Source organism: Stenotrophomonas sp. SPM, assembly GCF_003105135.1.
In the GTDB taxonomy this organism is placed as follows: Bacteria; Pseudomonadota; Gammaproteobacteria; order Xanthomonadales; family Xanthomonadaceae; genus Stenotrophomonas.
The window spans coordinates 1-46,410 of the sequence record NZ_QETL01000021.1 but is presented as its reverse complement, the minus strand read 5'-3'; the positions used below and the strand labels follow the sequence as shown (position 1 = coordinate 46,410).

At 67.1% G+C, this 46,410-nt stretch carries 40 protein-coding genes; 16 read left to right on the top strand and 24 right to left on the bottom strand.

Annotation, left to right across the window (positions count from 1 at the left end; genetic code table 11):
* Positions 1 to 651 (top strand): thiol:disulfide interchange protein DsbA/DsbL (locus tag DCO49_RS07370; protein WP_133249409.1); only part of this gene is annotated, 651 nt, incomplete at its 5' end.
* Positions 652 to 704: 53 nt separating this feature from the next.
* Positions 705 to 1,442 (top strand): endonuclease/exonuclease/phosphatase family protein, encoded by a 738-nt coding sequence (locus DCO49_RS07365; protein ID WP_207776473.1) that lies wholly within the window; start codon positions 705 to 707, stop codon positions 1,440 to 1,442.
* 78 nt (positions 1,443 to 1,520) lie between these two features.
* Here the strand turns inward: DCO49_RS07365 and DCO49_RS07360 are convergent, their stop codons facing one another.
* The gene (locus DCO49_RS07360) at positions 1,521 to 2,396 is read right to left on the bottom strand and encodes an EamA family transporter (protein WP_116863474.1); all 876 of its coding nucleotides are present in this window, start codon (positions 2,394 to 2,396) and stop codon (positions 1,521 to 1,523) included.
* Positions 2,397 to 2,468: 72 nt separating this feature from the next.
* Between DCO49_RS07360 and DCO49_RS07355 the strand changes: the two genes are divergently transcribed.
* The 4 genes from DCO49_RS07355 (at position 2,469) to fhuE (ending at position 6,431) form a co-directional block, all read left to right on the top strand.
* Positions 2,469 to 2,942: an Lrp/AsnC family transcriptional regulator gene (locus tag DCO49_RS07355; RefSeq protein WP_116863473.1), complete on the top strand. Its 474-nt coding sequence runs from the start codon at positions 2,469 to 2,471 to the stop codon at positions 2,940 to 2,942.
* Positions 2,939 to 3,490: a M23 family metallopeptidase gene (locus DCO49_RS07350; protein WP_116863472.1), complete on the top strand. Its 552-nt coding sequence runs from the start codon at positions 2,939 to 2,941 to the stop codon at positions 3,488 to 3,490. The genes DCO49_RS07355 and DCO49_RS07350 overlap by 4 nt, the downstream gene beginning before the upstream one ends.
* Before the next feature lie 75 nt (positions 3,491 to 3,565).
* A complete protein-coding gene (locus tag DCO49_RS07345) occupies positions 3,566 to 4,042 on the top strand; it encodes a hypothetical protein (protein ID WP_116863471.1) in 477 nt (158 codons plus the stop codon).
* Between the two features lie 226 nt (positions 4,043 to 4,268).
* Positions 4,269 to 6,431, top strand: a complete 2,163-nt coding sequence (fhuE, locus tag DCO49_RS07340; RefSeq protein WP_116863470.1) for a ferric-rhodotorulic acid/ferric-coprogen receptor FhuE — start codon at positions 4,269 to 4,271, stop codon at positions 6,429 to 6,431.
* Positions 6,432 to 6,611: 180 nt separating this feature from the next.
* Here the strand turns inward: fhuE and DCO49_RS07335 are convergent, their stop codons facing one another.
* Positions 6,612 to 9,398 (bottom strand): TonB-dependent receptor, encoded by a 2,787-nt coding sequence (locus DCO49_RS07335; RefSeq protein WP_243402689.1) that lies wholly within the window; start codon positions 9,396 to 9,398, stop codon positions 6,612 to 6,614.
* A 328-nt stretch (positions 9,399 to 9,726) separates the two neighbouring features.
* Between DCO49_RS07335 and DCO49_RS20150 the strand changes: the two genes are divergently transcribed.
* On the top strand, positions 9,727 to 10,614 hold the full coding sequence (locus DCO49_RS20150) for a hypothetical protein (protein ID WP_133249408.1): 888 nt from the start codon (positions 9,727 to 9,729) through the stop codon (positions 10,612 to 10,614).
* Positions 10,615 to 10,671: 57 nt separating this feature from the next.
* On the opposite strand, the gene DCO49_RS07330 is transcribed toward DCO49_RS20150, so the two are convergent.
* The 4 genes from DCO49_RS07330 to DCO49_RS07315 all read right to left on the bottom strand — a co-directional run bounded on the left by DCO49_RS07330 (position 10,672) and on the right by DCO49_RS07315 (position 14,257).
* Positions 10,672 to 11,079, bottom strand: a complete 408-nt coding sequence (locus DCO49_RS07330) for a biopolymer transporter ExbD (RefSeq protein WP_116863468.1) — start codon at positions 11,077 to 11,079, stop codon at positions 10,672 to 10,674.
* 86 nt (positions 11,080 to 11,165) lie between these two features.
* Positions 11,166 to 12,164: an asparaginase gene (locus DCO49_RS07325; RefSeq protein ID WP_116863467.1), complete on the bottom strand. Its 999-nt coding sequence runs from the start codon at positions 12,162 to 12,164 to the stop codon at positions 11,166 to 11,168.
* Complete coding sequence (locus DCO49_RS07320) at positions 12,161 to 13,351, bottom strand: hypothetical protein (protein WP_207776472.1); 1,191 nt, start codon at positions 13,349 to 13,351, stop codon at positions 12,161 to 12,163. Before DCO49_RS07320 ends, DCO49_RS07325 begins: the two co-directional genes overlap by 4 nt.
* 9 nt (positions 13,352 to 13,360) lie before the next feature.
* Complete coding sequence (locus tag DCO49_RS07315) at positions 13,361 to 14,257, bottom strand: nitrilase family protein (RefSeq protein ID WP_116863466.1); 897 nt, start codon at positions 14,255 to 14,257, stop codon at positions 13,361 to 13,363.
* A gap of 264 nt (positions 14,258 to 14,521) precedes the next feature.
* On the opposite strand from DCO49_RS07315, the gene DCO49_RS07310 reads away from it, so the two are divergent.
* Complete coding sequence (locus DCO49_RS07310) at positions 14,522 to 16,495, top strand: transglycosylase SLT domain-containing protein (RefSeq protein ID WP_116863465.1); 1,974 nt, start codon at positions 14,522 to 14,524, stop codon at positions 16,493 to 16,495.
* Between the two features lie 78 nt (positions 16,496 to 16,573).
* Complete coding sequence (locus tag DCO49_RS07305) at positions 16,574 to 17,794, top strand: multifunctional CCA addition/repair protein (RefSeq protein ID WP_116863478.1); 1,221 nt, start codon at positions 16,574 to 16,576, stop codon at positions 17,792 to 17,794.
* Positions 17,795 to 17,837: 43 nt separating this feature from the next.
* Here the strand turns inward: DCO49_RS07305 and DCO49_RS07300 are convergent, their stop codons facing one another.
* The 5 genes from DCO49_RS07300 to DCO49_RS07280 all read right to left on the bottom strand — a co-directional run bounded on the left by DCO49_RS07300 (position 17,838) and on the right by DCO49_RS07280 (position 20,410).
* Positions 17,838 to 18,272, bottom strand: coding sequence for an SseB family protein (locus DCO49_RS07300; protein WP_116863464.1), 435 nt, complete (start codon positions 18,270 to 18,272; stop codon positions 17,838 to 17,840).
* 86 nt (positions 18,273 to 18,358) lie between these two features.
* Positions 18,359 to 18,718 (bottom strand): transcriptional regulator, encoded by a 360-nt coding sequence (locus DCO49_RS07295; protein ID WP_116863463.1) that lies wholly within the window; start codon positions 18,716 to 18,718, stop codon positions 18,359 to 18,361.
* On the bottom strand, positions 18,715 to 19,017 hold the full coding sequence (locus DCO49_RS07290) for a type II toxin-antitoxin system HigB family toxin (RefSeq protein WP_116863462.1): 303 nt from the start codon (positions 19,015 to 19,017) through the stop codon (positions 18,715 to 18,717). The genes DCO49_RS07295 and DCO49_RS07290 overlap by 4 nt, the downstream gene beginning before the upstream one ends.
* Before the next feature lie 46 nt (positions 19,018 to 19,063).
* Positions 19,064 to 19,402: a hypothetical protein gene (locus tag DCO49_RS07285; protein WP_116863461.1), complete on the bottom strand. Its 339-nt coding sequence runs from the start codon at positions 19,400 to 19,402 to the stop codon at positions 19,064 to 19,066.
* 3 nt (positions 19,403 to 19,405) lie between these two features.
* Entirely contained in the window at positions 19,406 to 20,410 is a 1,005-nt protein-coding gene (locus DCO49_RS07280; protein WP_243402688.1) for a S41 family peptidase, read from the bottom strand.
* 408 nt (positions 20,411 to 20,818) lie between these two features.
* Between DCO49_RS07280 and DCO49_RS07275 the strand changes: the two genes are divergently transcribed.
* Positions 20,819 to 21,250, top strand: a complete 432-nt coding sequence (locus DCO49_RS07275) for a hypothetical protein (protein WP_116863477.1) — start codon at positions 20,819 to 20,821, stop codon at positions 21,248 to 21,250.
* 88 nt (positions 21,251 to 21,338) lie between these two features.
* Here the strand turns inward: DCO49_RS07275 and DCO49_RS07270 are convergent, their stop codons facing one another.
* From DCO49_RS07270 to DCO49_RS07245, 6 genes are all read right to left on the bottom strand, one after another.
* Positions 21,339 to 24,359 carry an autotransporter outer membrane beta-barrel domain-containing protein gene (locus DCO49_RS07270; RefSeq protein ID WP_116863459.1) on the bottom strand — a complete coding sequence of 1,007 codons (3,021 nt, stop codon included), beginning with the start codon at positions 24,357 to 24,359 and terminating at the stop codon, positions 21,339 to 21,341.
* A gap of 237 nt (positions 24,360 to 24,596) precedes the next feature.
* Positions 24,597 to 25,664, bottom strand: coding sequence for a heparan-alpha-glucosaminide N-acetyltransferase domain-containing protein (locus DCO49_RS07265; RefSeq protein ID WP_116863458.1), 1,068 nt, complete (start codon positions 25,662 to 25,664; stop codon positions 24,597 to 24,599).
* Positions 25,664 to 26,812, bottom strand: coding sequence for an N-acetylglucosamine-6-phosphate deacetylase (gene nagA / locus DCO49_RS07260; protein ID WP_116863457.1), 1,149 nt, complete (start codon positions 26,810 to 26,812; stop codon positions 25,664 to 25,666). The genes DCO49_RS07265 and nagA overlap by 1 nt, the downstream gene beginning before the upstream one ends.
* A complete protein-coding gene (locus tag DCO49_RS07255; RefSeq protein WP_116863456.1) occupies positions 26,812 to 27,840 on the bottom strand; it encodes an SIS domain-containing protein in 1,029 nt (342 codons plus the stop codon). The genes nagA and DCO49_RS07255 overlap by 1 nt, the downstream gene beginning before the upstream one ends.
* 7 nt (positions 27,841 to 27,847) lie before the next feature.
* On the bottom strand, positions 27,848 to 28,915 hold the full coding sequence (locus DCO49_RS07250; RefSeq protein ID WP_116863476.1) for a LacI family DNA-binding transcriptional regulator: 1,068 nt from the start codon (positions 28,913 to 28,915) through the stop codon (positions 27,848 to 27,850).
* A 39-nt stretch (positions 28,916 to 28,954) separates the two neighbouring features.
* Positions 28,955 to 30,244 (bottom strand): sugar MFS transporter, encoded by a 1,290-nt coding sequence (locus DCO49_RS07245; RefSeq protein ID WP_116863455.1) that lies wholly within the window; start codon positions 30,242 to 30,244, stop codon positions 28,955 to 28,957.
* A 375-nt stretch (positions 30,245 to 30,619) separates the two neighbouring features.
* Between DCO49_RS07245 and DCO49_RS07240 the strand changes: the two genes are divergently transcribed.
* From DCO49_RS07240 to DCO49_RS07230, 3 genes are all read left to right on the top strand, one after another.
* On the top strand, positions 30,620 to 31,636 hold the full coding sequence (locus DCO49_RS07240; RefSeq protein WP_116863454.1) for a glucokinase family protein: 1,017 nt from the start codon (positions 30,620 to 30,622) through the stop codon (positions 31,634 to 31,636).
* 150 nt (positions 31,637 to 31,786) lie between these two features.
* On the top strand, positions 31,787 to 34,411 hold the full coding sequence (locus DCO49_RS07235; RefSeq protein WP_116863453.1) for a TonB-dependent receptor: 2,625 nt from the start codon (positions 31,787 to 31,789) through the stop codon (positions 34,409 to 34,411).
* A 128-nt stretch (positions 34,412 to 34,539) separates the two neighbouring features.
* Positions 34,540 to 36,864 carry a family 20 glycosylhydrolase gene (locus DCO49_RS07230; RefSeq protein ID WP_116863452.1) on the top strand — a complete coding sequence of 775 codons (2,325 nt, stop codon included), beginning with the start codon at positions 34,540 to 34,542 and terminating at the stop codon, positions 36,862 to 36,864.
* 88 nt (positions 36,865 to 36,952) lie between these two features.
* Here DCO49_RS07230 and DCO49_RS07225 read toward each other — a convergent pair whose 3' ends face one another.
* Entirely contained in the window at positions 36,953 to 37,345 is a 393-nt protein-coding gene (locus tag DCO49_RS07225) for a VanZ family protein (RefSeq protein ID WP_116863451.1), read from the bottom strand.
* Positions 37,342 to 38,526, bottom strand: a complete 1,185-nt coding sequence (locus DCO49_RS07220; RefSeq protein ID WP_116863450.1) for an SAM-dependent methyltransferase — start codon at positions 38,524 to 38,526, stop codon at positions 37,342 to 37,344. The genes DCO49_RS07225 and DCO49_RS07220 overlap by 4 nt, the downstream gene beginning before the upstream one ends.
* A gap of 58 nt (positions 38,527 to 38,584) precedes the next feature.
* On the opposite strand from DCO49_RS07220, the gene DCO49_RS07215 reads away from it, so the two are divergent.
* On the top strand, positions 38,585 to 39,322 hold the full coding sequence (locus tag DCO49_RS07215; protein WP_116863449.1) for a pteridine reductase: 738 nt from the start codon (positions 38,585 to 38,587) through the stop codon (positions 39,320 to 39,322).
* Between the two features lie 42 nt (positions 39,323 to 39,364).
* Here DCO49_RS07215 and folK read toward each other — a convergent pair whose 3' ends face one another.
* Positions 39,365 to 39,850: a 2-amino-4-hydroxy-6-hydroxymethyldihydropteridine diphosphokinase gene (folK, locus tag DCO49_RS07210; RefSeq protein WP_116863448.1), complete on the bottom strand. Its 486-nt coding sequence runs from the start codon at positions 39,848 to 39,850 to the stop codon at positions 39,365 to 39,367.
* A 93-nt stretch (positions 39,851 to 39,943) separates the two neighbouring features.
* On the opposite strand from folK, the gene DCO49_RS07205 reads away from it, so the two are divergent.
* Entirely contained in the window at positions 39,944 to 40,693 is a 750-nt protein-coding gene (locus DCO49_RS07205; protein WP_116863447.1) for a 20S proteasome subunit A/B, read from the top strand.
* 71 nt (positions 40,694 to 40,764) lie between these two features.
* Here the strand turns inward: DCO49_RS07205 and DCO49_RS07200 are convergent, their stop codons facing one another.
* The 4 genes from DCO49_RS07200 to DCO49_RS07185 form a co-directional block, all read right to left on the bottom strand.
* Positions 40,765 to 42,276: an ATP-binding protein gene (locus DCO49_RS07200; RefSeq protein ID WP_116863446.1), complete on the bottom strand. Its 1,512-nt coding sequence runs from the start codon at positions 42,274 to 42,276 to the stop codon at positions 40,765 to 40,767.
* A gap of 4 nt (positions 42,277 to 42,280) precedes the next feature.
* The gene (locus DCO49_RS07195; RefSeq protein WP_116863445.1) at positions 42,281 to 42,721 is read right to left on the bottom strand and encodes a response regulator; all 441 of its coding nucleotides are present in this window, start codon (positions 42,719 to 42,721) and stop codon (positions 42,281 to 42,283) included.
* Positions 42,718 to 44,532, bottom strand: a complete 1,815-nt coding sequence (locus tag DCO49_RS07190) for an ATP-binding protein (RefSeq protein ID WP_116863444.1) — start codon at positions 44,530 to 44,532, stop codon at positions 42,718 to 42,720. Before DCO49_RS07190 ends, DCO49_RS07195 begins: the two co-directional genes overlap by 4 nt.
* Positions 44,533 to 44,646: 114 nt before the next feature.
* Entirely contained in the window at positions 44,647 to 45,018 is a 372-nt protein-coding gene (locus DCO49_RS07185) for a BON domain-containing protein (RefSeq protein ID WP_116863443.1), read from the bottom strand.
* A 171-nt stretch (positions 45,019 to 45,189) separates the two neighbouring features.
* On the opposite strand from DCO49_RS07185, the gene DCO49_RS07180 reads away from it, so the two are divergent.
* The gene (locus DCO49_RS07180) at positions 45,190 to 46,233 is read left to right on the top strand and encodes an oxidoreductase (protein WP_116863442.1); all 1,044 of its coding nucleotides are present in this window, start codon (positions 45,190 to 45,192) and stop codon (positions 46,231 to 46,233) included.
* Positions 46,234 to 46,410: the final 177 nt, after the last annotated feature.

The following is a 46,410-nucleotide window of genomic DNA, read 5'->3' as shown; positions in this document are numbered from 1 at the left end:
GCTGCCCCGGCCGCCACCGAAGCCGCTCCGGCCGCCGCTCCGGCCCCGACCACCACCGCACTGACCGGTCCGGCCCCGGTGGAAGGCAGCGACTACCAGGTGATCAGCAACGGCCAGCCGTTCCAGCCGGCCGCCGGCAAGGTCGAAGTGGTCGAGATCTTCGGCTACGTCTGCCCGGCCTGCGCCGCCTTCCAGCCGCTGGTTGGCCCGTGGAAAGCCGGCCTGCCGAGCGACGTGAACTTCGTCTACGTGCCGGCCATGTTCGGCGGCACCTGGGACAACTATGCCCGTGCCTTCTACGCCGCGCAGACCCTGGGTGTGCAGGAGAAGACCCACGAAGCGCTGTACGCCGCCATCCACTCGCAGCAGACCCTGAAGGGTGAGCGCGGCGCCGACTCGGTCGACGACATCGCCAAGTTCTACGCCGGTTACGGCGTGGATCCGAAGCAGTTCGCCGCCACCATGGGCAGCTTCGCGGTGAACGCCAAGACCAACTCGGCCAAGCAGTTCGCCCAGCGCAGCGCGATCAGCGGCACCCCGTCGATCATCATCAACGGCAAGTACCTGGTGAAGGGCAAGAGCTTCCCGGACATGCTGCGCATCGCCGACCACCTGATCGCCCGCGAACGCGGTGCGGCTCAGGCTCGTTGATCCAAGAGAAAGCATTACCGGCCGTGACTTCCCCCCACACACGGACCCTGCGCTTGCTGACGGCCAATATCCAGGCCGGCTCAAGCACCCGCCGCTACAGCGACTATGTGACCCGCAGCTGGTCACATGCGCTGCCGGCGGGACGCAAGCGCAGCAGCCTGGACGCGATCGCCACCCTGGCGCGCGGCCATGACATCGTAGGCCTGCAGGAGGCCGACCCGGGCAGCCTGCGGTCGGGCTTCACCAACCAGACGCACTACCTGGCCCAGCGTGCCGGCTTCAATTACTGGAGCCACCAGCCGAACCGGCGCATGGGCGGGGTGGCGTCCAGCGCCAACGGCCTGCTGAGCAAGCTGGAACCGGTGGAAGTACAGGACCACGCTCTGCCCGGCCGCATCGGCGGGCGCGGCGTGCTGCTGGCCAGGTTCGGCGATGGCGAGGACGGCCTGGCCGTGGCCGTGGCCCACCTCTCACTGGGCGCGGGTTCGCGGATGTCACAGCTCGGATTCATCGCCGAGCTGCTGTCCGACCACCCGAACGCGGTGCTGATGGGCGATTTCAACTGCCTGGCCGAGCGCCCTGAAATGCAGGTGCTGTACCAGAAGACCCGGTTGCAGCCGCCCGGCTGCGTGGTACCGACCTTCCCCAGCTGGCGCCCGGACCGGGCCATCGACCACATCCTGGTCAGCAGCAACCTGCGGACCCGCAGCGTGGAAGCCGTACCGGCCGCGTTCTCCGACCACCTGGCCCTGGCCATGGCCATCGACGTCCCGGCCGAAGCCCTGCGCTGACCGGTAGCGCCGGGCCATGCCCGGCGAACGCAACCCAATCCGCCGGGCATGGCGCGGCGCTACCAATACAGCCCGGTGCTACCCGGCCTGCACCACCGGGCTCCTCAGCCGCCGCGCGGTCATCGTGCTGCCCACCGAGGCCACCACCGTGCAGCCGATCGCCAGCCACTGCACGCCCTCCAGGTGCTCGTGCAGCAGCAGCATCGCCCACAGCGCGGCCACCGCCGGTTCCATGCTGATCAGGATGCCGAATGTCTCCTTCGGCAGGCGCTTGAGCGCCATCATCTCCAACGACATCGGGATCGCGCTGGACACCAGCGCCACCAGCAGGCCGGCCAGCAGGATCTTCGGCTCCAGCAGCGCCATGCCGGCATGGGCCACGCCCACCGGCACCACCACAAGTGAAGCAGCCAGCAGCCCCAGCGAAACCGTATGGCCGGCGTGCAGGTGGCCGGCGCGCTTGCCAAACACGATGTACAGGCCCCAGCACGCGGCCGCCCCCATCGCATAGAGCACGCCGGCCGGGTCCAGCGCCGGGCCGCCGCCCAGCGGCAGCAGCAGCAACAGGCCGACCAGCGCACAGCCCACCCAGAGGAAATCGATCGGCCGCCGCGAGGACAGCATCGCCACCGTCAGCGGGCCGGTGAACTCGATGGCCACGGCGATGCCGAAGGGAATGGTGCGGATGGCCATGTAGAACAGCAGGTTCATCAGGCCCAGGGTCAGCCCGTAACGGAGGATGGTCATCGCATCCACGCGGCTGGTCTTCCAGCGCCACGGCCGCCAGAACAGCAGCAGCAACAGCGCCGAGAAGCCCACGCGCAGGGCGCTGGTGCCCTGCGCGCCGACCAGCGGAAACAGGTGTTTTGCGTAGGAGGTGCCGATGGCCAGCGCGGTAACCGAGCCGAGCACCGCCAGCGCCGGCAACATCGGCGCGAATCGGGACGTCTGCATGCGCACAGTCTATTGCGCTGGCGGCGAGCACTTGGCTCAATTGACGGCCCGTCCGCGCAATTTCTGCTCGCCATGGCCACCGCCCCCATGCTGGACAGCTTCGACCACGCCATCCTCGACCTGCTGCAGCAGGACAACGCCCTGCCGCAGCGGCAGATCGCCGAGGCCGTGCACCTGTCCCCCCCCGCCGTGCAGCGGCGCATCAAGCGTCTGCAGGACAGCGGCGTGATCGCCGCCAACGTGGCCGTGCTCGACGCGGCCAAGGTCGGGCGTCCGCTGACCGTCATCGTCGAGGTGCGGGTGGTCAGCGAGCAGCGCGAAAAGGTCGCCCCGTTCCGCCGCCGCGTGCAGGACGATCCTGCCGTGCAGCAGTGCTATTCGATCACCGGCGACGGCGATTTCCTGCTGCTGCTTTCGGCGGCCTCGATGGAAGAGTACGAAGCGATCACCGAGCGCCTGTTCGGCGGCGATGACAACATCGAGCGCTTCCGCACCTCGGTGGCGCTGGGCACGTTGAAGCGCAGCTTCTCGGTGCCGCTGCCATGACCCCGCCGCCCTCCCCTGCCCGACGCCTGCGCCGCTGGCTGCTGTCCGGCGCCCTGCTGCTGGCCGCAGGCATCGCCGTGCTCTCGCTGTGGAACAGCCCGTGGGCGGCGGCACCGAAGATGCTGTGGGAGCTGGGACGCATGCCACCGGCCACGGAGCTGCCCGTGCCCGTGGACGGCGTGCGCCCGCGGCAGATCGCCGACACCTTCGGTGCCCCACGCGGCAGTGACCGCACGCATGCCGGCATCGACATCTTCGGCAAACGCGGCACGCCCGTGCGCAGCGTTACCGCAGGCGTCATCGCCGATGTGAGCGAACGCGGGCTCGGCGGGCGCCAGGTCTGGGTGATCGGGCCCGGCCGCGAGCGCTACTACTACGCGCACCTGGAAGACTGGGCCGAGGGCCTGGCGCGAGGCCAGGTGGTGCAGGCCGGGCAGCTGCTGGGCCATGTCGGCGACAGCGGCAACGCCAAGGGCACGCCGCCGCACCTGCACTGGGGCATCTACGGCAAGGACGGCGCCCGCGACCCGTTGCCGCTCCTGCGTTGATCGCAGTGACGCTGCGGCTCGACGCCACGACGGGCCCGCCGCATCATCAACCGCAGTGACAGGGAGAGCACGCCGATGACCCAGCTTCGCGCCACCCCGCTGTTGATCGCTACCGTGATCCTGGCCACCGGCTGCAGCACCCTGCAGGCACACCGCGACCCGTGGTGCAGGCAACTGGCTGCCTACGCCAACACCGCACAGGTCGATGCCCCGCGATCGATTGAACTGGTGACCGACTGGAGCCGCTGGAGCAAGGGCTGCGAGGACGATGGCAGCGACGCGGGCAAGCGGTTCTGCCGCTGGCTGATCCCCAACACCTCGACCGAATTCGCCTCGGCCAATATTCGCCACACGCTGGCCTGCCTGGATCCAACAGCCATCCATGCCGGGCGTCTGCGCAGCACCCCGGTATACATGACCGGCAAGGTGGAGGTGTACGGCGCGCCCATGATCGATGAAGACGTGATGGTCACCGTCGAGTACGCCGATGGCGTCGAGGGCCAGTTGCCGCACATGAAGATCCAGGCCGAGCGCACCCCGCTGGACGACTGACGCGGCGAAGGGACTGGCACGCCCCGGCGCCGTTTGTAAATAGAAACAATTCGCATTACCATATTTGCGTTTTCCGGGCAGCCAGGACGGTTCGCCCTCCTCGCATTGCCCAGCCACCGTCCTGCAGCGCAGGGCCCCGCCAGCGGCGTGAGACCCCCACCAGCCGCGGCGCCAGACCATCCGGGAAGCCGGTCGGACGCACGCACGTGCCCGTCCAGGAACCCACATGATCCGCTCGACCCCTGCTCTCCTGCCGCATCGCCTGTCCGCGGCGGTGCTCTCCGCCCTGTGCCTGGCCGCCGCGCCGGTCGCGTTCGCCGAAACCGCCGCCGACCCGACCACGCTCGACAAGGTCGTGGTGAAGGGTGAGCGCGCCGAAGGCTATTCGGTGCGCAAGACCTCCGCCGGTACCCGCTTCGACCTGGCCCCGCGTGAGATCCCGCAGTCGATCAGTATCATCAGCCACCAGCGCATCGAGGACCAGAACCTCGACGACATCATCGACGTGCTGGGCAACACCACCGGCGTGAGCAGCACCCAGTCCGACACCGAGCGCACCGAGTTCTACGCGCGCGGTTTCTACATCGACAGCTATCAGTTCGATGGCCTGCCGACGCAGATGGTGCAGAACTGGAGCTACGGTGACTCCGGCCTGGACCTGGCCCTGTACGACCGCGTGGAAGTGGTGCGCGGCGCCACCGGCCTGCTCAGCGGCGCCGGCAACCCGTCGGCGTCGGTGAACCTGATCCGCAAGCACGCCGACAGCGCCGAACTGGCCGGCAGCGTCTCGGTAAACGTCGGCAGCTGGGGCCGCACCCGCACCACCGTGGACGTGGGCAGCGCGCTGAATGCCAGCGGCACCGTGCGTGGTCGTGTCATCGGCAGCTACCTGGACACCGATGCGCAGATGGACCGCTACAACCAGCACAAGACGCTGGGCTACATGGTCATCGATGCCGACCTGACCCCCGATACGCAGCTGAGCGTGGGCTACGACTACCAGCAGAAGCGCGCCAACGGCGCGACCTGGGGCGGCTTCCCGATGCTGTTCTCCGATGGCACCAGCACCGGCTACGACGAATCGTTCAATGCCAGCCCGGACTGGACCTACTGGGACACCACCAGCAAGCGCGCCTTCGCCACCCTGGAGCACGGCTTCGCCAACGGCTGGAAGTTCAAGATCGGCGCCACGCATGACGAGACCAAGGCAGACGACAAGCTGTTCTACCCGGCCTACAACGACTGGGTCACCGGCGCCTCGTACTTCGACAGGAACACCGGTGCCGGCATCTCGCCGTCGGCCGGCTTCTACAACACCGAGCGCAAAGTCGACGCGATCGATGGCTTCGTCGACGGCCCGTTCCAGCTGTTCGGCCGCGAACACCAGTTCATGGCAGGCCTGAGCTACAACAAGCGCGACTACGCCAACTACGGCGACTACCAGGTCGGTGGTGCCGGCCTCACGTGGGACCCCTTCTCCAGCTACCTGAACTGGAACGGCAACATCAGCGAACCGAACTGGAACCCGCTGAGCCTGGCCAGCGAAGGCACCATCACCCAGAAGGCCGGCTATGCCGCCACGCGCCTGTCGCTGGCCGATCCGCTGAAGCTGATCATCGGTGCGCGCTACACCGACTGGAAGAGTGAAGGCGAAGGCGCCGATCGTTCGCACAAGGTGACCACGCCGTATGCCGGCCTGGTGTTCGACATCAATGACACCTACTCGACCTACGCCTCGTACACCGAAATCTTCCAGCCGCAGATGCTGAAGGACCGCAACGGCAGCTACCTCGATCCGGTCGACGGCAAGAGCTACGAAGTGGGCGTGAAGGGGGCCTGGTTCGACAACCGCCTGAATGCCTCGGTGGCCGTGTTCCGCATCGAGCAGGACAACGTCGGCCAGTCGACCGGTGAACCGGTGATCGGCGGAACCGGCGGCGAAACCGCCTACATCGGCGCACGCGGCACCGTCAGCCGCGGCTTCGAGTTTGAGTTGAACGGCGAACTGGCACCGGGCTGGAATGCCACCTTCGGCGCCTCGCGCTATGTGGCCAAGGACATCAACGATGCGGACATCAACACCAACCTGCCGCAGACCACGCTGAAGCTGTTCACCAGCTACACCCCGCAGTCGTTGCAGGACCTGACCGTCGGCGGTGGTGCCAACTGGCAGAACCGCATCTACTACGCGGTGCCGGCGTACGGCCGCATCGAACAGGACGGCTACGCGCTGGTCAGCGCCTTCGTGCGCTACCGCATCTCGCCGGAGTTCAGCGTGCAAGCCAACCTCAACAACCTGCTGGACAAGAAGTACTACTCGCAGATCAACGGCTACGGTGCGTTCGGCGACGGCCGCAATGGCTCGCTGACCTTCACCTGGTCGTTCTGATGCAGACGGCGCCGGGCAGCCCCCGGCGCCTTTTGTAGAGTCGAGCCATGCTCGACTGGCTTTCGACCAGAGCAGCCGAGCATGGGCTCGGCTCTACCGGGGCATGAAGCAGCCGAGCATGGGCTCGGCTCTACAAGGGCACCCGCCGCGCCGGGATGATCCCGGCGCGGCATACAGGCCCTAAAACCGCAGGTCCGCCCGCATGTACCAGTAACGCCCGCGCGGGATGTCGTAGGTCGAGGCGTCGTAGCCGTTCAACGAGCACGACAGGCAGATCGGCGGATCCTTGTCGAACGCGTTGTTCAGGCCTGCGGTCAGCTGCAGCCCCTTCATCCAGTCGATTTTGTAGCCCACCTGCAGGTCGTGGTAGGTGGTGGCGGCCAACTTGTTGGTGCCGGCGGCCTGGTTGCTGCACACCGGGAAGGCCACTGCATCACCGCAGTCTTCGGTCAGCTCGGAGATGTGGCGCACCGTCCAGTTGGCGCTCCAGTTGTCCAGCGTCCAGCCAATGCTGGCGTTGCTCGTCCACTCAGGAATCGAGCTGTCGGCCACTTCCACGCCCGGCTTCTGCGGCTGCCGCTGGCCGGCCGCACCTGTGGCCTCGTAGCGGCCGACGAAGGTGTTCTTCCAGCCCAGCTTGAACTGACCGATGTCGCTCTGCGGCAGCGTCCAGAACATGTCCACATCCCAGCCATCGGTCTTGATCGAACCCAGGTTGGTCAGGCGGTTGTTGAAGCTGTTGACCGCACCGGTGCTGGCGCGGGTGATGCCACCGCAGTAGACCGGGTCCAGCGTGTCCACGCACAGGTCCAGCTGGGTCTGTGCATTGATCGCCTGGATCGCGCCGTCGATGTTGTGACGGTAGAAGGTCACCTCCACGTCGAAGCGTTCGGACCAGGTGGCGTTGTTGCCGAACCACGGGCTCCACACGAAGCCGGCACTGAAGCTGCGCGAACGCTCCGGCTCCAGCTCGCGGTTGCCGCCGGTGGTCACCGAGATCTGCGAGTTGGCCTGCTGGAAGCCGGTCGGCACGCCCAGCGCGGCGCAGTTGGCAGGATTGCCGCGCGGCGCGGTACCGCCCAGGCCCACCGAGCAGGGATCGAACAGCTGCAGGTCGGCACGCGCGGCCGAGCCGTACAGCTCGCCGATGGACGGTGCACGGAAGCCCTCGGCATAGGTGGTGCGCAGCACGAAGTCATCGGTCACCTGCCAGCGCAGGCCGTACTTGGGGGTGAACTCGCCGCCGAAGGTCGAGTAATCCGAATAGCGCCCGGCCAGGCTCAGGTCCAGCTTCTTGCCCAGCGACGCGTCGGCGAAGATCGGAACGCTCAGCTCCAGGTAGGCTTCGTTGACGTCGTAGGAACCGGACGTCGGCTGCGAAGGCACGCCGTTGTAGTGGCCGATCACCGTCAGCGGGTCGGGCTGGTACCAGCCTTCATAGCGGCGGTGTTCCAGGCCGGTGGCGAAGGAGACCGGGCCGGCCGGCAGGGTGAACAGATCGCTGGACAGGTTGGCGGTGACCAGGCTCAGCTCGTTCTGGCTGCGGTCGCGCACCACCGGCTGGATCCAGCGCAGCATGTCCGGGGTGATCGAACCGACGCCACCGAAGATGTTCAGCGGCACGCAGCCCGGCGTGGCCGCACACAGCGCCGGATCACCCAGCGCCAAGTTCACGTTGTAGATGTTGTAGCTGCCGTAGTTGGTCTGCTCGGCCTTGTTCTTGCTGTACATGCCGTTGACGTCCCAGTACCAGCTGCGGTTCGCCGCCTGGAAGCTGCCCACCAGGCCGGTGGCGAAGTACGTGGTGTTGACCTCCTGCTCGAACACGCGCGCGCCGCCTTCCACCGGGCGGCGACCGATCAGGCTCATGTTGCCGCCGGACACCAGGTCGAAGCCGAACGGGTTGTACGGGTTCAGCGCCGACACCACGATGTTGTCGGCCAGCGGATTGCCGGTGGCACCGTCAGGCCCGAAGAACAGCGGTTCCGGACCGGCCTGATTGGTCGATTCGCGGCGGTTGCCCAGCGCCTTCACGTACCACTGCACGTCGTCGGTGATGTCGAAGCGGAACTGGCCGAACATGCCTTTGCGCTCGGACGGCGTCAGCACCATGTTGTATTCGGCGAAGTTGAAGCGGTCGGCGCTGGTGAAGCAGTGGTAGTCGTCGCTGCGGTTGCAGCCGGCGCTGCCGTCATAGCGCGGGTTACTGACGCCGGTGTTGGGCACGATGTCCTGCTCGGCGCCGGTGTTGGGATCGACGAAGGCGAAGCGCCCCTGCGGGATGCCGCCGCTGCCGAAGGCCAGGCCGGTGCCGGGAATCGGGAAGCGTGACTGTTCGCGGTCGCGCGCATACACCGCATCCTGCCTGGTCCAGCTGGCGCCGAGGAACAGGCTGTAGCGCTCGCCGCTGGTGCCCCAGGCCAGGTCCACGCCCTTCTGCGTGCCGTCGCCCTTGCTGTATTCGCCGTAGTTCAGGGTGACCTGCCCGCCATCGAAATCGCGGCGGGTGATGATGTTGACCACGCCGGCAATCGCGTCGGAGCCATACAGCGACGAGGCACCGTCTTCCAATACTTCGATGCGTTCGACAATCGCCAGCGGAATGGTGTTGAGGTCGGTGGCCGCGCCCACGCCTGACGCCGAGGATTCATTGACCCAGCGGATGCCATCGACCAGCACCAGCACGCGCTTGGCGCCCAGGTGGCGCAGATCGACCTGTGCCGAACCGGCACCGACACCACTGCCATCCGGCGGGAAGCCGAAATTGCCGGACGAGTTGAACTTGGCATTCAACGCCGAACCCGAACCGGTGAGCTGCTGCAGCACTTCGCCGATCGAGCTCAGGCCGGTGCGCTCGATGTCGCCCCGGCTCAGCGTCTGGATCGGCACCTGACCTTCCACTTCAGCACGCTTGATGCGCGTACCGGTCACTTCAACGGCATCCAGGGTGGTGGCCGTCTGGGCCATTGCCCCCAGCGGTGCCAGGGCCGCCACGCACAGCGCGACAGCGACCGCCAAGGGGCGGTAATGCAGGTGATTCATTCGCTCTCTCTCCAAAGGAATGGCGGGACATGGGCTGCCGCGCTCCCCCCTGCGTGGCGGCAGCGTCTCCTTTGTAAACAAGCTGTAAAAACATTGGCGTGACCTGCGACACCCTTTCACGCCGTTCTGATGAATGAATCATTCTTGTCCCAGATGGAGCTCTAGGAGTTATTTGAAATCTCGAGTCCAAAGCGAATCTCAGCAGGAACTGGGCAGAGACTCAAACCTCCGAAGCGTCGTGTGAGGTCCTATCGTGAAAGCAATTACTGCCGCACTGCAGGCTGCAATCATCGCTCTGGCAACCCTCTCGTTCACGGGCGGAGCAAAAGCAGGTGGCCTCATAGAATGCAACAACTGCGCATCCCCCAAATCCGTTGCACTGCAGTCGGGGGCCGGGCTCACAGTAATAATTGACTTCGACAAAGCGCAACTCACCGCTTTCAATGTTGAGTACGATCGTGAGCTCAGGAAATGGCGTGCCATTTCCACGCCGGTTCCCAGTCAGATCCAAATGGCGTTTCTACGAATTGTAGAGAGTGTGTCAAACACCACTGGCCACTCCGACCAAGCCTTTCCTAAAGCAGGTGGAGGCGCCGTCGTCCCCCTGCATCCCGACAACCCGGGACATTCAAACGGAATGCGATTTCCCGACTCCTACAAATCCTCGGACGCCTTCGAAATCATCAACTCCGCAACCATGAGAACGCGACTAGGCCAGTATCTGGCCTTGGAAATTGCAGGAGCTAATACCAGCAGCACCGCCTGGAACAGCTTCGCGCTTTCCATCCAACAGTTTGCGCTTAGCTGGGCCAGCATCAAGGGCGGCGGCGCAGTCAATGTGATTATTACCTGGCGAGATGGTTCGAAGACCCTCTATAGAATCACACCTGACAACGTGTCAGAGGCCAAATACCAGAAGGGAGAGAGTCGTGACAGCACCGGAAACAAGGTGCCCGATGAGACTATCGCAGATCCTGCCACAGCTCCTTCTTACGCTGGCCAGTACTATTTCGGCCGCGAGGGCGACCTTGATAAATGGGTCCGCTCTGCACAGATGTACGGCGTACCGGTCCAACGTGGCTCAAGCAGCCGCATTTCCTGCAGTTGGGACGGCCGCACGGTCTACTGCCAGCAATACTGACCTCACCCGATCAGTCCGCGCTCTCAGGGAGTAATGCCCTGAGAGCGCCACTTTGCGTCATCGCACGAAGGCGATCCGCTCCATTCCCGTGGCCTCGGCAGCCGCGAGTATCTTCGCCATGCCTTCGTATTCGGCAGACGGATCGGTGGCGATGCGCAGCTCCGGCAGGTTGCCGGCGTGCTCGCTGGCCTGGGTACGCAGGCGCGTCTGCAGATCATGGATGGCCATCGGCTGGCCGTTCCAGCTCAGCTGGCTGGACGCATCCAGGCGCAGCTTGATCGGTGGCGGTGGGTCGGGACGGTCGACCACCCGGTCCGTCGCCTGTGGCAGCTGCACCGCGATGGGCCGCGACAGCATCGGCGCGGTCACGATGAAGATGATCAACAACACCAGCATCACATCCACCAGCGGCGTGACATTGATCTCCGCCAAAGGGCCGCTTTTTCCTGCGGTACTGAACGCCATGTGCCACTCCTTGCACCCGGGCCGTTCGCCCAAGCCGACAGTACGTCGCCGGTGCAGGCTGGCGGCAGTGTCTGCGCGTGGAGCATTCAGCTGCCGTTGCTCACGCCTCCGCCGTATGCTTGCAGGCGCTCCCGCAGAGAGCCGAGTGCGTCCGAGCCGATCAGTGCCCACAACAACAGGCGACACTTACGGGGGCACAGTGATCCGGCCATCAGCAGCCCCCGCCGCTGCAGGTGGATTTCTCCGCCAGCAAAGCCATAGGTATGGCGTGCCGTCGCGCCGGCGCCGGTGCGCGAGGCGATGATGACGGGACGATGCACTGCGGCACGCGCCAAGGGCTCAACCCAGCTGGACGGGACATGGCCCGCGCCCATGGCCGCCACGACCAGTCCCTCGCATCCGCTCTCCAGTACCGAATGCAGCACCTCAGGACCTTCGCCCAGCACCGCCTCGAGCAGGGCTACCCGTTGCTGAACACGCGTGGGCACTAGTGCAGGCAGTCGTTCCGGAGGCAGTCCCGCATAGCTGCATTGCCCTTCCTGCACCCGCCCGATACAGCCTTTATCTGGCGACTGGAAGGCATCCAGATCCAGGCTGTGCACCTTGCGCACCTGGTCCGCCGCGTACAGGCGGTCCTGCATGGCGACGATCACCCCGCGCATGCGAGTGTGGGGATCAAGTGCCGCAACCGCTGCGGCCAGCACATTGCCGGGGCCATCAGCACCAGCTGCATCTGCACCGCGCATGGCGCCCGTCAACACCAGCGGTTGCGGATGCGTCCATAACAGATCCAGCAGGTACGCCGACTCCTCGAGCGTGTCGGTGCCCTGGGTGATGATCACGCCATCAGCGCCGTCGCCCACCATCGTGTCTGCCCAGTCCCGTGCAGCAAGCACATCGACCCAGGACATCGATGCACTGGGGGACAGACCGAGCGTATGCGCCTGCACGGCTGCCAACCTGCTCAGTCCCGGCACTGCCTCCGCCAGCAACTGCGCGGAGATCTTCGGAACGATGCCCACTTCCGCTGCGTCCCCCCGCATGCTGAGGGTGCCACCGAGTGAACCCAATGCCAGCCGCTTCATATGGCCCCCTTCAGTATCCAGCCCACCGCAGGGACGATCAGCAGAACGCCTGCCGCCATCGATAGGAGATTGCCTATATACGGATGCACATGTGCAGGCAGGCGAGCCGAACATGCCGCAGCCAACGGTGGCGTCAGCAGTGCCCCCAGCAGCGCGGACAGCACCACCACCGCCGCGCTCCCGCCGTGGGCAAGAATGCAGGCAGGAACCACGGAGACAATCGGGATATATGTGGGGTACCAGCCACGCTGGATCCAGCGCTCCCGCCATACCCAGACTCCCACCGCAGAGGCGAGCGCCTGGCCGCACAGCAGTGCCATCAGCCAACCAGTGCCATAGAAGGGTCCGGCCGGCTGCAGCAGGGCGGCAAGCAGTACGCCGCCGATCAGCCCGGCACTGGCGAGCTCGTTGCCCAGGAATGGAGCTTCGCTGAAGTCCGCCAGCACCCGGCGCATGCCCCATTGCCAGCCATACCGCGTGACGTGCACAACGGGCTCTGGCCTAGGCGCAGCGGGAACCGGCTTCCAGCCCAGCCGCCTCGCGGCGACGAAGGCGGCCGCGCTTGCCAGTGCCATTGCAAGGACGTTGCCGATGACGGCTGGCAGGCCCAGCGGTGCGCAGAGCTGATTCACCAGCAACAACGCCAGCGGCGTGACCAGCAATGCGCCAGATGCGGCGGCGATTCCCGTAATCTTCCAGCCGCCACCGAACAGCAGCACCATCGCCGCCGGCAGCGAGACCGCAGCAACAAACGTGGGCTGCCAGCTCCCGTCCTGCACTGTGCTGGCAAATATCATATTGGCAAGCAGTAGTCCGCCAATCGACGCTACTGCGACCCAGGGCCAGCGGCCAGTGCCGTAGCAGATCGGGAATCCCTGCCATGATTTCCCACGCCTGTTCGCCCAATGAGCCACTGCAGCACCCCCGATCAGACCGAGCGAGGCGAACTCGTGCTTGTAGAAGGTCACCTCACTGGCATCGCCAACCCACCATCGCCAGCGGCCCGCCCATGTTGCGAGGCTGCCCATCAACTGGCTGTGGTCTGGCCAGAGCTGGCCGGGGGGCATCGTGCGCCAACCAGCCACCATCGTCACGATGATCGCCAGTGCAAATGTCGCTGAGAACAGTACCCAGCCCCAGTGGCAGCGGGCGGCTGGCGACTGGGCCGGTAAGGGGGTGCGCGCCATGCGTGAGCCTCAGCGCGGCAGCATGGGATGCTGGCGATAGCCCAGCATCGGATCGAAGAGATCGGTACGCCGGTCGCGGCACAGGTCGTTGAGAGAATTCCAGATCGGTGCACTGCGTGCCGTGGAAAGGTCCACCTCGGCCATCACCACCGCCTCGCCTTCAGGCGCTGCGATGGAGGCCAGCGGCCATCCGTTCGTACTGACGATCAGCGAACAGCCCAGGAACCGATCCCCGCGGTCAGTGCCAACCCGGTTGGCCGCTGCGATGAACACATTGTTGACGTGTGCGGCAGTCATGGTCAGGTAGCTGGCCATGCAGCGGCCGCTTTCATCGAACAGCGGCGGCGGCGTCCACACCCAGCAGTTGAGGCTGAGGATGATGTCAGCCCCCTGCAACGCCAGCAGGCGCGGCACCTCCGGGAACCAGACATCCCAGCAGACCATCAGGCCGATCCGGCCAACGCTCGTCTCGAACACCGGATAGCCGAGGTCGCCGGCACAGAAGTAGAGCTTCTCGCGGCACCACAGATGGGTCTTGCGATAGCGCCCGATATAGCCGTCCGGACCGAACAGCACGGCGGTGTTGTAAAGACGGGCACCATCGCGTTCCGCAATGCCCACGGCCAGATGGATGCCCGCCTCGCGCGCGAAGGCCTCCCAGTATTGCGCCGTCGTTCCATCAGGTACGGATTCAGCCATCGCAAACGCTTCTGCCCGGCTGTTGAATGAATAGCCGGTGCAGCAGAGCTCCGGCAGCACGATCAGGCGGGCCCCACGTTCCACCGCCTGCGTGGCAAGCAGGCGCGCCCGTTCGATGTTGGCGGGGACGTTCTCCGGCCCGCACTGTGGGTCGAACTGGATGGCGGCAACCGAGACAGGACTGAACGGCTTGGGCTGGTCTGACATGCGATGGTCCTCTGCAGGGGCGGAGCGGCTGCTCCCGTTTCACTGCAGCAGGCACCCGTTGTGCGGCCGCTTCAATTGGCAAAAGCGTCAACTGCGCGAAACGCCTTCAAAGTGGGCTTTATGCGACGACTCTCACTGAATTCCGCGTTGGACCGGCCCGAGCATCCGGCCTGACCCACCGCCAAAGCGGGCCATTTGCATCAGTGCAGCCACCGTGCACGCGATGCGAAACTGAATTCAGCCAGCGCCCGCTATGCTGGGCCCATGACCCGACGTTCTTCGACCGCCCTGTCCCTGCTCCCGCTGTCCGCATCGCTGCTGATCGGCTGCGCCAGCGCCCAGTCACTCGACGCCCAGAGCGGCCAGCTCAAGGCCGCCATCGCTGCGGCCGAACGCGGCCAGCTCGATCCACGCCAGGCCGCCGCGCTCAGCCGCCACCCGGCCTACGGCTGGGTCGAGTTTGCCCAGCTTCGCCGCAATATCGACACGGTCGATACCGGCCAGGCCCAGGCCTTCCTTAAGCGCTATGACGGCCAGGCCGTGGCCAACAGTTTCCGCAGCGTCTGGCTGCCCTCGGTGGCGCGCCGCCAGGACTGGACCACCCTGCTGGCCAACTGGGCACCTACCGACAACCTCGGCCTGCGCTGCGCCCAGCTGACGGCGCGCCAGGCCACTGGCAAGGTCGATCCGCAGTGGATCAGCGAAGCACAGGATCTGTGGCGCAAGAACGGCAAGTCACTGCCCGATGCCTGTGACGCGGTGTTCGCGGTACTGCAGGCGCAGGGTGGGATGAGTGATGCCCTGCGCTGGGAACGCATCGACGCCGCCGCCGATGCACAGCAGCCGGCAGTGATGCGCAGCGCCGCACGCGGCCTGCCCGCGGCCGACCTGGCCTTGGCCAACACCTACGCCGCCTTCGTTGACACGCCCAATGCCAGCGCGCTGAACTGGCCGCGCAACGAGCGCAGCCGGCGCATCGCCACCGACGGCCTGGAAAAGCTGGCCAAGGCCGACCCCGGCGCCACCGAACAGCAGTTGCCGCAGTACGCGCAGGCACTGGGCCTGAGCGCCGACCAGCAGGCCCAGGTGCGTTACCAGATCGCGCTGTGGACGGTGGCCTCCTACCTGCCCGACTCCGCGCGCCGGCTCAACGCCGTGCCCGAATCGGCCTACGACGAGCGCCTGCACGAATGGCGCGTGCGCGAGGCGATGTCGCGTGGTGACTGGGCGGCCGCGCTGACCGCCATCCGCAAGATGGGCAGCAAGCAGCGCAACGATTCGCGCTGGGCGTATTTCGAAGGACGCATGCTGGAAAAGACCGGGCAGGCGCAGCAGGCCCAGCCGCTGTTCCGCACGGCCGCGCGCGCACCGACCTTCCACGGTTTCCTGGCCGCCGACAAGCTGCAGCAGAACTACACGCTGTGCCCGTGGAAGCCGAACGACAGTGCGCAGGCGCAGGCCGCCGTCGCCCGCGACCCGGCCATCCAGCGCGCGATGGCGCTGTACCAGATCGACCGCAATGGCTGGGCCGTGGCCGAGTGGAACAGCGCGCTGTCGCGTTTCGATGACACCCAGCGCCGCTTGGCGGTGCGCGTGGCGCAGGACAACGGCTGGTTCGACCGCGCCGTGTTCGCACTCGGCAAGCAGCCGCAGGAACAGCGCCTGTACGACCTGCGCTTCCCGCTGCACCACGACGGCACCATTCGCCGCGAAGCCTCGCGCAACGCCATCGACCCGGCCTGGGTGGCCGCGGAGATCCGCGCCGAAAGCACCTTCACCCCGCGCGCGCGTTCGCCTGCCAACGCCATGGGCCTGATGCAGGTGCTGCCGGCCACCGGTGCGGGCGTGGCCAAGAACATCGGCCTGACCGCCTACGGCGGCGCCGACAGCCTGTACGACCCCGACACCAACATCGCCATCGGTACGGCCTACCTGCGCCAGCTGATGAACAAGTACGACGGCCTGCCCTACGTCACCATCGCCGCTTACAACGCCGGCCCGACCCCGACCGCGCGCTGGCAGAGCCAGCGCCCGGGCTTCGACCCGGACCTGTGGATCGAGACGATCAGCTACAAGGAAACGCGCGAGTACGTGGCCCGCGTGCTGGCCTTCAGCGTGATCTACGACTGGCGCCTCAATGGCAATGCGCTGCCGCTGAGCGACCGCCTGATGGGCCGCCTGGTGGACAAGCGCAAGGCGTTCACCTGTGCGGCGGACGCCGACCAGGGCGGGGATTGATCGACGCGGGTAGTGCCGCCGGGCCATGCCCGGCGAGCACACAGCGCGGCGGCACACGCCCGTGCGATCATCACCGCCATGAAGATCTATCTTGTCGGCGGCGCCGTACGCGACCGCCTGCTGCAGCGCCCCGCCGGCGACCGTGACTGGGTGGTGGTCGGTGCCACCCCCGCGCAGATGGAAGCGCAGGGCTACACCGCCGTGGGCCGCGATTTCCCGGTGTTCCTGCACCCGAAGACCGGTGAGGAATACGCGCTGGCGCGCACCGAGCGCAAATCCGGCCGCGGCTACCGCGGCTTCGTGGTCGATGCCGATCCGGGGGTCACCCTGGAGGAAGACCTGCAGCGCCGCGATTTCACCATCAATGCCATCGCCTGCGATGAGGCCGATGGCACCCTGGTCGATCCTTACGGCGGTGCGCGCGACATCCAGCAGCGCGTGCTGCGCCATGTCGGTCCCGCCTTCGTTGAAGACCCGCTGCGCGTGCTGCGTGCGGCGCGCTTCATGGCGCGCTTCGCGCCGCTGGGCTTTACGGTAGCCGAGGAAACGATGGCGCTGATGCGCCAGGTCGCCGCCAGTGGCGAACTGGACGCGCTGGTGCCCGAACGGGTGTGGCAGGAGCTGCGCAAGGCGCTGGCCTGCGAACGGCCGTCGGCCTTCCTGCGCACCCTGCACGACGCGCACGCGCTCGGCCCGATCCTGCCGGAACTGGAAGCGTTGTATGGCGTGCCGCAGCGCGCCGAGTTCCATCCGGAAGTGGATACCGGCATCCATCAGGAGATGGTCAGTGACATGGCCGCCCGGCTGGCACCGGGCGATGACCTGGTCGGCTTCGCCGCGCTCACCCACGACCTTGGCAAGGGCCTGACGCCGCCGGACGAGTGGCCACGCCACATCATGCACGAACAGCGTGGCCTGAAGCCGCTCAAGGAGCTGTGTGCGCGCCTGAAGATTCCCACCGAGCACCAGCAGCTGGCCGAAGCGGTCTGCCGCGAGCACTTGAACGTGCACCGCATCGACGAGCTGCGTGATGCCACTGTGCTGGACCTGCTGGGCCGCTGCGATGCACTGCGCCGGCCGGAACGGGTGGCCCGCATCGCGCTGTGCTGCGAGGCCGACAAGCGCGGCCGGCTTGGTTTCGAGGACAGCGACTACCCGCAGGGCGAAACGCTCAAGCGCCTGCACCAGGCCGCGTTGTCAGTGCAGGCACGTGATCTGGATACCACGCACCTGAAGGGGCCGGCCATTGGCGAGGCGCTGGCCAAGGCGCGAGTGAAGGCGATCGCCGCCGCCCGCTGAAGCATCTGGTAGTGCCGGTCGCTGGCCGGCAACCACAGCTTTATCAGTGCGCCATCCCACGCGTGATCGCCGCAGCACGTTCCTTAAGCTGCGCCACCGCGTCGGGAATCATCTCCATGCCCACATCCAGGCCTGGATTCAGCACCAGGCCCACGCCCTCGCCGATGCCCGCCAGCAGCGCGTGCACGGCAATCGGCATGGCATGGGCGAACTGCGGCAGCTGCTCGTGCCAGAGACCGGCGCGCTCGGGCGCGGTGAACACCGCGAACATCGGCTCGCCGCCCTCGCTGGTCAGCACCAGCGGCGAAATGCTCTCGTCCCAGGCGCCATCCTCGCCGATGGCTTTGTCCAGCAGCACGAACACCGGCGCGGTCAGCAGGCCATCGAGGAACTGCGAGGCAGTCAGCGTACCGTCCTGTGCCTGCAGCAGGCGGACCTCCAGGTCGTTGAGGGGTTCGAACGGCGTGTCGTGGTCCATGGTCGGTTCCGGTACGTGATTGCAGGGGGTCACTTTAGCAGGACGGAAGCATGGTCCACGTGCCGGACCCGCCGTCATGGGAACAGTCAACGACCGATCAGGCTCTCGGCAGGGATGCCCAGGTTGCGGTGCAGATTGCGGATCATTTCCAGGGTCAGCCCGCGCTTGCGGTTCAGCACCTCATAGACGCGATTGAGCTGGCCGATGGAAGGCACCAGGTCCTTTACCGTCAACCCACCCTGCTCCATGCGGAAACGGATCGCTTCAATGGGATCTGGCAGTCCGATCGGGTAGTGCTTCGCTTCGTAGGCCTCGACAAGCGTGGAAAGAATCTCGAAACGATCCCCTTCTTCAGTGCCGATGGCAGGCTCGTTCTCGAAATAGGCCTCAAGCTCGCGCAGCGCGATCTCGTAGTCGCTTTCGGTACGGATGGGGCGAATGTTCATTTTCCCTCCACAGTCGAGACGTCTACTCGATCGTAGTCGGCATGACGGCCAATGAATTTGATGTAGACCATCTGTCGCTGATAAGAGACATCCACCACAAGACAATGGCTGTTGCCCTTGATGTTGAAAACCACACGGGTGCTGCCCACGAAACTGGCGCTGGCGAAGCGGTCGCGGATGTCGTGTGGGCTCGCCCAGACGGCGCGCCTCACCTCGTCATGCCAAGCCTTCAGAGCCTGCTCGCATTCCGGAAATTTCTCCCAGTAGCGCCTCAACGTGGAAAGCGAGAATATCTTCAAGGGAGAATCCTAGTCCCAATTTGGGACATATGCAAATCCATCGCCATCAGCCCGCCCCAGCCCCTGAGCGCCACATCCACCCTGCCACCGCCAGCCCAGTCACCACCAGCAGCATCAGCAGCAGCCCAAAGCGGTGCCGCAACGGGATCGGCACCCCGCCCAGCTGCTGGTCCATGGTGTCGGTGTCCAGCACCCAGCCATGCCCGCAGCCGGTGCAGGCCAGCTCGTAACGGCGCTGGTAGACGAAGCCGAACAGCAGGTCGATGCGCGCCATGCGGTAACGCAGCTGCGGGGCGAAGTCTGTCTCGGTCTGGCAGCGTAGGCAGTGATGGGCCTCGGTCGGGCCAACCACCACCACTCGCTCCTGCTGGCCGATCATCATCATCGGTCAGCCCCCGGCACACGCAGGCTGGGCCAGCAGCCAGGCCTGCGCGGCGGCCAGAGTGTCCGGTCCAATAGCGGTGGCCTCGTCCGGCTGCAACCTGGCACCGTCGCCCAGCCCGTTGCGGTCGGCCATCACGTTGTGGGTCAACAGCAGGGTGCTGCCGTCCACCAGCTTGACGGGCCGGTTGCCGGTTGAGAAACCTGCGCTGGGTTGGCCGAAACTGCGGCTGCCCGCCTGTCCCCGGAATGCCAGCGCGACGGCTTCGCCCGAACTCGCGGTGCGCGCACCCATCAGCACCGCCACCGGGGCGCTACCCGCACGCAGGCGATAGGCAGCCTGCCGTGAGCGCAGCCCCTTCGTGCCGTCCTGCCTCACCTCACCTTTCTCTTGTCGCCACCACTGCAGGCCATTGGCACTGCGGAAGGCACCGATCAATGCCCCCTGCGCATCTGGAGTCCCCTGCAACAACGGCAACAGCCCGAGCAGCATAGGCCACATGTTGCCGCCGCCATTACCACTTACGTCGACCACCCAGCCACAGCGCGTGCCGTCGTCCAGATCGACGATGCGCTGCTGCAGTGCCAACGCGTAGGCCTTGCGCGCGTCGTAGCGCTGCTGCTCGCTGCGTTGCAGATCCTCCACGAAGGGGCCGACCTTCAGTACGCCAATGCGGGCATCAACGCTTGGGGATTCTGCCAACGCAGTGCTCTGCCCGGCATTCAGACGCTGGGCGAGGCTGGAGCGTTCGCGCTGCTGGCTGGGCGATATCCACCGGCCATGTCCACCGCTGCTGCGCGTGGCCGCCTCATCCAGCACGCGGCGCTGCTGTGCACGATCGTCGCCTGCGGCGGCCAGCCGCGCGCGCGCATTACTCCAATCGACGCGATCGCGGTACAGCGATTGGAACTCAAGGAAATGCAGCATCTGTTCGCGCGCTTCTGGCGACGGCAATTCAACTGTCTGTTCTGCCATGGCGGCAGAAGATGAAAACCACAGCGCAGCGAGCACGGCGGAACGAAGGTCAAGCATTGACGACTCCTTGTCACGTAGCAGAGGGGCAGAATAACCGCGTCGTTCGATCTGGCGCTATCGCGCATTACGTCGTTTTCGACCCAATGTTTGCCATGGGGAAGCTTTGCAACTTTACTCATTCCACTGCCGGAGAACGCGAGTGACATTCCGTATGCCAGCGCGCTTTGCGCTGGCCGGGATTGGCGTCCTGAATCAAACATCCGAAAGAATGATTTGCCTTCATTGAGGCAATCACGACAATGCACCGGCTCGCCCATGGCGGGCGGTGCGTGGGGATCCTTGCGATCCGTCGGCTTTTTCTCTTCGGATTTTGACCGGCACGCCAACCCGCACCGTCCGCCACCTTGCACCCCGCAGGTGGCCTTGTCTTGTGAGGTTGTCGCCATGAATACGCCCTACCCCACCTATCCCTGCCTGCAGTCTCTGCTGGGCGATGCGCTGTCCACCCTGGCCCTGCCCGATACCACGGCGAAAGCGCTGGAAGATGCATTGAGCGTGGCTGAAGAAAGTGCCCCGCCCTCGGCCTTCTTCGCGAGGCTGTACGGCCTCGCGCGCGGTCATGGCGCCGATGGGCAGCCTTGGCAGAATCGAAAGCTCAGCGACGCGCGTATGCGGGGAATGGCTGAAGCCACGCGCTGCATGGCGGCGGTGTCGGCGTGCGGGCGCGTACTGCTGGCGGCGCAGGCCGCGCGGGAACTGGATGATGCTGAAGCTCAGTGTCCACCGCAGGTGGAGGAGGGATTGCTGCATGCCGTGGTGGTGATGGCCGATCATGCGGAGGCGTTGGTGGCATCGGACGCAGGCGAGAGATCATGACGCCGATTCAAGCGAGGATCATGGCCGCGTTGCGGGGTGTGCCGACCGCCGTCGGCACACCCGCCACCTCGCCGGGCATGGCCCGGCGCTACCAGTCCGCGCGCAAGCCGATGTTGCCTTCGATGATGCGGCGCTCCTCGTTGCGGTCACCGCCCAGCTCGCGCGTGTAGTCGGCCACGGCATACGAGCTGATGGTGCGGTTGAAGCGTGCGACCACACCGACACCGGCTTCCAGCGCACGCGAGCGCTGCGCGTTGATGATCGTGTCACTGTCGAACTGGATGCGATCCTCGCCCGAGCGGCCATGCCAGTAGTTCACCTTGAAATACGGCTGCCAGCCGTTGTCGGCCAGCTGGTAATCACCGGCCAGGCGCAGGCCGACGCGGCCGGTCCAGGCGTTGTCACTGTCGAAGCGCACCGCAGACACGTCGTCGCGCCGGTCATCCAGCGAACTGCGCTGCCAGATCACCTGCACCTGCGGTTCCAGCCACCATGAGGACTGCCCGAACTGCAGCAGCGGCTTGCCCGCTTCCAGCGACAACGTAGTGCCATCGCCCTTGACGTCGATGCCGAGGCCGCGCGAGGAACGCACACGGCCGTCGTAGCGGCTCTGCAGGGCCACCGCGTCGAGGTAACCGCCCTCGCTGCCGGTCAAGGTCCAGTAAAGGCCCACATGTTTGTCGTCCAGGCGACTCTGACCGACCTGTACGTTCTCCCAGCCCAGCGCCAGGCCGGTGGTCCTGCCCTGCGCGCGGGTGCGGCCGACAAACACGCCCACCTGGTTGCGATGGTTGTCGGCGGCTGCCGCCCACACATCCAGACCGGCCTGCACGCCCATCACATCGCCATCGAAGCCAGGCTGTGCGTCGCCCTTCCAATGGATCTCGCTGCTCTGCCCCACCAGTCGCCCCCAGGCGGTGCGGAAGGCGCCGTTGCTGTAGAGCAGGCGCTGTTCGCCCTGGCGCTCGTGGAAGGTACCGAGGCTGGCCAGCGAGGTCTCGCGCAGCAGCGGCGGCACCACCGCGTAGGCGGCGGTTTCCAGGCGGTACAGCGGCACCACGTCGCCCTGCGCCGGCCGTGCACCCGGGCTGGGCGGGGTCGAGCCTGCACCGGGCAGGCTGCTGCCGGCCACCGGTACATCGGGTACGGCGGGGTCGCCGGGCGGCGCTACCGGTGTCGGCTCCGGCGGTGGCGGCGGCGGTGCGGTCTCGCCGGCGGTCAGGTCGGGATCAATCGGATCCTCCGGCGGCGGTGGCGGTGCCGGCGTGATCGGCGGCGGTGGCGCGACGTCGGGAGTGGGTGGCGGCGGCGTGGCGTTGCCGTTGCCGTTCGGTGCCGGCGTCGGGCCAGCCACCAGGGTCGAACGCAGGTACCAGTTCTCGCCGGTGCCTGCGCTGACGCCGCCCTTGAACAGGAAGTACTCATAGGCACCGGCCGATACCGGAGCGAACAGCGAGAACGCATTCGCCGCGGTGGTACCGCCATTCAACGCCTGCACTACCAGGATGCCGTCGGCCAACGTCGCCGCGCCACCGCCGCCGGCGTTGAGGATGCCGATGCCGGTCGTCCCGCTGGCCGTGCCGCCGTCAATGACCAAGCGGTCGCTGTTGGAGCCATCCCCCGCCAGCACCGTGCGCAGGTAGAGGCCGCCGCCCTCGCCGCGGTAATTGCCGCGGATGCTGAAGACATCGCCTGCGCCCATGCCGGTGAGATCGATGCGCCCGGCGTTGACCACGTTGACCAGCGCGCCCGCAGCGAACGGCCGCAGTGCATGCGCGCCGTTGCCAGCGTAGAGCGTGCTGGTGTCATCCAGGGTGAGCGTGCCGGTGCCCGTGCCGCTGTCACCGAGCATGAGGTCGCCGTCGAAGGTCAGCTCGGTGCTGCTGGCCAGGCTGATCGCTTCCCAGTTCTGGAAGCGGGCCACGCCGGTGGTTTTGACGTTGCGGAAGTTGAGCTGGTCATTGCCGGTGCCACCGTCGAACAATGGCACTGCGCCCAGGTTGGCCTGGTTGAGGTTGCTGAGGTTGGCCACGTCATCGTCCGGGCCGCCGTCGATGGCGCCGTAGACAATGCCACCGCCATTCCAGTTGAAGGTGTCGTTGCCGGTGCTCAGCAGCACCTGTCCCCGCACGGTGCCATCGGTGATGGTCACGCTGTCATTGCCGCCGCTGACGCTGATGTTGCCGCCGATGTACGCGGTGCCGGAGATGATGATGGTATCGGTATCGAAGCCGGTGACCACGTTGCCGTCGACCGTGCCGCCGGACTGGTCCCACAGGTTTTTGTCCAGCTTCATGTTGACCCGGCCGATGCGGCCGCCGGTCATCCACGCCTGGTCGCCATCCTCGAAGGCGCCGATGATGCGGCCGCCGCTCATGCGGAAGGTGTCGATGTTGTCGCCCTGCTGCAGCGCGCCGAGGGTGCCGCCGGTCATGACGAAATCATCGCGTCCGCTGCCCTGCGCCACCAGGCCGGTGATGGTGCCGCCGCTGACCGTCATCTGGTCATCGCCGTTGCCTTGGTCGACGCTGTCGAGCGTGCCGCCACTGATCAGCAGCACGTCGTTGCCATCGGCCTGCAGCACGCCGCCGCTGATGCTGCCGTCCAGCATCTCCAGGCGATCATTGCCGGCGCCGAACTGTACGCCGGTGCGGCCGCTGATGGTGCCGCGGTTGACCAGCACACTGTCGCCGGCACCGACGAACTGCAATGCGGTGTTGTTGCCGGTGCTGATGCTGCCGAGGTTGTCGACACGGCTGCCGCCACCCAGCTGCACGGCGATGCCACCGACCGAACTGATCGCCCCCTGGTTGCCAAGCTGATGGCCGCCGGCTCCGACCAGGCTGATGGCGCTGCCGCCACCGTTCTGCTGCAGCTGTGCGCCGCTGGCGACGTTGAGAGTGATGCCGGCTTCGCCGTTGGCGCTGACCGGCACGGATTGCGGGTTGGGCGCTGCGGCACTGCAGGTGACGCTCTGCCCGGCCAGCGGGGCGACGTTGTCACAGCCCGCCCACGCGATGGGCACGGTGGCAGCCAGTGCAGCGGGAACAGCGAGGGCCTGCAGCAGGCAGCGGGTCAAGCGGCGCGGACTTGGTGCGGCAACGGACATAGGGCACTCCTGGGTCGGAAGGTCAGGAACTGCGGAGATGGGCACTGCTGGCGCTGCAGAGGCGCCGTAAGCATTCAGGTCTGACGTTATGCCGGATGCATCACGCTTGGCGCGTGAAGTAATTCATGCATCACACCGGGTGCATGTGCATGAAAGGGTTCATGTTTTTCACCCATCATGGTGAAGAGCATCCACGCGTGGCGTGGATCTACTGAGTTGCCAAGGCCCCGGCCCGGGTCAGATCTTCAGGTAGATGCGACGCCGGTCCAGCCACCACGCCACGCCCCACCACAGCGCGACGAACACCAACGCCTGCAGCATCGAGGCCAGCTCCAACGCCTGCGGCATCGCTGCAGCCAGTTGCTGCCAGACCCATCCCCAGGCACCGGTCGCCAGCAGGATCACCGACATCACCGAGGCCCCCAGATAGGCGGTGATGGCATTGACGCCGAAGCGGCGGCCCAGCGCGGGCCAGCCCCTGCGGTCGACCAGCAGGTGCCCGAGCCACAGCGCCAGCGCCGCCAGGCCGCCGGTCCACAGCACGTAGCTCGGTGTCCACAGCTGCTTGTTGAGCGGCAGCACCGTGGCCAGCAGCAGACCCAGCACGGCGGTCGCCACGCCCAGACCGGCCAGTGCGGAAGCGCGCCCGTGGCGCAGCAGGCCACCGGCCAGCAGGCCGAGCACGGTGCTGGCGAGTGCGCCGAGACTGCTCAGCAGGCCTTCCGGATCGTGGCCGAGGCCGGTGTCGGCCTGCCACTGGTAGATGAAGGGCGCGAACAGGTTGGTATCCAGGCGGCTGGCCGGATTGGTCCACGGCGCCAGATCGCCGATGCCCAGCAGCAGCACCGTGTAGCCCACCAGCAGGGCGATCAGCAGCGCCACCTGGGTGCGTGGCCGCACGTACACCGCCACCACGCCGACCACGGCCGCACACAGCGCGATGCGCTGCAGGACACCCCAGATGCGGAAGTGATGCGTGTGCAGCGCCCACCACACCAGCAGGTGCAGCAGCACGCCGGCGAGGGCGATGCGCAGCGCGCGTTGCAGCACGCCACGGGCCAGTGCCGGGCGCGCGGCGTCGTCGTGCGCGCGCGGTGCCACGCTGAAGGCCATCGACACGCCGACCAGGAACAGGAAGAGCGGGAACACCAGGTCGGTGGGCGTGCAGCCATGCCAGTCCGCATGGCGCAGCGGCGCGAACACCGCGCTCCAGTCACCGGGGTTGTTGACCAGCAGCATCGCCGCCACGGTAAGGCCGCGCAGGGCGTCGATCGAGCCCAGCCGGCGTGGCGGCGCTGCGTCCATCAGGCCGCCTCGTACTGTCCGGCAATCCAGGTGCCACGCACCTGCAGGGCATCATCCAGCAGCACCAGGTCGGCCTGGTAGCCCTCGGCGATGTGGCCCAGGCGGTCATCCACGTTGAGGAATTCCGCTGGATAGGTGGACGCCATGCGCGCCGCCTCGGCCAGCGGCTGGCCGAGCAGTTGCACGGTGTTGCGCACGGCCGTGGCCATGTCCAGCGCCGAACCGGCCAGCGCACCGGCGGCATTGCGCACCACGCCATCGACGGCGGTGATGGTCTCGCCGTACAGCACGTAGCTGGGGTCATCGGCACCGACCGGCGGCATCGCATCGGTCACCAGCAGCAGGCGGCCGCGTGGCTTGGCGGCCAGCGCCACGCGCAGGCTGGCCGGGTGCACGTGCACGCCATCGACGATGATGCCGATCCAGCTGTCGCGGTCTTCCAGCGCTGCACCCACGGCACCGGGCTCACGCCCCTGCAGCGGCGACATCGCGTTGTACAGATGGGTGAAGCCGCGCACGCCGGCATCCAGTCCGTCGCGGATCTCTTCATAGGTACCGGCGGTATGCCCGGCCGCCACGATCACGCCGCGCTCGACCAGCGCGCGGATCGTCTCCAGCGGTACGCGCTCCGGCGCCAGGGTCAGCAGGGTCACGCCGTTGTCCAGCGACGCGGCCAGTGCGATTTCATCGGCATCGGGCACGCGGAACTTGCTGGCATCGTGGGTGCCCTTGCGCGCCGGGGCGATGTACGGGCCTTCCAGGTGGATGCCGATGATGCCCGGCACCTGTTGCGCGATCGCCTCGCGCATCGCACCCATCGCCTCGCGCATCACGTCCACGTCGTCGCTGATCAGAGTCGGCAACATCGCGGTGGTGCCGAAGCGCCGGTGGGCCTGCGCGATGGTGCGCAGCGATGCGACATCCGGCGTGTTGTTGAACAGCGCACCGCCACCGCCGTTGACCTGCACGTCGATGAAGCCCGGCAGCAGCCAGCCACCGCCCAGGTCCACCTGTTCGTCGGCCTCGCCCAGCTGCGGCGCGGCGTCGGGCAGCAGCGCGATGATGCGGCCGTCTTCGATCACCACCGCCAGGTCGTCGCGGAAATCATCGCCGGTGAGGATGCGGGCGTTGCGCAGGACCGTGGCCATCAGACCGTCTCCGTGACCTTGTTCAGGTGCGGCGGCAGGTCGGGATTGAAGCCACGGCGGATCGCCAGTGCGTTGATGGCACGGTAGAAGCTCTGCACGGTCAGCAGCGGTGCGCACAGCGGGTGCGGCGCGACCGCCACCGGCAGGTTGCCACCGGCGCCGGCCATCCACACCTGGGCGCCGCGCGCACTGAATTCCTCGACGACCGCACGGGTGCCGGCACCGGTTTCATCGGGCTGGGCAAAGGCCAGCACCGGGAAGCCGCGGCCGACCAGCGCCATCGGGCCGTGCTTGACCTCGGCCGAGCTGTAGGCCTCGGCATGCAGGCTGCAGGTTTCCTTGAACTTCAGCGCGGCCTCCTGCGCCGCGCCGAGACCGAGGCCACGGCCGAGCACGAACAGGTTGGTGGCATCGACCAGGCCATCGGAGACCGCACTCCAGTCGCACTGCCACGCCGCACGCAGCGCATCGGGCAGCAGGTCCAGCGCATTGCGCAGGCTGCTGTCCTGCTTCCAGTAGGCGGCCAGCTGCAGCAGCGCGGCCAGCGAGGCCAGGTAGCTCTTGGTCGCGGCCACGCTCTTCTCGGCGCCGGCATGCAGCGGGATGACCGTGTCTGCCAGCTGCGCCAGCGGCGAATCCTCGACGTTGACCAGGGCGACCACGCGCGCACCGGCGGCCTTGGCGGCTTCTGCATTCCGCAGCAGGTCCGGGCTCTTGCCCGACTGCGAGATGACGATGAACAATGCACCACGAAGCTGCAGCGGCACGGCGTAGACCGAACCCACCGACGGCGAGGCCGAGGCGACCACCAGGCCCAGCTGGGTTTCCAGCAGGTACTTGCCGTAGGTGGCGGCATGGTCGGAGCTCCCGCGTGCGCAGGTCACCACGAACGGCGGCGGTGCCGCACGCAGGCTGGCGGCCAGCGTTTCCATGGTGGCGTGGTTGCGGGCGAACTGGCGGGCAACCACGTCGGCCGCTTCAGCAGCCTCGGCGAACATCAGGGTGGCGGTGGGGTCGGACAGCGACATGGCGGACTCAGGCGGGTTCGGAAGGAAGGGGGCGCACGCCGGCCGGGCGCATCGGTGCGGTGGAGCCGCGCACCACCAGCTGCGGCACGAAGCCCTGGTTCTGCAGGGCGGCCGGTGCATCGTCGTAGGCATCGCTGCGCAGCTGCGCGATCAGCAGGCGCGCGGCGTGGCGGGCGATGTCCTCGGTGGCCTGCTTGGCGGTGGTCAGCGGCGGCCACGACTGGCGCGAGAACGGGCTGTCCTCGAAGCCGGCGATGGAGAGGTCGTAGGGCACGTTCATGCCGGCCGACTTCGCGGCCGCCAGCACGCCGGCGGCGATTTCATCGTTGGACCCGAAGATGGCGGTGGGCGGTTCGCGCAGCGCCAGCAGGCGTCGCGCACCACGGAAACCATCGTCGAAGGTGTAGTCGCCCTGCACCACCAGATGCTTGTCCACGGTCATGCCGTAGTCCTTCAGCGCGGCTTCGTAACCTGCGTAGCGCTCGCCCGAGGAACGGTGCGAGGCGCCACCCCAGAGGAAACCGATGCGCTGGTGGCCGAGCTGGATCAGATGCTCGGTGACTTCGTAGGCGGCCTCGCGGTCGTCGACGAACACGCAGGCGCCATCGGCCGGGTCCTCGGTGGCAGCGATGATCCGCACCAGCTTGATGCCGCGCGCGGTCAGCATCTGGATCAGGTCGCGACGCTCGGACATCGGCGCGGTCAGCACCAGCCCGGCCAGGCGCGAACGCTGCACCCAGTCGGCCAGTTCATCGGCCAGCATCGGTGAGCTCGAATCGCAGGGATGGATCTGCAGGCCGAAGCCGGTTTCGCGGCAGGCGGCGAGCACGCCGTTCTGCACGCCGATGATGTGGTACGGGTTCGGGTTGTCGTACACCAGCCCGATCACGAACGTGGTGCCGCTGCGCAGGTTCCGCGCCGACGGATCGGGTTCGTAGTCGAGCTCGGCGATGGCACGCAGCACCCGCGCACGGGTGGCCTGCATCACCGACGGCTCGTTGTTGATGACCCGCGACACCGTCTTCAGCGAGACCTTGGCCTTTTCGGCAACGTCCTTGATGGTCGCTCTGCGCATCGGCTTTTCCTGGGGTTGGCTGCCGTCCATCATCGCCGATCAGGCCTTGTCCTGCGGCAGGCCGGCGCGATGGCCGATCACCGAGTAGAACAGGATGTAGAGGTAGCACGGCACCATCAGCAGGACGAACACCAGCTGGAAGTCGATGTGCTGCTTGAGCACGGCGAACAGCTGCGGAATGATCGCGCCGCCTGCGATGCCCATCACCAGCAGGGCCGAGCCGGTTTCGGTGAAACGGCCCAGGCCGCGGATGGCAAGCGGGAAAATGGCCGGCCACATCATGGCGTTGGCGAAGCCCAGCAGCGCCACGAAGGCGACCGAGACATAGCCGTGGGTGGCCCACGCGCCCAGGCAGAACAGCACGCCCAGCACTGCCGAGACGGTGAGGTAACGCGACTGCGAAACCACCTTCGGAATCAACGCCAGGCCGACCACGTAGCCGATGAGCATGGCGAACAGGGTCAGCGAGGTGAACATCTTGGTCTGGTCCAGCGGCAGGTCGAAGCCGTGGCCGTAGGTACCGATGGCATCACCGGCCATCACTTCCACGCCGACGTAGACGAACAGGCACAGCACGCCCAGCCACAGGTGCGGGAACTGGAAGATGCTGCGGCGCTCGGCGGCACCCGCTGCAGTCGGCGTGGCGTTGGCTTCGGACGGTTTGATCTCCGGCAGCGGCGAGAACAGCACCGCCACCGCCAGCACCACCAGCACACCGGCCATGGCCAGGTACGGCGCGTGGATCTTGGCGGCAAATTCGTTGAGCAGCTGCGCCTTGGTCGCTTCATCGGCAGCGGCCACGCTGGCCGACAGATCGCCGATGCCGTGCAGCACCAGCGTGCCGATCAGCACCGGTGCCAGCATGCCGGCGATCTTGTTGCAGATGCCCATCAGCGCGATGCGGCGCGCGGCCGTTTCGATCGGGCCGAGGATGGAGATGTAGGGATTGATCGCGGTCTGCAGCAGGGCCAGGCCGCTGCCGATCACGAACAGGCCGCCGAGCGCACCGGGATACCAGCGCTGCGTGGCGAACTCGCCGAACAGTGCCGCGCCCGCGGCCATCACCAGCAGGCTCAGGCTGAGGCCCTTCTTCATGCCGGTGCGGCGCAGGATCCACGACGACGGCAGGGCGAGGAAGAAGTACGACAGGTAGAACACCATCAGCACCAGGAAGGCGCCGACCTCGCTGAGCTCGAATGCCAGCTTGACGAAGGTGATCAACGGGCCGTTGAGCCAGGTGAAGAAGCCGATCAGGAAGAACAACACGCCGACGATGGCGATGGAGGCGGCAACGTTTGGACGCGCGCTTGCAGCAGTGACGGCGGACATCAGGTGGGCTCCTGCGGCGACGACCGCAGAAGGCGGTGTCGGAGAGTGGCTGGGAACAACGTTGTCACATTCTTTCGGTGGAGTACCGCCGTTTGTCAACTTGATTGCACAGGCCCGGTGCGGCCGTGCTGCACTGCGCAACAGCACCAGCACGCTCAGCGCTGAATGCGCTCTGCGCCTAGAAGCCCATGGCGCAACGGCTAGCGGGTTAATACCGGGTCAAGACGATGTAAACGTTTACGGCGTCTGTCATTCGTTGCGGCGCAGCAACGAAAGTGTCACGAACTCGTTGACATCGTTGTCAACGCAGTTACAGACTCCGCCCCATCGACGGGCCTTTCGTGGGTCCGCTTCCCACCTGCAGCAGGAGCCCGCGTGACCGCCAGCCATCCCGCCCCGGCCCATGTCCTGTCCTGCGTCGCGCCCTCGTTCCTGGCCGCCGACGTCGGCGGCACCCATGTGCGCGTGGCAAGGGCGCAGGCCAGCGGCGACGAGGCCCATCCGGTGCAGCTGCTGGAATACCGCAAGTACCGCAATGCGGACTACGCAGGCCTGAGTGCGATCCTCACCGACTTCCTCGGTGACAGCGCGCGGCCCAGCCAGTGCGTGGTCGCCACCGCCGGCTTCGCCCGCGAGGACGGCACGGTGATCACCGCCAACCTGCCGTGGCCGCTGTCGGCCCGCCAGGTCGAAGCCGAGGTCGGCCTGCAGCACGTGCACATCGTCAACGACTTCGAAGCGGTGGCCTATGCCGCGGCGCAGGTTGACGCAAGCGGCGTGCTGCACCTGTGCGGCCCCGAGACCGCGCCGCGCGGCCCGACCCTGGTGGTCGGCCCCGGTACCGGCCTGGGCGCCGCGCTGTGGATCCCCACTCCTCATGGTCCGGTGGTGCTCGCCACCGAGGCCGGCCAGCCGACGCTGGCGGCCAGCACCGAACTGGAGATGGCCATCGTCCGCCACATGCAGCGCGACCGCGCGCACGTGTCGATCGAACATGCGCTGTCCGGCCCCGGCCTGATGAACGTGTACCACGCCATCTGCGCCCTGCAGGGGCAGTCCCCGGTGCTGGCCAGCCCGGATGCGGTGACCGCCGCAGCGATGGCCGGCACCGATGCCCTCGCCCGCCAGGCGCTGGATGTGTTCTGTGGCCTGCTCGGCAGCACCATCGGCGACATGGCGCTGTTCTACGGTGCGCAGGGTGGTGTCTACCTGGCCGGCGGCATCCTGCCGCAGATCCGTGAATACCTGCATGCCAGCACCTTCGTCGAACGCTACCTGCAGAAGGGGCCGATGGGCGAAGCGCTGGCACGCATCCCGGTGAAGGTGGTCGAGCACGGGCAGCTGGGCGTCATCGGCGCCGCCAGCTGGTTCCTGCTCCACGCCAACGCCTGAACCGCAGTACGCAGCAAGCAGTACGCAGCACCGCAGTACGCACGACGCACTGGAACCGCACCATCGCGCCCGGCAGCCCCTGCTGGCGCCAGGCATGACCTGCCATCCGTTCGCCGCCGACAACGCACATCAGTGATGAGGAGAGACATCATGAACACCCGCAAGACTCTGCTTTCGGCAGCCATCGTCGGCTGCCTCGCCTTCTCGGCGCACGCCCAGCAGGCTACCCCGCAGGACCTGGACACCGTGCAGGTGGTGGGCATCCGCGCCAGCCTGGAAAAATCGCTGGACACCAAGCGCAACAACGTCGGTGTGTCCGAAGCGATCACCGCCGAGGACATCGGCAAGTTCCCCAGCACCAACGTTGCCGAAGCGCTGTCGCAGATCCCGGGCGTGACCCTGGACCGCCGATTCGGCCAGGGCGAGCGCGTCAGCATCGACGGCACCGACCCCAGCCTCAACCTGTCCTTCCTGGACAACCACCCGGTTGCGCAGGCCATCTGGCTGTACGGCGAACAGCCCAACCGCGGCTTCGACTACACGCTGCTGGCCCCGCAGATTCTGGGCCGCGCGGAGATCATCAAGTCGTCCGAAGCGCGACTGACCGAAGGCAGCCTCGGCGGCACCGTGCTGATGCACACCCGCCAGCCGCTGGACCTGAAGCAGAACGAAGTGGCCGCCTCGGTGGGCTACAGCTACAGCCAGCAGGCCAGCGAAGGCAAGCCGAACGCGGCCGTGCTGTACAGCTGGAAGAACAACGACGAGACCTTCGGCGTGGCCGTCTCGGCCCAGCACTACGAAGAAGCCGTCGACCGCCAGGGCAAGGAAGTGTTCGGCTACACCAAGGCCAGCACCTTCCCCAATGCCACCGGCGTGGCTGCCGACGTGGACGTGCCGAACTCGTTCAACGCCGCCTGGTTCCAGCAGGAACGCAAGCGCGACAGCGCCGTGGTCAACCTGCAGTTCAAGCCGACCGATGACCTCGAGTTCAACCTGAGCGGCATGTACATCAAGGAAAAGTTCGACAACTACAACCAGTCGCTCTACTCCTTCCTGACCTGGAACCCGGGCACCGTCAACGCCGTCAACCAGCTCGGCGACGTGCGCAACGGCGTGGCCACCAGCGGCCACTCCAACGCCAGCGCCATCGCCAACAGCGGCACGCTGATCTATGACAACAACGTGCGCCTGTCCGAAGTGGTCACAAAGGGCGTGGACCTGCGTGGCGCCTGGAAGGGCGAAAGCTGGGGCGTGACCGGCCAGGCCGGCCAGAGCAAGTCCGACAACAAGAACCTGGCCCAGTACTTCATCGAGCCGTTCTACAACGGCGGCTACAGCTGGAACATGGACAAGGGCATCACCTTCGATGACCCGGCAGGCGCCCGCGACCCGGCCAACTGGGGTTCGGCCGGCGGCTGGTTCGGCAACAACGGCGTGTTCTCCACCGAGAGCAAGGACACCTACGCCCAGCTCGACTTCAACGTCCAGTTCGACAGCATCTTCAACCAGCTGCAGTTCGGCGTGCGCCACGGCAAGCACGATGAAGCCTTCACCCTCAACGTGTACGGCGGCGTCACCCCGGGCACGCTGGCCGACGTCGGCACCATCGGCCTGACCGACATCCAGGGTTTCACCAGCGACCAGGGCCGCCACGTGCAGGCCGGCCGCAACAACGTGCTGAACTGGGTGCGCAACAGCCCGATCGACTACAGCAACCCCGATCCGGCCAGCTACCTCAACAACAGCTGGGCGCTGACCCAGACCAACAACGCGGCCTACGCGCAGTTGAACTTCTCCAACGGCCCGCTGCGCGGCAACCTGGGCGTGCGCTACGTCGATTCCAAGACCGAAGGCAGCGGCTTCGTCTACGGCGGCACGCCGACCCTGACCGACCTGGACAGCAAGTGGCAGACCCGCACCAAGAAGGAAGACTTCGTGCTGCCGTCGTTGAACGTCGCGTGGGACACCGACAACGACTGGGTGTTCCGCTTCGCCGCGGCCAAGGTGATCGCCTGGGCGCCGTACAACCAGATGGTCAACAACACCTTCCTCAACGACACCACCCTGACCGGTTCGGGCGGCAACGCCGATCTGTCGCCGTATGAGTCGTGGAACTTCAACGCCTCGGCCGAGTACTATTACGCGCCGCAGGCCGTGGTGGCGTGGTCGGTGTTCTACAAGAAGATCGACAACTACATCGACACCTCGGCCACCATCGAGCGCCAGTACAACTCGATCCGCGATACCTCGCCGGCCACCTGGGCGAACCTCGTCGGTACCAACGGCTGCACCGCCGACGGCTACTGCGATTACAGCATCCAGCGCCCGCGCAACGCCGGCAGCGGCCACGTCAAGGGCTTCAACATCAGCTTCCAGCAGCCCTTCGGCGAAAGCGGCTTCGGCCTGACCGCCAACTACACCTACGCCAACGGTGAGAACAACACCGGCGATCCGCTGCCGTACCAGTCGCGCAATGCCATCGCCTTCAGCCCGTACTACGAGAAGGGCCCGATCAATGCGCGCCTGACCTACAACTGGCGTGACAGCTATCTGGCCGGCGGCTACGTGGCCGGTGCCGCCCCGTCCAGCGTGGACGACTACGCGGAACTGGGTGCCAGCTTCGGCTATACCTTCAACGACAACTGGTCGCTGACGGTGGACGCGCAGAACCTGCTGGACGAGACCTACTTCCAGTACCTGGGCGACAAGGAACACCTGGCTGGCAAGTACAAGAGCGGCCGCCGCTACATGGCCACCCTGCACTTCAAGTTCTAAGACTGCACCCAGCTGCACATCGCGACGGGCCCGGATTTCCGGGCCCGTCGTACGATGGGAGACCGGAATCGCCGCCTGCGCGGCGGCCACGCGCGGCACAGCGAGCCGCCCACCACAGGAGTGAGACGATGCGACCCTTCCCCCTTGCCAGCATGCTGCTGGGCCTGGCGATGCTTCCCGCCGCCGCCCGCGCCGCCGATGCCCCGGCACTGGATACCGGCCCCGGCCCGCAGCTGCGCGCCGGCAGCCTGATGCTGATTCCCGCACCGGCCAAGGTGCAGCGCGGCAATGGCGCCGGCATCACCGTGGCCGCAGGCACGGCCCTGCGCGCCGACAGCGAAGCCGAGCAGCGCGTGGCCGGCCAGTTCGCCGATCTGCTCGCCCGCAGTGGCGGCCCGCGCCTGGCGCTGGCTACCGGCAAGGCCGGCGGCATCCGCTTCCAGATCATCCCCACCTTCCGCGATACCGGCGAGGGCTACACGCTGGAGAGCACCGCGCAGGGCGTGCTGGTGCAGGCCGGCAACGAGACCGGCCTGTTCTACGGCGCCACCACCCTGGCCCAGCTGGCCACCGGCGGCAGCCAGGGCGCGCTGCCGGCCGTGCAGATCCAGGACGCACCGCGTTTCAGCTGGCGCGGCTTCATGCTCGACTCGGCGCGCCACTTCCAGAGCCTGGACGAGATCAAGCGCGTGCTCGATGCGATGTCCGCGCACAAGCTCAACACCTTCCATTGGCACCTGACCGATGACCAGGGCTGGCGCATGGAGATCAAGCGCTACCCGAAGCTGACCGAGGTCGGCAGCTGCCGCCTGCCGGCCGGCGATGGCGGCATCGATCCGGTGACGAAGCAGGAATACCCGTTCTGCGGCTTCTACACCCAGGACCAGATCCGCGAAGTGATTGCCTATGCAGCCAAGCTGCACATCCAGGTGATCCCGGAAATCGACGTGCCCGGCCACGCCACGGCCGCGATCGCCGCCTACCCGGAACTGGGCTCGATCAGCACGCCGCTGAAGCCGATCAGCGAATGGGGCGTGTTCCCCAACCTGTTCAACGTCGAGGACGGCACCGTCACCTTCCTGGAGAACGTGCTGGAGGAAGTGATCCAGCTGTTCCCGGCAAAGTACGTGCACGTGGGTGGCGACGAGGCGGTCAAGGACCAGTGGATCGCCTCGAAGCAGGTGCAGAAGCGCATGCGCGAGCTGGGCATCAAGGATGAGATGGCCATGCAGAGCCACATCATCAAGCGCCTGGAAACCTTCCTGGAAGCGCACGACCGCCGCCTGATCGGCTGGGACGAGATCCTCGAAGGCGGCCTGCCGCCGCAGGCCACGGTGATGTCCTGGCGCGGCACCGAAGGCGGCCTCGCCGCGGCCAGCAGCGGCCATGACGTGGTGATGTCGCCGGTCAGCCACCTGTACCTGGACTACCTGCAGACCGGTTCGCCGAACGAGCCGCCGGGCCGCCCGGCCCAGGTCAACCTGGCCAAGCTGTACAACTTCGAGCCGGTGCCGGCCGAGCTGGCCGCCGACAAGCGCGGGCACATCCTCGGCCTGCAGGCGAACATGTTCACCGAGCACACCCGCACCTACGCACGCCTGCAGCACAACCTGTTCCCGCGCCTGGCCGCGGTGGCCGAAACCGGCTGGAGCGCGCCGGAGCATCGCGATTTCCGCGATTTCCTCGCCCGCCTGCCGGCGCAGCTGCAGCGCTACCGCGCCTGGGGCCTGGCCTATGCGCAGACCCCGTTCGAAGTGGGCGTGGGCCATACCGACGACCGCGCCGCGAACACGGTGACGGTGTCGCTGGCCAATCCGCTGGGCTATGAGGTGCGCTACAGCACCGACGGCACGCCGGTGACCGCAAGCTCGCCGCTGTACCAGCAGCCGCTGACCCAGCCGCTGCCCGCCACTGTGCAGGCCGCTGCGTTCTTCCAGGGCCAGCCGCTGGCAGCGGCACCGACCGTGGCGTCCTACACCGCGCAGTCGCTGCTCAGCCGCCACAGCGAGGAACTGCACAGCTGCGTGGGCGAGAAGGGCCTGGTACTGCGCCTGGAAGACGATGGCCCGCGCGAAGGTGCGCGCAAGGTGTTCACCGTGGACATCTTCCAGCCGTGCTGGCGCTGGCCGGCCGCGCAGCTCGATGGCATCGGCAGCGTGGAAGTACGTGCCGGGCGCATTCCGTACTACTTTCAGCTGGCCCATGACGAACCGGCGCGCAGGTTCGAGAAGGCCAAGGGCCGCAACGGCGAAATGCTGATCCGTCGTGGCGACTGCACCGGCAAGGTCGTGGCCCAGGTGCCGCTGCCGGCCAGCACCGATGCCGATGGCTTCGTCACCCTGCGCGCGGCGCTGCCGAAGGGTGGGTCGGGCACGGACGATCTGTGCATCAACTTCACCGGCGACACGCGCCCGGCGATGTGGGTGCTGGATGAGGTGACGCTGCAGAAGTGATGCGGGACACGGTGGAGCCGAGCATGTCTCGGCTCCACCGGAACGACATCCACGCATGGCGTGGATGTACTGGCACCGCCGTGCTACCTCAACCGCGCCAGCGCAGCAGGATGTCGCGCACCGGGGTCAAGGCGGTCGCCAGACCCGACAGCACGCCCACCGTATTGGCCAGCGCATCCATCGGGTCGGCGCTGCGGTTGCTGGTCAGCGCACCCTGCGCGAACTCGATGCCCACGCCCATCAGCACCAGGCCCACGCCCGCCCACAGCAGCGGCGTGCCACGACGGAACAACTGCACCGCGCTGCCGGACAGGATGAAATAGGCCAGGAAGTGCTCGACCTTGTCGCCGTTCTCCGGCAGGTCGATCGGCGGCGGCGGAATCAGGCAGACCACGATCACCACCAGTACCGCCAGCAGCCACAGCGCGGTCCACAGCCGCGGCCGACGCAGCGGCTTGATCACCGGCAACCCTGCGCTCACAGGCGCCAGCTCAGGTCACCCAGCTCGAAGGCCGGTTCGAAATCCACCTCGCGCTGCAGGCCGATCACCTGGAAGCGTTCGCCCATCTCGGTCGGCAGGGTCAGCTTCTTCACCTGGTCGCGCAGCTGGATGCGGCCCACTTCATCGGTGCGCTCTTCGGCCAGCACCAGCACCTGGTCCAGGCCATTGCCGAGCAGGAAACTGGACTGGCTGCAGTAACCGGCCAGCTCGAAGCCACCGTGCAGGCCGGCCTCGGCCATGGCGGTGAAATCCACCGATGCGGTGATGTCCTGCAGGCCCGGCCAGCGGTACACCTCGTTGTGCACGTGGTGGCGGTAGAACGCGCGCACGGTGCCGTCGTCGCGGTCGTGCTGGTAGAACTCGCCACGGTTGTAGCCGTAATCGACGAACAGCATCGCGCCACGCTGCAGGCCACCGGCCACCGCCTGCAGCCAGTACGGCAGCTGCGGCAGCACTTCGGAGCGGTAGCCATCGGCGAAAGGCTTTTCCAGGTAGCGCTCGAGGTGGCGCACCGCGCCATTGAGCAGCACGTCGGCCGGCTGCGCGCCGCGCATGAAGTTGCCCTCGCCATCCAGCTCGACGGTTTCCTCGTAGACCTCGCCGTCCTTGATCAGGAAGCGCGGGGTCGGCAGCGCGTCGATCACCTCGTTGGCGAACACCACGCCGTCCCAGTCGTCATCGAACGGGCGGTCGACCCATTCCACGCGGCTGGCCAGCTCGGCCGGCAGGTTCTGCTGCAGGCGCTGCTGCTGGCGCTGGCGCAGGTCCGCGCTGGGCTCGAGGATGGCGTAGCGTGCCGGCAGCGCGTCCAGTTCGGCCAGGCGCAGCAGCACGGCCTCGGCGAAGGCGCCGGTGCCGCCGCCCAGCTCCAGCATGCGCGCGTGCGCATCCAGCTGTGCGAACACCGGGGCCAGCGCGTTGGCCACGCTGCCGGCGAACAGGCTGCCGAGCTCGGGCGCGGTGGTGAAATCACCACTGCCACCGAACTTGCTGGCGCCGGCGCTGTAATAGCCCCAGCCGGGGGCGTACAGGCACAGCTCCATGAAGCGCGAGAACGGGATCGCCCCGCCCTGCGCAAGGATTTCGGCACGCAGGGCGGCCGCCAGCTGGTCGCTGTGGGCCAGGGCGTCGGCTTCAGGCAGGGGGAAGGTGGGCTGCATGGTGTCTTCGAATGCGGTGACAATGGTGCACAGGATAGCCGAGCCTTGGAGGACCCTCATGAGCGACACCGCCCCCGTGGCCCTGATCACCGGCAGCGCCCGCCGGATCGGTGCGGCCATCGCCCGCCAGTTCCACGCCTGTGGCTGGTCGGTGGTGCTGCACGCCCACGCATCCAGCGCCGAGCTGCAGCAGGCCGCGTTCGACCTGGAGAACGTCCGCCCGGGCAGCGTGCTGGCCCTGCAGGCCGACCTGCGCGACGCCGATGCCCTGCCCGACCTGGTCGAACAGGCCGTGGCCCACTTCGGCCGCCTGGACGCGCTGGTCAACAACGCCTCCAACTTCTTCCCCACCCCGTTCGGCCAGGTCACCGCCGAGGCCATGGACGAGCTCTACGCGGTCAACGCCCGCGCGCCGCTGCTGCTGTCACAGGCGGCCGCGCCCTACCTGCGCCGCCAGCAGGGCTGCATCGTCAACCTGACCGACCTGCACGGCACCGACCCGATGCGCGACCACGTCGCCTACACCATGGCCAAGGCCGCGCTGGAAATGGCCACCCGTTCGCTGGCGCTGGAACTGGCGCCGAAGGTGCGGGTGAATGCCGTGGCGCCGGGCGCGATCCTGTGGCCGGAACAGGGCAAGGATGATTTCGCCCGCGAAGCGCTGCTGGCGCGCACGCCGCTGGCCCGCATCGGCACCGTCGAGGAGATCGCCGAGGCGGTGTACTGGCTGGTGGCCGAGGCCAGCTTCGTCACCGGCCACACGCTGCGCGTGGATGGCGGGCGTACTGTCAGCTGACACGACCGGTAGTGCCGGCCGCTGGCCGGCAACAAAAACCCATCATTCCAGGTCCACGACCTCGAACGCTTCCCCATGCTGCTTGTGCGCGCGCCACAGCGTGGCCAGATCCCGGCCGCTCACCGGATCGATGAAGTCCGGGGCGATGTCCGCCAGCGGCTTCAGCACGAAGGCATGCTTCAGCTCCGGGCGCGGGATGCGCAGGTGGCCGGGCCCTTCCACCACCAGGTCGCCGTAGAACACCACGTCGATATCCAGCGTACGGTCGGAAAAGCGCGGCCCGCTGCGGTCGCGGCCATGCGCGTCTTCCAGCGCGTGCAGCCAGTCGTCCAGTTCCTGCAGCGGCAGATCGGTCTCGATCGCCACGCCGTTGTTGAGGAAGGCCGGGCCATCGAAGCCGACCGCGGCCGTGCGGTAGGCCGGTGATACCCGCAGCGCGCCGAAACGCTTGCGCAGGGCCGTCACCGCGGCGTGGAGGTAGCGGCGGGGCTGGACGTTGCTGCCCAGGCTCAGGAGCACGGTGGTCATGCGGTTCCGGTGACGGCGTTCAGGGGGGGGGTGGGCATGCCATCGTCACGGCGGCCTGCCTACAATCCAGGACGCACATGATAGGACACCCACATGACCTATTGCGTTGGAATCGAGGTGGACGAAGGCCTGGTCTTCGCCGCCGACACCCGGACCAATGCCGCGCTGGACGATGTCCGCGTGCACCGCAAGCTGCACGTGTTCGAGTACCCCGGCGAGGCGACCTTCGTACTGATGGCCGCCGGCAACCTGGCCACGACCCAGCTGCTGGTCTCGCGCCTGCAGCGTGATGCCGCCGAAGCGCGCACGCCCAACCTGCGGCAGATGACGCACCTGTTCGAAGCCGCCGCCTACGTGGGCGCGCTGCTGGTGGACAGCCAGGTGAAGTGCCAGCACACCGAACACGGCCACGACGGCATCAACACGCAGGCCACGCTGATCTTCGGTGGGCAGATCGCCGGCGAGCAGCCAGGCCTGTACATGATCTACCCGCTGGGGAATGCCATTGCCGCCTCGCCGGAGACGCCCTACCTGCAGATCGGCGAATCCAAGTACGGCAAGCCGATCCTCGACCGCATCCTCAGCCCGGCCACGCGGCTGGAAGATGCCGCGCGCACGGCGCTGCTGTCGCTGGACTCGACCATCCGTTCCAACCTGTCGGTGGGCCTGCCGATCGACATGGTGATGCTGCGCAAGGGCGAACTGCAGGTAGACCAGCAGCTGCGCTTCACCGCCGATTCGCCGCTGTATGCCGACATCCACAACAACTGGTCACGGCGGCTGGAGCAGGCGGTGGCAAGCCTGCCGCGGTTCCCGTGGGAAGCGCCCGGCACCGACCAATAAGACCGGCCGGGCATGGCCCGGGGCTACCGGGTCACGGTGACGGTAGTACCGGCCGCTGGCCGGCAGCCCCTTCAACCCAGCGCTTCGGCCACCGCGCGGAACACCTGCTGCATCTGCAGCGGCTTGCGCAGCACGTGCACGTCGATTCCCGCCGGGAAGGCGCTGGTGTCCAGCTCCACCGCGGCCTCTTCCAGCACCAGTGCCGGGCCGGCGTAGCCCAGCGTGGCCATCTCACCCAGCAGCTGGCTGGCCGGCAGCAGGCGCGAGCCGGCATCGGCAATGACCAGCGCCGGCATCGCTTCCTGCTGCATCCAGCGCAGCGCGGCCGGGCCGTCGGAAGCCAACTGCAGCTGGTAGCCCTGGCTGGACAGCGCATTGCCCAGCAGCGACAGGCGCGTGGCTTCGCCATCGACCACCAGGATCGACTGGCCACTGCCCAGCGCCACCAGCTGTTCGACCGGCTCACCGCCCTCGGCCAGCTCATGCATCGGCAGCCGCAGCTCGAATCGCGTGCCCTGCCCCAGCTGGCTGCTGACGTGGATGCTGCCACCGGCACCTTCGACGATGCGCTTGCAGGAAATCAGGCCCAGCCCGGTGCCGTCGGCCTTGGTGGTGAAGAACGGATTGAACAGGTGCGACAGCGTGTCGGCATCCATGCCGATGCCTTCGTCTTCGACCACGATGCGCAGCCAATCGACGCCCTCGCGTTCGCCGGCATGTTCGGCGGTCAGGCTCAGGCGCCCGCCCTGCGGCATCGCCTGGATCGCGTTGAGCGCCAGGTTCAGCAGCACCTGCTGCAGTTCGGTGTAGTTGGCATCGACCACCAGCCCTTCGTCCTGCACCTCCAGCTCGAGGTTCACCGCCTCGGGCACGTTGCTGCGCAACAGCAGCGCCACGGCCTGGAACAGATCATCAATGACGATGCGCTCGCTGGGATTGCGCGAGCCACGCACGAAGGACAGCATCGATTCGGCCATCTCGTGGCCACGGCGGCCGCACTCGGCGATGACATCGGCCAGATGATGCAGCTGCGGGTCTTCGGTACGCGCCTTCAGCAGGTCAGGCATGATCAGCAGCGGCTGCAGGATGTTGCGCAGATCGTGGCTGAGGCCGGCGGCAAGCAGCGAGAGGCTCTCCAGCCGCTGCGCACGCATCAGCTCGGTTTCCACGCGCAGGCGCTCCACCGCGCTGCGTGCATCACGCACCGCGCGCGCCACCGCCGACGGCAGGCGCGCCGGGTGGTGCTTGATGATGTAGTCATTGGCGCCCTTCTGCAGGGCCTCCACCGCGTTCTCCTCGCCCATCGTGCCGGAGACGAAGATGAAGGGAACATCCGGTGCGGCCTCGCGCACGATGCGCAGCGCTTCGTCACCGGAGAAACCCGGCATGCTCAGGTCCGAGAGCACAATGTCCGGCGCGAAGCTGGCCAGCGCCTGGCGCAGCTCGGGGCCGCTCTCCACGCGCTCGAAACGGGCGTCCAGGCCCGCGTCGAGCATCTGTTCGGACATCAGCTCGGCATCTTCCGCTGAATCTTCCACCAGCAGGATGCGCAGCGCCCCGAGGGCCGGACCAGTCAAGGGCATGGCCTTACTCGACCTCCGGTGCCTGGTTGATCAGCGCCCAGAACTTGCCCAGGGTCTGCACCGCGCCGAAGAACTGGTCCACGTCCACCGGCTTTACCACGTAGGCGTTCACGCCCATGTCCCAGCTGCGCGCCAGATCGCTTTCCTCGCGCGAGGACGACAGGATGACCACCGGCAGCCGCTTCAGTTCGTCGTGCTCGCGGATCTGCCGCAGCACTTCCAGGCCATCCATGCGCGGCATCTTGATGTCCAGCAGCAGCACCGCCGGCAAGCCCTCTTCGCGGCCGGCCCACGCACCACGGCGCAGCAGGTAGTCCATCACTTCCACGCCGTCCTCGACGTGCACGATGGGGTTGGCCAGACGGGCCTCCTGCAGTGCATCGATGGCCATTTCAGCGTCGGCCGGGCTGTCTTCGGCCAGGAGGATGGTGCGCAGCGTCGTCATGCGGAAGACCCTTGGTTGACTGCATCCAGTGCCGGAGGCAGATAGAAGTGGAAGGTGGCACCGGCATCGGGCGCGGCTTCGGCCCAGATGCGGCCGCCATGGCGGGTCAGCACGCGGCGCACGCTGGCCAGGCCGATGCCGGTGCCAGGGTAGTCACTGGCCTTGTGCAGGCGCTGGAACACGCCGAACAGCTTGCCGGCGTAGGCCATGTCAAAGCCTGCACCATTGTCGCTGACCGTGAACTGATGGCCGCCATCGGCCTGCTGCTGGTAGTCCACGTGGATCTGCGCCGGTTCACGGTTGCCCGAGTACTTCACCGCGTTTCCGAGCAGGTTCAGCCACACCTGGCGCATCATGTTCTCGTCGGCCACCACGATCGGCAGCGGCGCGATGTTCCACTCCACGTGGTGGGCCACACCGCTGCTTTCGGCATCGGTCTTCAGATTGGCATCGAGCATGGCCCGCGTGTCGGCCACCAGCGTCTGCATGTCCACCGCCTGCTGGCGCATCGCCGCGCGGCCCAGCCGCGAATAGACCAGCAGGTCGTCGATCAGCGCCGCCATGCGCCGCGCCGAACCGGAGATCACGTCCAGGTAGTGATGGCTCTTCTCGTCGGCGCCCTCGCCCAGGTGCCGCGACAGCTTGTCGGAGAAACCGGCGACGTGGCGCAGCGGTGCGCGCAGGTCGTGCGACACCGAATAGCTGAAGGCCTCCAGCTCACGGTTGACCTCCGAGACCTGGGCCACCTTGCCTTCCAGCTGGCGGTTCAGCTCTTCCACGCGCCACTGCACGGCACGCTGCACGGTCACGTCGCTGACCGTCATCAGCACCACTTCATCATCGGTGTCGGGCAGCGGCATGCGCCGCGCATTGATGAGCATGTAACGCACCGTGCCGTCGGTGCGCTGTTCGTGTTCGAAGTCCCACAGCTCGCGCCCTCGCAGCAGCACGTCGGACAGGCGCTGGCGCACTACCGGATCCTGCCACGCGCCTTCGCCGACATCGGCCAGCAACGTGCCGTCGGCACGTTCGTCCTGCAGCCCGTACAGTTCGGCGAACGCCGGGTTGTGCAGCTGCACGCGCAGGTCGCGGTCGAGCAGCACAATCGGCTCGCGCACGGTCTGCAGCACCGAGGCGGCACGCGCGGCCGCGCGCAGCGACTGCCGCTCGGCGTGCAGGCGGCGGCCGATCTGCCGCTGCAGCAGCCACAGCACCAGGCCCAGCAGGCACAGCTGCACCACCAGCGAGCTCCACGACACCAGCTCGGTCTGCTTGCGCTGGCGCGCCGCCTGTTCGGCACGCGCCGCCAGCAGCTTCTGTTCGCTGGCCTGCATTTCTTCCACCAGGCCACGGATCGGGTAGCGCGTGCTCAGGTCCTGCACCAGTTCGCGCTGGTCGGTATTGGGTTCGGACCGCGCCAGCTGGCGGGCCAGCGCCATGCGCCCTTCCAGCATCGACTCGATGCGGCCGATGCGGATCAACTGGTCGGGGTTGTCGCGGGTCATCCGGGCCAGCTCGGTCAGCCGCCCGGGAATGTCATTGGCCTTGCCCATGCGCTCGCGCAGGCCGGGCGCATCCACGCCCTTGGACAGGGTCAGCGCCGCCGACTCGACGTCACGCACGTCGGCCTGCAGCTGCTGCAGGGCCACGCCGACCGCCTGCGTGTGGCTGACCCAGGCCATCGCCTTTTCGTTGTCCTGCTGCAGCTGACGCAGGGTCAGCCAGGGGACGATGATGATCGCAGCAGCGGCGAGTGCCAGCGCAGGCAGCCGCCAGCGGTCCCAGATGCCATCACTGAACACCAGCGCCATGATCCACCGTCAACGAAGCGATGCCGCCAATATAGCGCAGCCGTTCACTCCGCGAACACACGACAGGGGCGCCCCTCGCGGGACGCCCCTGTCCACTTCAAGCGAGCGCCGGGATCAGCGCTTGGCGGCGGCGTTGACCTTCAGCGCGGCCGAATCGACGCGGGTCACGCCCTTGATGCCCTTGGCGGTGGTGACGGCCTTGTCCTTCTCGGCCTGGGTGGCAACGGTGCCGCTGAGGCTGACCACACCGTTGACCGTTTCCACCTTCACTTCGGTGCCCGGGACATTGCTGCTGGCCAGCAGGTCGGCCTTCACCTTGGTGGTGATCCAGCTGTCGGTCACCGGCTCGTTGGAGTCGTGGCGATCCGCGTGGGTCATCGCGGCATGGTCGGCCTTCGGCGGGTCCTTGGCCATTACCGCCGAAGAAGACAGGGCCAGGCCCAGGGTGAGGGACGAAGCAATCAGGGTACGGGTCAGGCTGCTCATCGTGCGGTGCTCCTTCTGGATGTGCTGCCAGTGTGGACAGGTGCCTGTGTTGCACGCGTCGGGCTGGGGTCACGCTGCCGTGAATCCGCGAAAGGCATCGGTAGCCATTCAGTTTTGCCTCGCCCGTAACCACGTTCTACGCTTTGTCTCCCCACTCTGCGGAACGCGCCCATGCGCCCCGACCTGCAACTGGCCCTGATCGGCTACGGCCTGGCCGGCCGTGTCTTCCACGCCCCGCTCATCCAGCACACGCCCGGGCTGGCCCTGCACAGCATCGTCAGTTCGCAGCGTGACACGCTGCTGCGCAGCTTCAGCGATGTGCACGTGCGTGCCACCGCGCAGGAGGTGTTCGATGACCCCGCCGTGGACGCGGTGGTGATCGCCACGCCGAACGAGCAGCACGCACCGCTGGCGATTGCCGCATTGGCCGCCGGCAAGCACGTGCTGGTCGACAAGCCGTTCGCCTTGGACGTGGCCGAGGCGGAAACGGTGCTGGCCGCGGCGCGCGATGCCGGGCGCATCGCCACGGTGTTCCAGAACCGGCGCTTCGATGCGGATTTCCTCACCCTGCAGGCGCTGCTGGTCGAGGGCACGCTGGGCGAGGTGGCCGAATGCCACGCGCATTTCGACCGCTACCGGCCACAGGTACGCGATCGCTGGCGCGAAAAGGAAGGACCCGGCAGCGGCCTGTGGTACGACCTTGGCCCGCATCTGCTGGACCAGATGCTGGTGCTGTTCGGATGGCCGCAGGCGATCGATGCCGATCTGGCGGTGCAGCGCGAAGGCGGCAGCGGCATCGACTATTTCCATGCGGTGCTCCATTACCCACGGCATCGCGCGATCGTGCATGCCGGTTCGCTGGTGGCGGCGCCGACGCCGCATTTCGCGGTGCATGGCCGCGGCGGCAGCTGGGTCAAGCACGGCCTGGACGTGCAGGAAGCGCAGCTGCGCCGTGGCGTGGCACCGGGCGCGCCCGGCTGGGGCATCGACCCGCGGCATGGCGAGCTGCTGCGCTGCGATGCGGAGGACAACGTGCAGCGCACGACGGTGGACAACCTGCCGGGTGACTACCGCCGGCTGTATGCGCAGTTCGCAGGGGCGATGCGTGGCGAGGGCGAGCCGACGGTGAGTGCGGTGCAGGCGCTGCAGCTGATGCGGTTGCTGGAGGCGGGGATGGTGAGTGCGCGCGAAGGACGGCGGGTGGTGCTGGGGTGATCGGCAGGGCTGCGCCCTGCACCTGGCGAATCAACGTCGACTTCAACGTCAAAAGCTGGCTCTCCGTGGGATGGCGGGGCGGGTCCGGTTGAGGGGGACGCCGTAAACCCATCCATGGGGGCTTGGTCGCGGCATCCATGCCGCTCACACCCCCTCAACCGGACCCACCCCGCCTTC

Bases quoted from the DNA above. Each gene is read 5' to 3' on its own strand.
- DCO49_RS07360 (WP_116863474.1), bottom strand. From the start codon at position 2,396: ATGCAGACGTCCCGATTCGCGCCGATGTTGCCGGCGCTGGCGGTGCTC.
- DCO49_RS07355 (WP_116863473.1), top strand. From the start codon at position 2,469: ATGGCCACCGCCCCCATGCTGGACAGCTTCGACCACGCCATCCTCGAC.
- DCO49_RS07350 (WP_116863472.1), top strand. From the start codon at position 2,939: ATGACCCCGCCGCCCTCCCCTGCCCGACGCCTGCGCCGCTGGCTGCTG.
- DCO49_RS07345 (WP_116863471.1), top strand. From the start codon at position 3,566: ATGACCCAGCTTCGCGCCACCCCGCTGTTGATCGCTACCGTGATCCTG.
- fhuE (WP_116863470.1), top strand. From the start codon at position 4,269: ATGATCCGCTCGACCCCTGCTCTCCTGCCGCATCGCCTGTCCGCGGCG.
- DCO49_RS07335 (WP_243402689.1), bottom strand. From the start codon at position 9,398: ATGGCCCAGACGGCCACCACCCTGGATGCCGTTGAAGTGACCGGTACG.
- DCO49_RS07330 (WP_116863468.1), bottom strand. From the start codon at position 11,079: ATGGCGTTCAGTACCGCAGGAAAAAGCGGCCCTTTGGCGGAGATCAAT.
- DCO49_RS07325 (WP_116863467.1), bottom strand. From the start codon at position 12,164: ATGAAGCGGCTGGCATTGGGTTCACTCGGTGGCACCCTCAGCATGCGG.
- DCO49_RS07320 (WP_207776472.1), bottom strand. From the start codon at position 13,351: ATGGCGCGCACCCCCTTACCGGCCCAGTCGCCAGCCGCCCGCTGCCAC.
- DCO49_RS07315 (WP_116863466.1), bottom strand. From the start codon at position 14,257: ATGTCAGACCAGCCCAAGCCGTTCAGTCCTGTCTCGGTTGCCGCCATC.
- DCO49_RS07310 (WP_116863465.1), top strand. From the start codon at position 14,522: ATGACCCGACGTTCTTCGACCGCCCTGTCCCTGCTCCCGCTGTCCGCA.
- DCO49_RS07305 (WP_116863478.1), top strand. From the start codon at position 16,574: ATGAAGATCTATCTTGTCGGCGGCGCCGTACGCGACCGCCTGCTGCAG.
- DCO49_RS07300 (WP_116863464.1), bottom strand. From the start codon at position 18,272: ATGGACCACGACACGCCGTTCGAACCCCTCAACGACCTGGAGGTCCGC.
- DCO49_RS07295 (WP_116863463.1), bottom strand. From the start codon at position 18,718: ATGAACATTCGCCCCATCCGTACCGAAAGCGACTACGAGATCGCGCTG.
- DCO49_RS07285 (WP_116863461.1), bottom strand. From the start codon at position 19,402: ATGATGATGATCGGCCAGCAGGAGCGAGTGGTGGTGGTTGGCCCGACC.
- DCO49_RS07275 (WP_116863477.1), top strand. From the start codon at position 20,819: ATGAATACGCCCTACCCCACCTATCCCTGCCTGCAGTCTCTGCTGGGC.
- DCO49_RS07270 (WP_116863459.1), bottom strand. From the start codon at position 24,359: ATGTCCGTTGCCGCACCAAGTCCGCGCCGCTTGACCCGCTGCCTGCTG.
- DCO49_RS07265 (WP_116863458.1), bottom strand. From the start codon at position 25,664: ATGGACGCAGCGCCGCCACGCCGGCTGGGCTCGATCGACGCCCTGCGC.
- nagA (WP_116863457.1), bottom strand. From the start codon at position 26,812: ATGGCCACGGTCCTGCGCAACGCCCGCATCCTCACCGGCGATGATTTC.
- DCO49_RS07255 (WP_116863456.1), bottom strand. From the start codon at position 27,840: ATGTCGCTGTCCGACCCCACCGCCACCCTGATGTTCGCCGAGGCTGCT.
- DCO49_RS07250 (WP_116863476.1), bottom strand. From the start codon at position 28,915: ATGCGCAGAGCGACCATCAAGGACGTTGCCGAAAAGGCCAAGGTCTCG.
- DCO49_RS07245 (WP_116863455.1), bottom strand. From the start codon at position 30,244: ATGTCCGCCGTCACTGCTGCAAGCGCGCGTCCAAACGTTGCCGCCTCC.
- DCO49_RS07235 (WP_116863453.1), top strand. From the start codon at position 31,787: ATGAACACCCGCAAGACTCTGCTTTCGGCAGCCATCGTCGGCTGCCTC.
- DCO49_RS07230 (WP_116863452.1), top strand. From the start codon at position 34,540: ATGCGACCCTTCCCCCTTGCCAGCATGCTGCTGGGCCTGGCGATGCTT.
- DCO49_RS07220 (WP_116863450.1), bottom strand. From the start codon at position 38,526: ATGCAGCCCACCTTCCCCCTGCCTGAAGCCGACGCCCTGGCCCACAGC.
- DCO49_RS07215 (WP_116863449.1), top strand. From the start codon at position 38,585: ATGAGCGACACCGCCCCCGTGGCCCTGATCACCGGCAGCGCCCGCCGG.
- folK (WP_116863448.1), bottom strand. From the start codon at position 39,850: ATGACCACCGTGCTCCTGAGCCTGGGCAGCAACGTCCAGCCCCGCCGC.
- DCO49_RS07205 (WP_116863447.1), top strand. From the start codon at position 39,944: ATGACCTATTGCGTTGGAATCGAGGTGGACGAAGGCCTGGTCTTCGCC.
- DCO49_RS07200 (WP_116863446.1), bottom strand. From the start codon at position 42,276: ATGCCCTTGACTGGTCCGGCCCTCGGGGCGCTGCGCATCCTGCTGGTG.
- DCO49_RS07195 (WP_116863445.1), bottom strand. From the start codon at position 42,721: ATGACGACGCTGCGCACCATCCTCCTGGCCGAAGACAGCCCGGCCGAC.
- DCO49_RS07190 (WP_116863444.1), bottom strand. From the start codon at position 44,532: ATGGCGCTGGTGTTCAGTGATGGCATCTGGGACCGCTGGCGGCTGCCT.
- DCO49_RS07185 (WP_116863443.1), bottom strand. From the start codon at position 45,018: ATGAGCAGCCTGACCCGTACCCTGATTGCTTCGTCCCTCACCCTGGGC.
- DCO49_RS07180 (WP_116863442.1), top strand. From the start codon at position 45,190: ATGCGCCCCGACCTGCAACTGGCCCTGATCGGCTACGGCCTGGCCGGC.